Source organism: Hahella sp. HN01 (assembly GCF_018986435.1).
GTDB lineage: Bacteria > Pseudomonadota > Gammaproteobacteria > Pseudomonadales > Oleiphilaceae > Hahella.
In genome coordinates this window covers 1-57,671 of the sequence record NZ_JAHMIN010000035.1, presented here as the reverse complement: position 1 = coordinate 57,671, position 57,671 = coordinate 1, and the positions used below count along the sequence as shown (strand labels likewise).

Below are 57,671 nucleotides of genomic sequence, written 5' to 3'. Positions count from 1 at the left end.
GACAGCTGTAACAACCTCAAGAAAAAGGCAAGGTACGCAACATGACGCTCAGACTCCGATCACTCCTCTGCTCCACGCTTTTTTTGCTACTCAATTGCATCGCTTCACACTCCCTCGCCGCCACTGCAGTAAACGATTCCTACATCGTCGACCCAGGGGGCGGGCAGGAAAAGCTGGTCGTCACCTACAACGACACTATCGATATCAGCACTCAGGAGGCGATCAATGCAGCCAAGATTACCAGCGTATCTGCACTGAGCAACAGTTCAGCGGGTAGCGTGGCGATCGATACTGACGATAACCTCTCTGTTAACCTGGTGCCTAATCCTTCATTTTCAGGCACCGTCACGTTCACCTACACGCTGCAGGATATTCGGGGCACAAGCACCGCCACTGTGACGGTCGACCTGACAGTAGAGGCTGGCAGCTTACAAGCGGTGAACGATAAATATCTGGCGGGACGAGAAGCCATCACCATCTTCCCTCTGGAAAACGACGTCAAACCCAGCGGCAATCCATCGGAGTTCACCATTGATACGCCAGAGCAAGGCTCCATCACCCAACTGAGCGGCATCAGCGGACTTTACAAATACACGCCTCCCAGCGACTTAACTGAACCAACCGACGTCGTACTCAACTACACCGTCACCTACGAAGGCGTCGGCAGCAGCACCGCTACCGTGACCATCTCCGTCGATCCCGATTCAGAACCGCTATTGGCGGGCGCGAAAGATGAGGAGCAAGAGCAGCTTGCCGGGGTGCTGCAAGCCGCCTGCGACGCCAACTCCGCCGGCATTGTCAGAGAGACGGACGCCACCTTCCAGGCCACCTGTAATGCTCTCACCGCGTTGAGCGATTCGGAAAGAGCGGATGCGCTGGAACAAATTCTGCTGCGCCAGATTGGCGCACAGGCTGGCGCCATGAAAGAAGCCGCTGCGTCACAGGTAAAAAGCCTGGGCGACCGTCTCAGCAATCTACGCAACGGATCAACCGGTTTGAGCCTGGTAGGGCTACGCACGGAAGTACAAGGCCAGAATTTCAGCGTCGGCAAGTTATTGGGCGTCACAGGAACCGGCGGCGCCGCTGGGGATGACGAGTCTATGTTCGCTGACAATCGCCTGGGCGTATTCTTAAGCGGCTCTTTGATATTTGGCGACGCTGACGCACACGGCGATCAGCGCGCATACGATTATGACGCGCAACAACTGCTCGCCGGCGTTGACTATCGCTTCACCAACAAACTGATTCTCGGTATTTCCGCCGGGTACACCACGACAGACAGCGAAGAAAACAACTCCGTCACCAAGCTGGAAACCGATACCTGGAACCTTGCCTTCTACGGTAACTATTATCCACGGGACAATTGGTATTTTGACTGGATCGCCGGTTACGGCGGCGTCTCGATCGACTCAACCCGCGCCGTCAACTTTCCTGGCGTCACCTCGACCTCCAAAGGCGATACCGACGGCGACCAATGGAACGCCGCTATGGGGACCGGCATCAATTATCAGGTTCAGCAATGGCAGGTCGACGCCTTCCTCAATATTGAATACCGCACCGTTAATGTGGACGCTTACAGCGAAAGCAATGACGCAGGTTTGGGCCTGGACGTGATGGAATACTCTACAGACCTCATGACCGGCACCCTTGGCGCACGGGTCAGTCAAGCGTTGAGCTACAACTTCGGCGTGCTGATTCCACAACTGGAGTTGGCGTTCGTGAACGAGTTGAAAAACGATCCCACCGAAATCAAAGCGCAATTATCGATTTTCCCTGAAGCAGGTTCGTTCAAGCTGCAAACCGAGGAAGCGGATAAAACTTATATGAACGCAGGTCTATCGCTCACCGGCGTTTTCAAAAGCGGCACATCCGCCTACGTTCGCTACGGAACCGACTTCGCCCGCGACAACCTGTCCACCGATGTCTGGCAGGCGGGCGTGCGTATGGAGCTGGGCGGTCCGCAAGCAGAAAGCGGCGTATTCCATACTCTTGAAGGACAATCCATCGCCCCGGGCATTATGTTAGGCACCCTGGGCGCAGGCATCAGCGTCACTATTCCACTGCATGACTTGAGCTGGAATATGCGCGGCATGGTCAACGGCTTCTCACACTCCGTTGATCGCTCCCTGGACGATGTGGACTACGATATTGATATCGATCTGGAGTCATACGGCCTCATCATGGACTGGCACCCCTTCGAAGGCGGCTTCCGCGTCAGCGGCGGTTTGTTCTCCAACCGCAATGAATTCACTGGTACCGCGACCCCAACAGAAAATGTGGAAATCGGGGACTTTACCTTTACCCCCGAACAAGTCGGCACTCTGCACGCCAAGATCGATTATGATCGCGCCATTTCGCCTTATCTGGGCATTGGCTGGGGCAATGCCGTAGCGCCGACCAAAGGATGGGGATTTAACGCAGATCTGGGCATATTGTTCACCGACACCGCCCAGGCGCACCTGTCGGCGGATAGCCCCGCCGCAGAAGCCAACCCCGCGCTGAAAGCACAGTTGGAGAGTGAATTGGCGAAAGAAGAGGCCAATATCAATAACGATGACCTGGATAACGCCAAATACTGGCCCGTCATCGCTATTGGCGTCTCGTATCAATTCTAGTCCGCGTCCGATCTAACTCCGGCGACGCGCCCGCCAGCGCGTCGTCGCGTCAATGGACAGGAGGAGGAAGTCTCCTTGACAAGTTCAGCCCCGCCAACTGAACTTTCCATAAACGCCAATGATCAATCGGCCGTCTCGGCGGCGGCCAGCAACGCATTAAAAAAGGATGGCGAACATCAGACCTCAATCCGGCAACGCATTTTGGGCCTCCGTCGCCCCTCTGTTCAGACGCCGCCTACTTGCCGCCTGGGGTGTGTTGATCGCCAGTTTGGCCATGGTGGTTCTGGCCGCCGGCGTTATTCGCAACCAGGAGCAACTCAGCGCAGAGCGACAGTTTCAACTCTATGTCGATGAAGTCTCCTCTCTCATCACCCAGCGCATGCGCGATCATGAGCAGATCCTGCTCGGCGGCGGCGCGTTGTTCAAAGCCAGCAATGAAGTAAGACGCGACGAGTGGCGCACCTATATCGAAAGCCTCAACCTGAACAAGAACTATCCAGGCATTCTCGGCGTCGGCTACTCCGTCGTCATCCCCAGGCATCAACTCGCCCAACATATCGCAACCGTAAGAGCTGAAGGATTTCCCAACTATGTCGTCAAACCTCAGGGCGACCGGGAAATTTACTCAGCTATTATTTATCTGGAGCCTTTTCTGGGACGCAACCTGGCCGCATTCGGCTACGACATGATGTCCGAGGAAACTCGCGCCGCCGCTATGCGACAAGCGGCGTCATCAGCGGAAACCGCCTTGTCCGGGAAAGTTACGCTGGTGCAGGAGACCCATGGGAAGGTGCAGTCCGGATTTCTCATGTACGTGCCTATCTACGCCAAAGGCGTGATCCCGGAAACGGAACAGGCGCGCTGGCGCGCCTTGCAAGGCTTCGTATACAGCCCCTATCGCATTGACGACTTAATGGCCGGCATCCTTGGGCCGCGCCGCTTACAGATTTCATTTCGTATCTACGACAACAACACCATCAGTGACGAAACGCTGATGTTCGAAACGGAGGAAAACGATTTTCACACAGGGCTACAGGAGATTGAAGGGACGCCTCCTCCCCGCTATACCGCCTCGCGTACGCTGACTTTCTATCAACATGACTGGACGGTTGTGTTTGAGAACACGCCAGCGTTTGAGGCCAACGCGATCACGCATCTGGACAAATTGGTGGTGGGACTCGGCGGTGTGGTCAGTCTGTTGTTGACGCTATTAGTCTGGTTCCTGTCATTCCGGCGGGAGCAGGCGTTGGAACTGGCCAAGCGCATGACGCAAACCATCCGCGACAACGAGACCCGCCTGCGCCAGAGCGAAGAGCGCTACCAGTTGGCGGTGCGCGGGTCCAATGACGGGATCTGGGACTGGAACCTGGAAACCGGCCACATGTATTACGCTCCTCGCTTCCAGGCTCTGCTCGGCTATGAGGAAGGCAGCTTCAGCAACACCTTCACTGAGTTTGAGCAGAAAATTCATCCCCAGGACAAAAACCCGGTTCTGCAGGCCATCAAGGCGCATCTGGAGAGCGAGTCGCCTTATGACATCATGCATCGATTGCTGACCCGCTCCGGTGAATGGCGCTGGTTCCGCTCCCGGGGCGCCGCCATTCGCAACAAAGAGAATGTCGCCATCAGAATGGCCGGCTCGATCTCCGACATCCACCAGCAAAAAATGGCGGAAGCGGAGGCGGAAGAACATGCACAGCATACCCAGGCGATTCTGAATAATATCAACGACGGCATCATCACCGTGGATGAGATTGGCTTCATCGCTTCCTTCAATCGGGCGGCGGAGCGCATATTCCACTACAACGCGGATTCCGTCATCGGCTACAACCTTAAACGATTATTCGCCAACTATTCCGACGATGACGCCTCGGAAACCATGTCTGACTATCTATCCGCCTCCATACGCAGCGACGCCAGCGGCGAAGAACATGAAATAGAGGGCGTACGCCAGAACGGCGAGCGCTTTCCCGTGGGCATATCCGTGTCGGAAGTACACCGCAGATCGGAACGTTTGTTTATTGTGGTGGTGCGCGACATTACCGAGCGCAAACGCGTCGATCGCATGAAAAATGAGTTTATCTCCACTGTCAGCCATGAACTGCGCACCCCACTGACCTCCATCACCGGGGCGCTCAGCCTCCTGTTGAACGGCGCAGTGGGCCAGCCGACGGAAGAATTCGCCCGTTTTCTGCAAATCGCCTACAAAAACAGTCAGCGACTCGCCCTGTTGATCAATGACTTGTTAGATATGGAGAAAATCACTGCTGGCGGCGTGAAATATAGCTTTTCCGTCGAACCCGTGATGCCGTTGGTGGAACAATCCATTGACACCAATCTGGTTTATGGCCAGCAGCATGAGGTGGAGTATCAGATCACCCACCGTGAAGACGGAAGTCTCGTGAACGTTGATCCATTGAGGTTTCAGCAAATATTGGCCAACTTTCTCTCCAACGCCGCCAAATTCTCTCCGCAGGGTTCAACCGTGAACATCTCGGTGCAGCGTCGGGAGAACTACGTGCGCATCTCCGTCACAGACCGCGGTCCCGGCATTCCGCCAGAGTTTTATACCCGCATCTTCAAGAAATTTTCCCAGGCGGACTCCTCCGATCGCCGACAAAAAGGCGGCACCGGGCTGGGCCTGTTTATCTCCAGAGAATTGGCCAAGGGCATGCATGGACGGATTGATTTCGAATCTGAAGTCGGCAAAGGCGCGACTTTTTATGTGGAGCTGCCCCTGGCGTCCGGCTCGGTCCAGGGCGCTATCGCGCCCGAACCGGAGGAAGCCTGAGCTACTTTCTCAGCTGCGTCGCCAGCTTCGATAATTGCTCGGAGCTGGGAAACAATTGACTCCCGGTGGTAGCTTCAGCCAAAGCCATCTGCGATTCACCCTGATCCCGCAACTCATCAATGCGAGTCACCAAATCGTGCTCCAGAGTCTTCAGCCCCTCTTGCGCCACCTGGTTAGTGGGATCAATCTCAAGCACAATTTTATAGGCGTCGTAGGCGCTGGAGCCGGAAGGGGTCACCAACCGTCCCTGCAAGCGATGGACTTTGGCCACCTTGAGCAACCGTTCAATCTTGGCGGAAATTTCCGGATTCAGGCTTTGCACTTCAGTGCTGGCGGGACGTACAGGATTGTCAGTATTTGCAGTTGACGCATTTTGAGGCGTTGAGCCGTTTTGGGCGCTATCAGGGTTACTATTGCTATTGTTATCAGCATGCGCTTGAGCGCCGTTGTCGGATTGCCTGGAAATCGCTTCCGTTCCATTAACACTGCTCGGGACCAATTTAGTCGTCTCAGCGGGAGGCGTTACGCCATTCTGCCCCACCGAAGGCATCAAAACGTAAAGCAACCCTGCCGCCGCCACCGCCAGCAAACCACCGACGCCCGCGAACATAGGGCCCTTGATATTACCGCTTTTTTTACCTTCCGCCGCCTGCATCAATCCTTGAATAAAATCTTCCGCAGACTGGTAGCGTTTCTCTGGACTCTTCTCCAGGGCTTTTACGACAACCGCGTCATAATGCTTGGACAAAGTCGGTATCAACATTGAGGGCAGTTCGGGTTTCGCGTGCAGAATCTTCTGCATGATCGCTGTCGGCGAGTTGGCGTTAAAACAATGCTCATTGGTCAACAGCTGATAAAAAATAATACCAGCAGCGAACAAATCCGAGCGCGCGTCTACCGGCAGGCCCTGACACTGTTCAGGAGACATATACCTGGGAGAGCCGATAATGGTCCCCACCCGGGTCAGCTCGGAAGACTCCAGCTTGGCGACGCCAAAGTCGGCGATTTTCGCAACGCCATTCTTGGTAATAAAGATGTTGGCGGGCTTCAGGTCACGGTGAATGATGCCATGTTCATGGATATGACCGAGACCGGAAAGCACGTCCGTCATGATCTTCAGGGTCTTGTCGATGGGAAAGCGCTGTCCGTCGTCGAGCGCGCTTTTCAGCTCATACCCCTCTACATACTCCATGACGAAAAACGGCGCGCCATCCTGATCGCCAGCGTCGAATACATTAATCACATTAGGGTGGGATATCTTGCCCGCCGCCCGCATCTCGTTACGAAAACGTTCGCGGAATTCACCTGTCACGTCCGCGCCCAACAACTCCGGCAGCAATACCTTGACGGCGACGATGCGTTCAAAATCAGGGTCAAAACACTGATACACCACCCCCATGGCGCCGCGCCCCAGTTCGCGCTGCACCTTGTATTTGCCGAAATACTGAGAGTCCATTGAGGCGGGATCGAAAATTTGCGTATCAGACATCGTTCAATTACTGTCCAGCGCTATCAATTAATTCAAAGGGTTAGGTCCGCTTGTCCAAGCACTTCGCCTGCTCACGCAAACGCTATATGGGAAGCGCTATTAGTATAACTATAGCGTCAAAATCCGAAGTGCCTGGAGTAAGCCGGGAAATCGTCAATGGAAAAATAATAACGTCTTACTGTCAGTTTCATCCAGCAAATTAATGCTCTACGAAAAAAGCGACGTTTGCGGTGGGAGAATTAAAAAGGGGGCGGAAGAAGTCCGCCCCCTGGGGAGAGTATGTCGAATTAGATGGATTTCGCTTTTACGAAGAAGAACTCACCTGCTTCATGGCCCGCGTATTTGATCGCGCCATAATCAGGGATCTGATCAATACCGAATTGCTGTGAGCGCTTACGCACATCGCCGAGCACAGAGATAAACAGACGGTTACCGTCCATCAAACCATTGTTGGTGTTCAACGCTTCGATAAACGCCCGGGCAAACACGGAGTGATCGCCGCCGCCGCTATCCAATACCGGACGCACGCCTCCGGATGTCAGCACCGTGCGAGCTTTGACATCGACCATCAGCTCCAGCCACTCTTTCTGTAGTTCGTTTTCCGCCACTGCGCTCTGGCGCGCCACCGAGGCGGTAGACAGAGTGCCTGCGTAACAGGAGTCCGCCACCACCATCACATGCTTGGCTTTAAAGGTGTTCAACTGGTCGGAAATCGATACGTTGGACAACCAATTCGCCGTGTTGCCCGGCTCCGCGTCCACCGGCAGCCAGTAGCCGCGATCATTCTGCGAATCCAACTCGCCATGACCTGCATAGTAGATCAGCAGGTTGTCATGCTCCGTCAGTTTTTCACGCATTTCGTTTAGCGCGGACAACAGCTCATAGCGCGTCGCGTTAAGCAGCAGTTTAGTGTTGAAGCCGTATTGCTTGCTCAGCATTTCTGCAATGGTGCGGGCGTCTTTTTCTGGTGTTTCAAGATCCGTGTAATAGGCGTAATCACGGTTACCAATCACCAGCGCGTAATAGCGACCAAAGCTGACGCCATCGAATTTAGGCGACTGCGAGCTGGCGTCAAATTCGATTTTCTGAGTGCGGGACTGATTCGCCGCCTGATCAAGGAACATGGAAAAGCCGAAACCGACGCGTTGATCCACTTTATCCGTTGCGTTCATGGCGACGTCTGTTTTACGCCCCTGTACCGGCACCTTGATAAAGAATAAGTTGAATTCATCCACATCAACTCTCTTGCCGTTCACCGTGAACGACTTCAAGCCTGCGGGAGACTCAACTTTACCGATAATTTCCTTCTCACTCACCGCATTGCGCAGCAAGACCGTGGGGCCACTGCGAGTCAACGAAATGGGAGGGTCTAGGATCTGAATGGAGGGGGGAGCCAGAGTGGGGTCTAAGCTTGCTACTTCAAGCGTCGCAGTCTGAGTGGCCTGATTGGCTTTGTCACGCTCCTGCTTGGCCAGCTGTTCCGCCCTCGCCTTTTCGGCCGCGCGACGCTTCTCTTCCTCTGTTTGCGCCTTGTACTGCTCCAGCTTGCTTACTTCGCCTTGCAGATTGGACAGTTCTTTCTGCAGGGCATCATTCGCAATAATGGTGGACGCATATTGCAGATTGTCGCCATCCAGGCCTGAGGCGCGACGATACCAGTTCAACGCCATGATAGGGTCTTTATTAACCCCAAGTCCTTTTTCATAAAGATTGCCCAGGTTAATCTGAGCCCGTGTGAAATTCTGGTCCGCGGCGCGGCGATACCAAACCGCAGCCACTTCATAATCCGGCGCCAGTCCCAAACCTTTTTCATAAATCTCGCCGACGTATGTCTGCGCTTCAGCATCTCCGGATTTGGCCTGCTCCAGCCAGACTTTCAACGCAGTAGAGTAATCGGCTCTATCAAAGGCAGTGAATTCGCCTCCTCGGATAGCGCATTCAGAGGCAGTCGTCTTAATCGGGCGGCGGGCGGTCAAAAATCGGGCGTTGGCCCCTAACTGACGAATCTGCCCAGGCAACAGACAGTCCACCACCATTAATTTGTCCGCTTCCGTTCCCTTATCGCCAGCCTGATCCACCGGCTGACTGCTGCACGCAGCCAAGGCGCCCGCTGCGACCATGACAGGCAGCCCCCATGGGGTACGCTTTTTTAATGACCTGTGCTGTTTACTGCTCATACCTTGTCTGCGTGTCATAATTCATCTCACTTTTATCAACGCTGCTGTACTGCCCTGGCGTCACCGCAAACGATGGCGCCTCCTGCTTATCCGAACAGGCAACAGATAAAGCGACGTTCTCGCCCAAAACCCTGAACGCCGACGTCCGGCCTCCGCTCGATACAAAGAATAATTTTTTACAAATAAAGTATTGATCGCATCCAGCGCCTGTGCAACGCGATTATTGTTTATCTTTGTCGGCTTATAGTTGCTTTTAGCTGCGAAACAGCTTCATTTATCTCCGCCCAATAGAGTCGCCAGTCGCCATGCTTAGTGGCGGGGCCTAACTGAATAATCGCTTGCTGCCGCGCAGCTTCCTTTTCTATCCATTCCGGCTTCACGGTCTCATCTCCGCTGGCCGCCCAATGCCATTGCCTGACATCACGATCAAGAGGCGGCAAAACAGCTGGATCGAGAGATCCCGTCAACCTGGAGAAATTGTGTCCTGACGTCCATGCCGCCACATCCAAATTTCCAGACAGCGTCATCACCGCTTCAACATTATTCATCCGCGCCGCCAGCAGCATCGCCAGGGTCCCGCCGCCACTATGCCCCAGCAATAGCAATGGGCGATCGCCAGCTTTCATTCGCAGAGCCTGAGCCATCGCCGTCACAACTTCTTCACTGTAACGACCATGCGTATACCAATAGGCGAAACAAGGCTGCGTTTCCGGCGGTTTTTCCCTATCCCAGGGCGCTGGGGGAAAGCGACTGGATCTGGCTCCGAAATAGCAAGGCCTCCCTAGATACAATGCTTCACCCTGCCATTGTCGATACCAGTCAAACATAAGAGGATCTGGAGACGTTGGATCGGAGGAGATGCGCCAAGGGCGACTCCAAGGCAGGCCGTCTCCCTCTATTGCAACAATCAGGGGCGCTTGCAAGTCGGATTCACCGGGCACACCTTCTGTACTTATAGCTGCTCCATTCTTGTAAGCCAGCCACATATTAAAGTCGTCAGCGTTCACATAGCCCGCCACGCCATCTTCCACATCCGGCGGTGTAGCAAGGCCTGCGCATCCAGTAACAAAAGGACACAATAAAGCCATTAGTAAGACAATGAATTTACCGCGCTTTTTTCCCTTAACAAGGCAATGTGAAGCTCCCCACGCCAAACTATACAAACCTGCTTTTTGCAAATTATCCCAACCTTTAATAAGCCCATTTCCGTTCAGTAATTGGTCCTGATAATTGGGTCCGCCAAATGCACGACACCCAGCTAAACCATTCGCCCTAATCCCAAAAGGAAGCTTATAAAACAAAGGGCTAGCGCCAAAAAAGTAAGGGGCGAGCTAGCCTGAAAGCGAATACTTTAGTATATTAACCGGCCTTCCCGGAACCCTGGACAAGGGTTGTGAGAAGCCCCCTGCCAGCCGTGAAAAACAAGATTCACGACCGGCCGATGTCTTAAACAACATTGATTTCAGGGAAAAATCGGACATACTCCTCTATTTCCGAGCGCCGAACGATTTTATGGAGTAAATACATTATGGCGTCTGACAATATTATTGAGTTAGAGCCTTTCTTCTCGCCAATCAGTGACGAGAATCCATCCGGAACCGACCTAAGAGATGAAAACGACAGTGACTTCAGCGCCGCCAAGGCCGCGCGTCGCAAAGTCGTATCTCTGGCCAAGGCTGCGCGCTTTGACGCCAACGGCGAACTGGAGCTGGTTGAACAATGGCGGGAGATCCGTCGTCTCGCCCCAACAATTCTTAAACGCAAAAGCAAAGACCTTGAAGTCGCCGCGTGGTTTACCGAAGCGTTACTGAAACTGGAAGGTTTCACCGGACTTCGCGATGGTCTTCAGATCATTAAAGGCTTGGTCGAAAACTTTTGGGACACGGTCTACCCGCTTCCTGACGAAGATGGCGTAGAAACCCGCATCTATCCACTGATATCGCTCAACGGCGAGGACGGTACAGGCACACTGGTGCTACCGATCAAAAATACGCCATTGACTGACGATACGGAAAACGTGCTGACTCTGACTTCTTACGGTCGCCTTCAGGACGCTCTGGACATCGAAGACCCAGAGGAGCGTATTCGCCGCTTTGAAGAGTTGAGTCTTAGTGAGGATATCGTTAACCAGCAACTCCTCACCGTGAGCCCTGACAAAGCGCAGAATATTTATGAAGATATTCAGGAAGCGCTGGCGTTATGGCAGGAGATCGGCGAACTGGTCGACGCCAAATGCTCAGAAAGCGGCAGCAAAGCCAGCCTTCCCACCAGTGGCGTCAAGAATGCGCTGCAGGAAGTTGAAGAGCTGTATAAGCGCCTGATGAAAAACAAGCTGCTTTCCGATGATGAAGCGCCGATGCAGACCGATGACGGCCAATCAGGCGGAAACAATAGCGGAGGAGGCGGTCAGCAAATGAGAGGCGGCGTTGCGCACGGACCCTTCAGAAGTCGCGAAGACGCTATCAACCATCTATTGGTGATCGCCGAATATTTCCGCAAGACAGAACCGCATTCCCCCCTCTGCGGAGCCATTGAAAGAGCCGCCAGCTGGGGTAGAATGTCTATTCAAGAACTGCTCATGGAGCTGATACCTGACGAAGAAGCACGGGCGCGCTATGCTTTAATGACGGGTATTCAAATTGGCGAAGACGCAGCTCCAATCGGCCAGTTATCGCAAACGGCGAGAGCGGTCACCATTCCTGAGCCAAAAGCGAAAGCCGAGGATGCTTCCGAGCCCGAGCAAAGCTCGAGTGAAAACTGGGGTAGAGACGGAGGCAGTGGCGAGGGTTGGTGACAAATCAACAGATTAAAGGGTTAAAAATTTTTTTGACGCTTAACCGGATACCTACAGCTAAATCAAAGAGGACTTAATAATGTCAGATAGCCTACAGGATAAATTAAACAGAGTCCGCAAGCCGCGAGTGCACATTACTTATGATGTGGAAACTGGTGGTGCGGAAGTCAAAAAAGAGCTGCCATTTGTAGTTGGGGTCATGGGCGATTACTCAGGCGACAATACTGACGCCAAGAAATCCCTGAAAGAGCGCAAGTTCGTCAACATTGACCGTGACAACTTCAATGAAATCATGGAGAAAGTCGCTCCCACTTTGGACCTCAAAGTACAAGACGAAATTTCCGGCGACCCTGACAAGCAAGTAGGCATGAGTCTCGCTTTCAATTCTATTGAAGATTTCGAGCCACAGAACATCGTTAAACAAATTCCAGCGCTGAAAGAGTTGCTGGAAGCGCGTAACCGCCTGCGCGACCTGCTGAGTAAAGCTGACCGCTCTGAAGAGCTGGAAGGCTTGTTGGAACAGGTCCTATCTGACGCAGACAAGATGGCGGTATTGAGCAAAGAAGTGGAAGAGCGTAGCCCGGCCAAAGATGAAGACGGAGGAGATGCCTAATGAGCGACGCAGAATTACAAGGTCAGGAATCCGGAGCAGCGGAAGAATCCAGCTCCAGTCTGCTGGACATGGCGATTACCGCCACCAAACAAACCGAGCCTGAGCAAGCCCAGGACCTGATCGCAAACCTGGCGAAACAAGCGGGCGCAGGTATGGTCAAATGGGACCGCAACCTCACCGTCACCATAAATAAAGCGATTGATCAGATCGATGCGTTGATGTCCAAGCAATTGGCCGCCATCATGCACGACGACAAATTCCAGAAGCTGGAAGGCTCCTGGCGCGGTCTGCACCACCTGATCATGAATTCCGAGACCAGCTCCTCGCTGAAAATCCGCATGCTGAACATCGGCAAGCGTGAGCTGTACAAAGACCTGGACAAAGCGGTTGAGTTCGACCAAAGCCAGATCTTCAAGAAAATCTATGAGTCAGAATTCGGCACCGCAGGTGGCGAGCCTTACGGCGCGCTGATCGGCGACTTTGAATTCTCCAACCACCCGGAAGACGTAGAGTTGCTGCAAAACATGGCGGGCGTTTCAGCCGCTGGTTTCTGCCCCTTCATTTCCGCTGCTGGCCCACAGATGTTCGGCTTTGATGACTTCACCGAACTCTCCACCCCGCGCGATCTGGAGAAAATATTTGAGACTCAGGAATACATCCCCTGGCGCAGCTTCCGGGATTCCGACGACTCCCGTTTCGTCACCCTGGTTATGCCGCGCGTATTGTCTCGCATGCCCTACGGCAGAAACGGCAAGTCCATCGAAGACTTCAACTATGAAGAGCTGCCGATCGACTCCAAAACTGGCAAAGCCGCGAATGTCGAGCACGACAAGTTTGCGTGGATGAACGCCGCCTATGTTATGGGCACCACCCTGACTCAGGCTTTCGCTGAACACGGCTGGTGTGTAGCGATTCGTGGCGCAGAGAATGGCGGTAAAGTAACTGGCCTGCCTTCTCACTTGTTCGTCAGCGATGACGGCGACGTTGACCAGAAGTGCCCGACCGAAGTGGGCATCACTGAACGTCGTGAAGCTGAATTGTCCAAACAAGGCTTCCTGCCCCTGTTGCACTACAAGAATACTGACTATGCCGTATTCTTCGGTTCACAGACCTGCCAGAAGGCCAAGAAGTTCGACAAAGCCGACGCGACCGCAAACGCAGCGATCTCCGCAAGACTGCCTTACATCATGGCAACCTCGCGCGTCGCCCACTACCTGAAGGTTATGGCTCGCGACAAGATTGGCTCCTTCATGGACGCCAAAGGCGCAGAACGTTGGTTGAACAACTGGATCAACACTTACTGCAACAGCAACCCGGACGCATCGCCCGAATCCAAGGCGAAGTATCCATTGGCTGAAGCGCGCGTTGAGGTTAAAGAGAACCCAGAATCTCCTGGTTCTTTCAGCGCCGTTGCTCACTTGCGCCCATGGCTGCAAATGGAAGAGCTCACCACTTCTCTACGTCTGGTTGCGGAGATTCCTAAGTCCGGTTGATAAAACCGCTCAGGAACAGTAAGCGACATGCTTGGGCCGGGCCTGCTCTCTTAGAGTGCAAGCCCGGCTTAAATTTTAGAATTAAACCAATAAATAAACGTTCTCCGGGCAGACTTACGCAAATCCAAGATGCAGAATAAAGTATCTCCAAACGACAACCCCATGCCGTTTACCTACGGAGTTGTGCAGAAGCGCACGCAGGGGCCAAGCTCCGCTGAAGTGATCGCGCTAAAGAAGATACTTCAACTGATCAAACTTCCAGATTGGTGTTACGAGGACAAAGCCGCCGGTAAGCCGCTGGATTACGACTACCTGATTCTTTGGCTGCAAAGAGCCGTCGCCCAGATCGACAACAAGATCATCAACCAGGTTAACCAAATTCTTCACCACAGCAAGTTTCAGGATTTAGAGCGCGCCTGGCGCAGCCTGTACGACGTGGTGAGTTATTCATATGGTCGCAAGCTGGTGAAGATCCGTTTCCTGGATATCACTTGGTCTGAAATCACCAAGGACGTAAATCGCTCCGTGGAGTTCGACCAGAGTCAGTTATTCCACAAGATATACAGCGAAGAATACGACGTGCCTGGGGGCGAGCCCTACGGCATCATCTTGATGAATTTTGAGGTGGCCCATAAGCCCTTTGCGGGACACCGTTTTAACGACATTCCCACTCTGGAGCGTCTGGCGGAAATCGGCGCAGCGTCCTTTTCGCCGATACTGCTTAACGCCGCGCCCCAGTTGTTTGAAATGGCGAGCTTCCCGGAAATCACCAGCCCGATCAGCCTGAAGCAACTTTTCAGCGAACAGGACTACATTTCCTGGAACAGTTTGCGCGATCACCCTGACACGCGCTTTTTGGGACTGACGATGCCCCGCGTGCTGATCCGCAATCCCTACTCTATTCAGATCGCCCCACATGGCGGGCTGCTTTTCTCAGAAAAGCACGCTCAGGCTTCCAATGAAAACTACTTGTGGGGATACGCCAACTTTGCGTTGGCCAAAGTATTGATACGCGAATTCACTGAAGTAGGCTGGTTTTCGCATATTCGCGGTTTGCTTCGCGATCACATGGCGGGCGGCGCCGTCGACAATCTGGTCGTGGACGCTTTTGCTACGGACGCCAAGAAAATCGCGCATAAGCCGATTGTTGACGCCGTTTTTTCCGACGAACGCGAACGCGCGCTCAGTGAGCATGGACTCATTGCGCTCTGTCAGTGCTACGACGTTCCTATGGGCGTGTTTTACAGCACCCCCACCCTGCACCGTGCGAAAGTATTTCAGGACCGGATCGCCAGCGCCAACTCCAGGCTGTCCTCACTGCTACAGCATGTTTTGTGCGGCTCCCGCTTCGCCCACTATATCAAAGTGATTACCCGCGATATGATCGGCTCCGTCAGGCGGGCGGAAGACTGCGAGCGCGAGCTGCAGCGTTGGCTGACCCAGTATGTCACCTCGCAGGAAGATGCGGACTGGTTCATGCAGGCGCGTTATCCGCTGCGTGAAGGCTCGGTGCAAGTCAAAGAGATACCCGAGAAGCCCGGCTCCTTCGCCACCACTATTTACTTGCGCCCACATTATCAGGCCGATCGCCTGGTGTCGGAGCTGCATCTGACGACAGAGGTTAACACCGCTAGTTAAGGGATTCGGATGACGAAAATAAGTAAGAGCCAAAAACTGCGCCCTTCGGTGCTGGACCGGCTGATAGATGAGAGGCCGGACCTGAAAGTTGAACCGGAAAAAAATCGCCATCAGGTGCTCAACGAGCTCCGCGAATCCGTGCGCCGCGATCTTGAGGACCTCCTCAACACGCGCTATCGCCCTATCTCCGCATCCGACAATCTGCGTCAGCTGGACGAGTCGCTGATCAATTACGGTCTGCCCGACCTGCACACTATCAACTTCCTTAGTGCGGAAGGTAAAAGTCAGTTCTGCCGCACAGTGGAACAACATATCGCCATGTTTGAGCCCCGCTTTAAGTCTGTCAGGGTCATAACCCTGGATGAGGACTGGGCGGAAGGCGCCACCTTGCATTTCCGCATCGAGGCGGTGTTGTTCGCCGAACCTGCTCCCGAAGAAATCTCCTTTGATTCCTCCCTGGAGCCGATTTCGGCTATCGTCAACGTTCAGGAGGCGCGTTAATGAGCGACGAATTATTACCCTATTACGAGAAGGAACTGGCCTACCTGCGCCAGTCCGGCGCGGAGTTCGCCCGCGTACATCCCAAGATCGCCGGTCGGTTGCGCATTTCCGGCGACGTGGTGGAAGACCCACACGTTTCGCGCCTGCTGGAAGGCGTCGCGTATTTGAACGCCCGTATTCAGTATCGTTTGGAGGATGATTTCTCCGAACTTTCCGACGCCCTGCTTGACCAACTCTATCCACACTATTTGCGCCCGATACCCTCTATGGCGGTAGTGCAGTTCAGAGCGGCGAAAGATCTGGATGGCCCCTTACATGTCGCGCGCCATTCACGCCTGGAGAGCGACGTATTCCAGAATAAAGTGTGTCGATTCAGCACCGGTTACGACCTGGATCTGCTTCCGATCGAAGTCACTAAAGCGAGCCTCAAAGAGCGCCCTTTCATTGCTCCCGGGTCGCAAACCGTGCAAGGCGCTTCCGCGGTGATTCACGTTCGCCTGGAAGGTTTCGCGCCGGAAATCGATTTAGGGCAACTGCCGCTGGATAAACTCCGCTTTTTCCTGCGCGGCCAGTCGCAATACGCCTATTCACTCTATGAGCTGCTGATGAATCACTGCGTGCAGATCGTCGCGTCCAAAGGCGCTGACGACGTCAACCCGATGTTCCTGCACAGCAGTTGTCTGCAGCCGGTCGGATTTGCCGAGGAAGAGGCGCTGATTCCAACGCCGCCGCAATCCTTCCCGGGTTATCGCCTGCTTACCGAATACATGGTGTTCCCGGAAAAATTCCTGTTCGTCGACCTGACCGGCCTTGGCGAACGCTTGAATGAGAAATTCGGCCCCAACCTGGATTTGTATTTCTATCTGAACAAATCCCATGCGGAGCTGGAACGCAATCTGGAAGCCAGCAATTTCGCCCTGGGTTGCACGCCGATCATCAATCTTTTCAAACATCGCGCCGAGCCCATTGATATCGAGCATGATCAGTACAGCTATCCGATTATTCCCGACGCGCGTTTCCCGGATAACTATGAAGTATATTCCATTGATCGCGTCCAAGGTTTAACCGGCGATGGCAAGAAAAAGGAATACAAGCCCTTTTATGGCTTAAGTCACTTTGATATCGGTCGAGAAACCCAGCTTTTCTGGCACGCCCAGCGCTACCCTAAAATTGGCGGCGAGCTTGGCAACGAACCCGGCAGCGAGCTGGAAATATCTCTCGTGGACCTGAATTACGCGCCAGCGAATTTGTCCGACGAGACCCTGACCGTCGACGTAATGTGCTTCAATCGCAATACGCCTGAGAAACTGCCCTTCGGCGGCGGACAGCCTCGCTTCACCTGCCTGGACGTAGGCGTTTCCTTGCGCGGCATCGACTCTTTGACGCACCTGACGCCCACCGTACGGCCACCATTACGGGATGGCGCGCGCTGGCGTCTTGTGTCGCATCTGACATTAAACTATTTATCGCTCGATAGTCCGGAAGCCATTGACGTACTTAAAGAAATTTTGGCGCTATATGATTTTCAGGACAGCGCGGCCTCAAGGGCGATCATCGCCGCCGTGGTCAACGTACAGACCCGGCCGATGACGGCGCCGATCACAATCGGCGGCAAAACCACCGTGTGCCGTGGGGTGGAAATCGAAGTCACCTTTGACGACAACCTGATGTCAGGCAACAGCACCTTCCTGTTCGCCTCGATACTGGAAAGGTTCTTCGCCATGTATTGTTCGATTAACGCGTTCACCCGATTAATTGCCCGAATCAAAGGGCGACAGGATATTCTCAAGAAATGGCCACCGAGAATCGGCTCCCAGCCTCTCATCTAACCAAACGGCTGCAGCAGGACCCCTGGCGGTTCGATTTTTTCCAGCTGGTGCGTCTGCTGGAGCATTTCGATCCACAGGATGCGCGACCTCGCACTCCTCTGGGGGGATTTTACCCGCCCAGGAACGAGCCCGTGCGCTTCGTCGTGAATCCCAGCATGGGCTTCGAAGGAGGCGCTGTAGACAAGATCACCCGCGGCGGCGATAAGTCGCTGGCGTCTCGCGATCAGTGGGCGATGTCTGTGAATTTCTGGGGACTGGTCGGCTCGCGCGGCGTACTGCCGTTCCATTATCGCGACCTGATTCTGCAGCGTCTGCGGCAGAAAGATAAGTCGATGAAGCACTTCTTCGACTTATTGGACCACCGCACCCTGTCGCTGTTTTATCGCTCCTGGAAAAAGTACCGCATTCCGCTGACTTTTGAGGCCAACCACCAGCTTGACCCCAAATACAACCGCGACCGGCATGCGGAGATGATCAAAGGACTGATGGGCCTGGCCAGCATGCGCAGCGCCAAGTTCTATCAATCGTCCGGCGATATCTTCAACGTCGCCGGACTGATGAGCCGCGGCGTGTGTTCCGCTGAGGCCCTGTCGCAAGCCATCCGACAGCATTTTGGCCTCAAGGTGAGCATCCTGCACTTCCGCGGACAATGGCGGCGCATGCCGGACGACGTGCAAACCCGCCTGGGCGGCAGCCGCTTCCCCGGCGTGAATCACTGTCTGGGACAGCAGGCCATTCTGGGTGAGAAGACCTGGTCGGTGCAGAACCGTTTCACCGTACACTTCGACGACATCGACTACCCACGTTTCCTGTCCATCGTTTCCGGCACGGAAATCCTGGGAGCCATGTACAAGCTGATTCGAACTATGGCGGGGGTTGCTCTAGACTTTGACTTATCGCTTAAAGTCCGGCAGGACCGACTGCCAAACAGCCAGCTTGCGCACCCGACGGCGCCGCCGTTGCTGGGCTGGAACTCAAAACTGTTTTCAACACGACAACAAGATCGGTTCATTACCGTGTCTGTATCCCGGCACGCAATGCAGCGAACTATAGAAAGACTACAAAAGAAAAGGGAAACCTTATGATTGAGTTAAACTTACGCCAACTCATTGAACCCACCACTTCCGTCGTACGCAAATCGCTGGAAGATGGCCTGCGTCTGGCCCAACAGGAACGTCACAGCTCACTGGAAATCGAACATGTGCTGCTGAAGGTGCTGGAGCAAAGCGACAGCGACCTGGACCGAGTGCTTGAACAGCTGGGCGTCGACATCGGCAAAATCAGCAGAGAACTGAGCCAGACCGTAGGCAAATTCCACCGCGACAATCCCCGGGATATGGTGCCCTTTTCACCATTGGTGGTGGATGCGCTAAAAGCCGGCTGGCTGCTGGCGTCAGTGGAGATGGGCGTAAACTTCATCAGCTCCGCGCATCTGTTCGCGGCGATCATGTCGCACAACACTATGCGTAACCAGCTGCTGAGCTCAGTCAAAACCCTGCAGGAAATCTCCCTGGAGAAAGTATTGCCGGCGGTGAAAGCCGTCACCGGACAGTCTTCCGAGAGCCGCGCCTACCTGAAAGCCGCTGCGGGCGGCGCTCCAGCCGCGCCAACAGCGCAAGGCGGCGCGTTGCAGAAATATACTGTCAACCTGACCGAAAGAGCACTGAACAACGAAATCGATCCTGTATTGGGTCGCGATCCGGAAATTCGTCAGTGTATCGACATTCTGACCCGTCGCCGTCAGAACAACCCCATCCTGACCGGTGAAGCCGGCGTTGGTAAAACTGCCGTCGTTGAAGGTCTGGCGCTGCGCATCGCGCAAAAAGACGTACCGGAGCCTCTGCAGGGCGTACACATCCATGTTCTGGATCTTGGTTTGTTGCAAGCCGGCGCCAGCATGAAAGGCGAATTCGAGCAGCGTCTGAAATCCGTTATTGAGGAAGTCAAAGCGTCTCCTGTGCCCATCATCATGTTTATCGATGAGGCGCACACCATGATCGGCGCGGGCGGTAAAGAAGGCCAAGGCGACGCCGCCAACCTGCTCAAGCCTGCGCTGGCGCGCGGCGAACTGCGCACCATCGCCGCCACCACTTGGGCGGAATACAAGAAATATTTCGAACGCGACCCTGCGCTGACCCGCCGCTTCCAGGTGGTGAAAGTGGAAGAGCCGTCTGAAGCCGTCGCGATCGACATGCTGCGCGGCATCTCAAAAATCCTGGCGATACACCACAATGTGCGCATCTCTGATGACGCTATTGTCCAGGCGGTGAAACTGTCCGCACGTTACATTCCAGGCCGTCAGTTGCCGGACAAAGGCGTGAGTCTGCTCGACACCGCCTGCGCTCGCGTATCCCTGAGCCAAAGCGCTACGCCGTCTTTGATTGAGGACACCCGTCGTCGCATTCAACAGATCGACACCAACCTCGACCTGATTTCTCAGGAAAATATCTCTTCCGGCGAATATCACGAGACGCTGGACCTGCTTACCGAAGAAAAAGCCGCATTAGAAGCTTCTCTCGCCGCGCAAACCGAACAGTGGGAGAAAGAAAAAGACCTGATCGCCAAAATCCTGGATGTGCGCACCAAGCTGGAGCAAGACTTCCAGGCCAAGAAAGGCGCTGAAGACGCCGGCGACCGCCTGAGCGACGAAGAAGTCGCTGAACTGCAGGTGGAGTTCAAGAACCTGTTCTCCGCCCTGGCGTCCGCGCAGGGAGATCAGCCGTTAATGATGCCTCACGTAGATGGCCAGGCTGTGGCGGAAGTTGTCGCCAACTGGACCGGCATCCCAGTCGGCAAAATGGTGAGCGACGAGATCAACGGCATTCTGAATCTGCATGATCAGTTGGAAAAACGCGTTATTGGTCAATCCCACGCCCTGGAAGCCGTCGCCCAGGCGATCCGTACTTCCCGCGCAGGCCTGACGGACCCACGCAAGCCCATCGGCGTCTTCCTGATGGTCGGTCCCTCCGGCGTAGGTAAGACCGAAACCGCTCTGGCGCTGGCGGACACCCTGTTCGGCGGCGAGCAGAATCTGACCGTCATCAACATGTCCGAGTTTAAAGAAGAGCACAAAGTTTCCATGCTGCTGGGCTCTCCTCCCGGATATGTCGGTTATGGCGAAGGCGGCGTGTTGACGGAAGCCGCTCGCCGGAAGCCCTATTCGGTCATTCTGCTGGACGAAATGGAGAAAGCTCACCAGGGCGTGCAGGACGTGTTCTACAACCTGTTCGACAAGGGCACCATCAAAGATGGCGAAGGTCGCGACATCGACTTCAAGAACACCGTCATCATCATGACATCCAACGCTGGCGAAGAAGCAATTCGCGCTATCTGCTCGCAGTCTGAAGAGAAGCCCGAGCCGGATGTCATGCTCGACAGCATGCGTCATGAGCTGCTGAAGTACTTCAAACCCGCGTTTTTGGGCCGCGCCAACGTTATTACGTATTATCCGTTAGACGACGAGAATCTGTTCAAAATCTGTCGTATCAACATGGATCGTATTGCGCGGAGAGTACGCAATCACTACGGCGCCGCATTCACCTACGACGAAGACGTGTTGCTTAACATCGTCGCCCGTTCGCAGGAAGTGGATACCGGCGCGCGTAATATCGAACATATACTGAACCGCACCGTGCTGCCTGAACTGTCCACTGAATGTCTGAGCAGACTGGCGAACGGGGAGCATATCGAGCATATCCACATCAGCGCCACGGAAGAAGGTAACTTCGGTTATCTGTTCAATGCCGACGCCGCGGCTGCAGCGTCTGCGGAACCGCAAGCGGTGGTGGATACTGATGTCGACGCAGACGTGGATGCCGATGCGGACGCAGCCGAATAATTAACAGGAGTGCAACTGGACGCGCATGGCGAGAAAAACACGATTTAATCTTACCGGCCATCCACAACTTATCATGCAGCGGGGGCACAATCGCCTCCCCTGCTTCTTTGATAAAGAGGATTATCTGTACTTCCTTGAATGCGTGGGCAAGGCGTCTGAACAATATCAGTGCTACGTGCATGCGTACGTGTTGCTGAAAAATGAGTTCAACTTGCTGGTCACGCCGCACATTGAAAACGGCATCCCTCAGATGATGCAGTCTTTGGGACGCCGTTACGTGCAGTATGTGAATCACCGCTACCACCGTAGCGGCACGCTGTGGGAAGGCCGTTATAAATCCAGTCTGATTGATTCCTCCGGCTATATGCTGACGTGCTATCGCTATATCGACTCCCTGGCCGTGTTTCGCGGCCTGGCGCCGAATGAATCGGAATACCCCTGGTCAAGCTATCATGCGCACGCCAGGGGCGAAGACGAACTCGGCCTGATTCGTAACCATCCCATGTATACCGATCTCGGGGATGATGCGGAAGAACGTCAGCAATCATTTCTGGATCTCATGCAGTACGAAATGGAGCCCTGGATACGCCGGCATATCGAGCAGACATTACTCAATGAACTGGTATTAGGCGGAGACCGCTTCATCAATCAGATTGAAGATCTGGTGGACCGACCTGTCCGGCCGATGAAACGAGGCCGCCCCCCGAAAGACGCAGCGAAATCCTGATCGGATTCGCTCAGTCCCAATGTACATGGAGGCGCAATGAAACCAAGAATCAGCATGATCACACTGGGCGTTGAGGATTTACAGCGCTCCGTGGACTTCTACGAGAAAGGCCTGGGTCTGCCCAAGATGCCAACGGAAAGCGCCAATGTGGCGTTTTTCACCCTCAACGGGACCTGGCTGGGCCTTTACCCTCGTCACTTGCTGGCGGAAGATGCGACAGTGCCTGACAACGGTTCAGGCTTCAAAGGCGTCACCCTCGCCCATAACCTGGCGTCCAAGGAAGAAGTGGATACACAGATCCAACAGGCCGTCGAGGTCGGAGCCAAACTGGTCAAACCCGCCGAAGACACCTTCTGGGGCGGCTACTCCGGCTATTTCGCCGATCCTGACGGCCACCTGTGGGAAATCGCCTGGAATCCTCACGCCTGGGTTGGGCCTGAGGACAAGTAAAATTAATAGTTATATAGCCATGTCGTAACGCGACATGGCTTAAACATAAGAGGCAAGACACTGATCTGAAATAGCGGCAGAAACCCGAGCGCTCAATACCTCTCAGCTTTTCAAAGAAACAAAAAGAGCCTATCGGCCTAACTCAAATCATCAATAATTCTTTCAAGCGTCTCTTCGTTTATACGTTGCTTCTTGGTGCGCCAATGGTTTCTAAGTTCGTCAGCCGTAATCTCGTACTCATCGCCCAACACCACTCTCAAAGCCCAGGCCAACAGGTGGTTCGGCGTATCCCAACCGTCATACAATGTATAAACATGGTGATCGCATAAATGGACCCAAGATCCTGTGTCGATAGACATAACAAACCAATCTCCAATGGGGTCGCTACCTAGAGAGTAAAAACTTGCGCCGTCTTTGAAGTCATCCAATTGTCCAGCGAAATCAAAACCCAGACCGTACTGCCTCAAAGGCCAGAGATAGGGAAAACGTCCTTCGGCGACAAGCCTGATATAAGTTTCCAACCACCCATGCCAGTTTGCATCTACGCTTCCCCTGTAATGTTGTATTGCATTACTGCTTGCTTTGGGGGAGGAAGCATATTGAATCTGTCTTATGTATTGGCTTTCCCTTAAAAAATGCTCGGGGAAATAGTCCTCGCCTATCGGTGAAGTGATGACGTCAATAATTTCAAAGTTACTCATTTGCTCTCCAATCCCGATCTACGGGCTTTTGATACAGCAGGCAATTCACCAAGCAAGCTCGGTATGCGTCTGGTTTCTTCCGTCAGGAAATCCAGTAACAGCTGGGTGCGTCTAAGCAGGATATTGCGGTCGTTCCATACCACATGCACTTCCCTGTTGGCCCCTTCCCAATCGCTCAGTATCTGTCGCAGGTCGCCGCGTTGCAGGTCCTCCCAGACCAGGGAAACGGGACATAACATCCACCCACCGCAAGTCTTCAGGATATCGATCGCCAGGGACAGGTCGTTGATGTGAGCGCGAGGACGCCAGTCGATATTCACCATCTCGCCTGTATGGCGGTGACGCAGACGGCGAATGCTCTCGGATATTGAAGCCACCCAGGGCCAGCGCCCCAGTTCTGAAGGGGTTAACTCTGCGCCTTGCGCCTCGATTTCCGCAGCGGCGTCAGGCGTCGCCACCAGTACCGTGCGGATCGACCCAAGGAGTCTTTGCCGTAATGCGGAATTGGCGAGCGGTCCGACGCGCACCGCCAGCTCCGCTTGCGAACCAGTGAAATCTTCCACCCTGTTATTTAGCTGCAAAGTCAGCTGAATATTGGGATAACGGGACATAAAGTCCCCCCACAAAGGGCGTAGCGGCCCATTGGCCAAGTTCACCGGGGCCAACACACGGACCTCGCCCTCTTCCGCCGAAATATCCTTTTTTATCAACGCCATTTGTTTATCGAGGCTGGACAGATGCAGGTACGACTCATCAAATACCTTTCGCCCCGCAGCAGTCAGTTGCAATCGTCGTGCGGACCGATGCAATAACTGACATCCCAGTTCGGCCTCCAGCTTCTGCACCCGCCGCGTTAACGTCGGCGCGGGAACTCCGGCAGCCGCAGCCGCTTTAGAAAAACTACCAAGTTCCGCCACTTTTATGAATAACGCCAAGTCATCAAGCATGATTTCAAATTTGGAATTTAAGATTTAGTTTATACGCGTATATTCTATTTATGAATGTCACTAGCATGTCGGCCTTAGTTAATAACGTCAACCCTTCACAAGGATTAAGAGGTCAAACATGCCCCACCATCTAACCGCCCACATACGCGCCACAGAAGGAAGCGACCCGGATTTAATCCGTCGGGAACTGGCGCAACTGGAGGCGGACACGCAGAAAGAATTAGGTTGTCTGACCTTCCAGATTTTCCAGGACGCCGCCGCCCCCACTCACTTTATCCTTTGGGAGTCATGGATAAGCCCAAAGGCGCTGGACCAGCACTTCACCTATGAACACACCCGGCGCTATATGGCTCTCAATCTGACGCAAGTCGAGAAAATAGTCGTGCATTCGCCAGTCAATCAAAACGCAGGTTGACCCGCAAACCTTGAGTTCCGTTCGTAATCAGTAGGAGAAATTTATGTCAGTAAAATTTCGTTTTTTCTACAGCCTGACCATGTCTTTAGCTCTCAGTTTTCTGATGAGCGCATGGGTGACTTTTCTCAACCTGGGTTTACAGGGAGATTTCACCGCGCACTGGATGCGCGCCTTTCTGTTGGCGTGGCCGACCGCTTTCACCATCGCCTTCGCACTGGGGCCGACGGTCAATAAAGTCACCGAGAAGCTGATGGCGGCGAGCGCTACATTAAGCCGCAGATAGGACTCTTAACTACTAAAGAAAGCAAACAGTGGGAGTCGATACATGGAAAACAAACAACCAATCCGGCGTCAAAATTATTCAGCGCTGGGGCAGCCCGTTGGGCCTTACTGTCACGCTACCGCATTCAACGGCCTGCTGTTCATCAGTGGGCTGACAGCATATGACGACAGTGGCGTCAGCAAACCGATGGATCAGCAGATCGACGCTATTTTCGCTCAAATCAGGCGCATCACTGAGGCAGAGGGCGTTGGTTTGGACAGGATTCTAAAGGTCACGGTCTACATCAAGTCCACCGAACATCTGGCGCTGGTGAGGGAAGGCCTCAACAGGCATTATCAGGGCGCCTACCCCGCCAGTACGCTGGTGGAAGTCAGCGGCTTTTTCTCTCCCGAGGTGGATATTGAGATCGAAGCAGTGGCGGCGCTTTAACAACGCCGCCACCTTCAAGCCATCAGCGTCGCTCAGGGTTTATCCTATTGTGCGGCTTTCCTGTCGATTGCGTCGTAACTCTCCACCAGCTTCAATTCCTCTGAGGTAAACAGGCTGTTGCGCAACTGTGTAAGTCCGGCGACGGTTTCCGCATCGGTGCGCGCAGCCGCCTGGATATCCTGCTTGCGGCGTTGATAATCATCCAGGCGGGCGCGCCACTCATCTTGCCTCTGATAATAAGCAATGATCTTTTCCGCCTTTTCATCGCTAAACTGCCCTCGCAGAGCCTGTCGCACACTGTCGGCGTCATATCCTTCCCGGTACATGCGTCGCGCCTCCCGCGTCAGACTCTCCCGCTGCGTGGCCTGACGATGGGCGTCACGCATCTGCGCCGGCAGTTTTTGTTGCAAGACCTCCACTTGGCTGACCTTCTCTCTGTCGCTCAACTGCGCATCCGCCTTCACTTGCATAACCTCCAGCGCATAACCGGAATAGGCTTCATCCAGGCCAAAAAAGGCGTCGACCACATCGGGGGCGAATATTTGCCGACGCAGTGACTTCAGCTGCTCGAAGGTATTCGCCATTACCGATGCATAGTATTCATAGTTCTGACTCTCCGCAGGCGCCAACGGAGCCGCCATCAATTCGCCTATTCGCTCCTGATAGGAAATGTAGTCGTTCAGCAAGCCCATCGCCTGTTCTGCAGCCGGACCCGGCAACCGCTCATAAATACGTCGCCGAATCTCCGCGACCACTTCTTCCGGCGTACGTTCGCCGACGGCGAGGAAGAAGTAATCAAAAAAGTCTTTCACCTGAATGTCCATGATCAAAAGACCATTCTCATCCACTCGCAGATCACCGTCGATATCCGTCCCAGCCAAGGCGCGGGCGAAGTTGGCGCCATTCCATGCCGACGTCGTCATTGGCGCATCGGATTGAGAAAACCTGGGCGGCTGCGCCTCATTAACTGCATAAGCTCCCATTGGCTGAGAGCCCCCGGGATTGGCTTCCGCCGCGACGGGAGATTCGGTGACGTCAGGTTGCAAGAGCAACAATACCGCGGCAGCGAGGGCCGCAACGCACAAGGCGAGGGAGAGATTTTTCATGGCGAGGTTCCTTTTTATTTTTATAACGTCCTGATTTTTATAACGTACTGTTGCGATTAATTCGGGGGGACAAATCGCAGCGCGCACTCACCGCATGTCATAGTGAGGGCGCACTGCTCAAACTACTGGTTAGAGTCCGATATTTTTCAGGCGGTTGGCCTGTACGCGGTACAGGGACACCGGGTTATGCCAGATGGAACCTACGCCCATCACGTGATTAATCACGTCGATATGATTGGCGTCGTAGTCACCCAGGTATTCGCCCAATTTTTGCGAACAGACGGAGACCATACCGTCGTTAGGCTGCCCGCCGAACGCCAATGAGGTGGTGAAGAGAAACGGATCAAGCAGATCCAGAATGTTGGTCATCACGCTTCTTCCCGCCCAGGAATACAGACGGATCTCATTGCCGCGATAAGTCACAACGGTATCGCGATCCTCCACACACTCCCCAGACGCGGTCCCATAGGGGTGCCGACTGTTGAGATCCGCAGTGCCGACTGAGGTCAGTGAATCCAGCGCCGCAATGGAGTCTTGCTGATGCTCGTCCCCCGCAATCCAGGCGATCAGAGCGCCGAAGGCGTTCGCAACCGCCGCGACGCCGCCTTCAATGGAACTGTCCGCAGGAATAACGCCGCGAATCATATCCGCCACCCGGGAGCCATTGTTGACGCCATCCACGGAAGTCAGCGAGGCGATATGCCCTTGCCCTTCCCCATTGGCGTGCGCGTCAAACGTGATGGCGGCGCGTGTGGTGGGCGAACCCTGACTGTGGGCGAACACGTTGTACTTCACCGCATCACCATAGACGCCGCTATTGATATCGTCCGCCAATGACAGACCGCGCTGTTCGCTATCATTGAACGGCGATACGCTGGCGATCACCACATCGGCGCCGCTACGACACAGATTCATGGGCACGGTGTGAAAGTATCCCAACAATCCGCCGACGGTATCGAAACCGGTAATGCCATGCACCATCAGAAAGGGATGTTGAGTATCGGTATAACCATCTGAAGAACCCGCCCAGGCGCTGCATCCATCAGCGTGTGAGAGGGAGGAGAGTGAAGCTGCCACGACCAAACATACAGCGTGCGTTATTTTTTCCATTACGCTACCTTCTGCTTTCGTTAATGTTTATTTTTGTACTTCTCAACAGCGTTTTCAGGTTAATAAAGCGACAAACGAAAAAGAATCACCTGTATGGGTGACTCTTCCTGACAACACACGAAAAAGAAATTCTCCCGGTCTCGGGATCAGATAAAAGCATCCCTGCTGGATGCTTTGACAGGACGAGGAAGCCGGAAAGACTATTGCGCCGCCGGCTGCGGCGGATAGCGCTCGAAGATGGCGCGCACCTCTTCTTCCAGGTTTTTGATCTTTTCTTCAGGGGTCTGGTCGTAACTCATACGCCTGGATGAAGAACCCTGCCATACGACGCGATTCGTACTGGGCTCGATCATCTCCACTGTGAGCACGCCCATTTGGTAGTCATGCTCCACCACATCACGATCATGCGAAAAGAAAGGCCGCCAGAACCCAAACCCAGGCTCCTGACGGAATTCCCGCCGGTCATCAATGCGATACAGGACACGCACCAGCACGTCCGCCGACTCAGCAGGAGACAGACCTTCGCCTTGCAGCGCCCGCTCGACAGTCTGACGCATGCGCTGTTCGCGCAAGCCCACCACGCCCTGAGCGTCGCGATTCTGCGTCGCCCAGCGGTAGGTATGAATGCTGGAGAAGTCGAACTCCTCGGCATAATCGCCACGCACTTGATAACCGGCGCAGCCGCCCAACAGCAGTAGCGCGCACAGCGTCGCCACACGACTTAGCCAATTCAGTTGTCCGCACAGGTTCATTGAGGTCTCCTCACCTACATTCCACAACCAGCGTCAGCCTGACGCCTAATCTATCACTCATGCCATCAGGCGTCTTTCGGTGGAAAATTCTGTAGCATTTCTCCCACCAGCTTGCGGATTTCCGCTTCCTTCGCCGCCGGAGTATCGTTCTCGCTCAGAGGACGAGCGGCCTCCGCGCTCCAGATAACATTGGCGTTCTGCGGATCGATCATCTCCAGCACCAATTTGCCTCGCATCACCTCTTCCGCCGGCGGCCGGGTTCCCAGACTGATGCCGACGCCGGTGCGGCCGCTCGCGATGCCATAGCCAAAACCATAACTGATTCCATCGCGGCGGATTTCCTTTTCCTCTTTGATCCGCCAGGTGCTCCAGACATCCGCTTTGGCCTTGTCGACCATTTGAAAGCCTTTGTTCTGCATGAACAGGCGTATGGCGTTTTCAACCCGAGCGTCGCTCAGCGTGGTCGCGCCGCCGTTGACACTGGGCGGCGTCAGGGCATAGGTTTTTAGAGAGGAAAAGTCTCTGCCGGGCTGATAGTCATATCGCGCCGCTTTCGTGGCGCAGCCGGACAGGTTGGTGGTTAAGGTCAACGTAACCAGAATGGCGGATATACCGCCAAGCATTCGCTTGTGAAACATAAAGCGCTCCCCATGACGCGCCCGTTAGAGGAACGCAACCAGCGCTGCCTCCAGCGGAAGTTGCAACTTACTCCTACAATATTGCCCGGCCTGGGCATTTTCCATGAACAATTGGTAATACGCTCTCACGGAGCGCCTGTTCAGAGCAATGCGCGTTCAACGATCCGTTGGGTGGATGGCGAAGTTTTCCTGTAGGTACTGCAATAGCACGCGATAACTAAAGGGTTTGGTGATGAAGTAATCGAATCCCGCTTGTTCGATGGTTTCCAGATCGTTTTTCATGGCGTGAGCGGACATGCCGATGATCAACATGGCCCGTCTATCTGCTTGATTCCGTTGTTGCGATTCAGCTTCTCTGATACGGCCGGCGGCGACGATACCGCTGACGCCTGGGAGTTTGATGTCCATGAGGATCGCCCGAGGCGACAACTCGGACGCCAGCCGCACGCCCTCTTCGCCGTTATCTGTAGCCTGACAGCGGTAGCCTGCATTTTCGAGGACATCCAGCAGCAAACGTCTGGAGGCCGGGTCATCTTCAACTATCAGCACATCTGTCGTTTGCGGCATCGCCATCTCCACAACCGTTTCCGCCCACCCAGCGCGTCCTGTTTGTCTAACCTTCGCTGAAGCGTCTTTTAACCTGTCGCCAAAAAGCGCTCTATCTTTTCCAGCAGACGGGGGAAATTCACCGGCTTGGTTTCGTAATCATCGCATCCCGCCGCCAGTGCTTTATCGCGATCTTCCGCTAGGGCGTGGGCTGTCAGCGCGATGATCGGGGCATCGCACCCTCCGCCTTCCTTTATCCTTCGAGTCGCCTCATAGCCATCGATAACAGGCAAGCTCAGATCCATGAGGATTAACGCAGGGCGACATTCCTGCGCCATGGTCACTGCCTCGCCGCCGTCGCAGGCGAGCGCGATGTCGTACCCTTTCCGACGCAGTCGACGCGTGAGCATGTCCGCATTCATATCGTTATCTTCGACAATCAGCAGCAACGTCATGACTCTCTCCTAACTTACCGGCATCCTTTCCTCCAGCACTTCCTTGATGCGGCTCAGCAGCGCACTCTTGTCATACATGCCTTTGCGCAGCACCGCCTGAGCTTGCTGTCGCAACAGGCCGCGCTCCGCCTGGGTCAAATCCCTGGCGGAAATCACGATAACAGCTGTATCCGCGGTTTTTTCATTGCGGCGGATTTGCTCAAGAAATTCGAAGCCATTCATTTCCGGCATGATCAGATCCAGCAGAATCATAGAAACGTCCGGGTTCTGATCCAGTTTTTCCAAGCCTTCCCGGCCGTCCTCCGCCATAATCAGGTTCCATCCTGTTCCATGCATATACGCGCGCACTAACTCCAGACTGTGTACGTCATCGTCCACGTACAGCACTTTCATGCCAGCATCTTTTTTCTGATAGCGCTGCAGGATGGACAACAGGCGCGCGCCGTTGATCGGTTTCACCAGAAAATCGGACGCCCCCAGGGCATATCCCTTCTGCGCGTTGGACTCAATGGTATGCATGACCACAGGAATATGCGCTGTCGCCGCATCGGACTTCAGCATCTGCAGCACCTGCCAGCCGTCCTGTCCTGGCATGAATATGTCCAGCACAATGACGTCAAACTCTTCCTGTTTCGCCAATGTCAGCCCCTCGGCGCCAGAATGCGCCGAGCTGACCAAGAAGCCATGCTTGTTCAGTTGATGTTTCAGGATGTCATGCACTGTGGGATCATCGTCGATCAGCAACAGCCTGGCTCCAGTCATCGCATTAGACGCAGGCGTCGGCGTGTCTGACGCAGCCAACGGCGGCTTGGACGCGACTGTCTCCCCGCCCACGATGCGCTCTTCCGGACCGTGGATTTCAGCAGTGGTGGGCAGACGTATGCAGAACTCCGAGCCTTCGCCTTCTTTACTGGTAACGCTGATTTCCCCACCCAGCATCGTGGCGTAGGAGCGACTGATCGCCAGTCCCAGGCCAGTGCCGCCGTAGCGTCGCGTGGTGGAAGGGTCCGCCTGACTGAAAGGACGAAACAGTTCTTTGATCGCACTGGCGCTGATGCCGATTCCCGTATCGCGCACCCTGCATAGCATCCAGTCCTCACCGTCAGCGGACTCCCGCTCGCATATCAGCTCCACGACGCCGTCCTGGGTGAACTTGACCGCATTGCTCAACAGGTTGAACAGGATCTGCCGGACTTTGACCAGATCGCTATGCACCACGCCGACTTCGCCAGCGCCGCGCACAACCAGCTTATTGCGTCGTTCATCCGCCAATAGCCGCAATGCGCCGGCCACTTCATCCACCAAATCCTCCATGCTGAACGCCTCGATGCTAATCTGCATCTTGCCGGCTTCAATCTTGGAGATATCCAGGATGTCGTTGATCAGACTGAGCAGGTGTTTACCGGCTGAGCGCACCTTGCCGATATCATCGAGAATCTCCTCTCTCTCATAATCGTCCTCCGCCACGACTTCCTGCAGCATTTCGCTGTAACCGATGATGGCGTTGAGCGGCGTGCGCAGTTCATGGCTCATATTGGCGAGAAAGCGGCTTTTCGCCTTGTTGGCTTCCTCAGCCCGGTTGCGCGTGGCGATCAGGTCTTTCTCCACCACTTTGCGCTCCTGAATCTCCCACTCCAGCTCCCGGTTCAGCGAGACGATGGTTTCCTGCCGCGCTAACTCGGACAACATGACATTGAGACTGTCCACCAAATGCCCGATTTCGTCTTCATTGCGCTTGCTGGCGCGGGCGTTGAAGTCCTTGTGCTTGGAAACCTGCATCGCCCACTCCGATAGCGACGCCAACGGCTGCGTTATATGGGACTTTAGCCAATAGGACACCAGCAACGTCAGAGCCAGCATGCCGCCGATCAGCACCAGGAATAGACTCAACAGCTTCTGTTTGAATCTATCCCACTCCTGCAGATTCGATTTCAGCACCAGATATCCGACGGTTTCCTCATTCACCTTCACCGGCGTCGAGGTGACGTAAAACTCCTGTCGCAGCCAAACGCCATCCTTACCCGCCATCGCCGCCAGACCAACCGCAGCGCCATGTTGCGGATATTCTGCAAAGGCCTTGGCCTCCCCATTCTGATACAACGCAGCCGCCTCCACGGAGGCATTTTCTTTCAGCGCCGACAACACCTTGCCGGCGGAGGTCGCATCATTGAAGGTCAGCGCCGCGCCGCTGTTCTCCGCCAGCACCTTGCTGAGCATTTGCAGATCCTGGCGCATCTTCTGATGAAAATAGAGGTTCGCCATCACCGTCAGAGTGATAGCGCAGATCAATAACAGCAAAAGCGCGAAACCGAGAACGCCTATCTGCATCTTGGCGCGAATGCTAACCCGCCGCCACCAGCTCAACTCCATCGTTTGCGCATTTTGCATGTTATTCCACTCCCAATTGCACCAACTGCGCCGCCACCTTGAATTTGGTTTCAGTGACTAACGACGCGTTGACTCTGAAGCGAATGCTGTCATCTATCTGATACAGCTCAATCAATCCGCCATAGCCGATAAACGGGGAATATTCGCTAATGGTCAGTACTTCACGTACATCCACCAGCTTCAGGATTCGTTCCGTTTCCCTCTCTTCCGAGGAAGAGAGGAACAACACGTTACAGCCATATATCGGCAGGTCGGGTCGATATCGTCCCAGGCTACTGACAACGACTGTCCCTTGCGGTGCTTTGGCCCCGTTTATTTCATCCAGAGCGTCGCCAAAGCGGTTTACGCCAACGATGCAGACTTTGATCTGACCATCGTGAGCCAGGGATTCCTGGGGAAAGCTCACAAACTGCATAAAGTTATAGAGATAAGAGGCTTTGATCTGATACTCGACATCCACCGCCCAAACTATGGCGGAAAACGCCAAGGTTATCGCCGTCGCCAAGCCGCTCGCCCATTTCCAGCTCATCTGTCGAGACGGCATCCGCTAAAACTCCCAGCCCAGATAAAACGCGGCGTCGGACTCGACTTCGCCATTCAGACCCACTGACTCCGGATGCGGGTCTCCCAAATGGCGCAGAACCCATTGCGCGCGCAGATCTTCCGTCGGCCTCCACACCACACTGAAGTCAGCCACAAGAAAGCTGGGGATATTGGAATACTGAATGCGATCCACATAGCGCAGGTAGGCGTTCAAACTCCAAGAGGGTGAAATGTCCCAGTAAGAAATCAGTTGAGCCATGTCTCTGGGGGACGCATCTTCGAGACTCTCCGCACTGACCAGTGAAACGCTGGATGGATCTGGCTCCATATCCATTTCCATATGACTGGCGTTGAGACGCAACCGCCAGATGGGATTTGGCTTGTAATCCAATGAGACTTCAACGCCTCGGACATCGCCGGTCATTTCATTGTGGATGCCACTAGGCCCTACCGTTCTTAGATCATCGTACTCGCCGTGATAGGCGGACAGGTCCAACGTCCACTGCTTCCAGGATTTCCGGCCCCCGACCTCGTAAAATTTAGCGCGCTCCGGCAGCAGGCTCTGAGCCCCCACCAATCCCGGCGCATACAGGTCGTGCTCCAGTCTCGTCGGCACGCGCACCGCCCTGGACCAGGACGCCCAGACAATTGCGTCAGGGAAGTCATAAGCCAGTCGTACACTGGGCTGCCACTCCTCGCCGGAGTAGTCATTCACTTCATATTTGGTTCCAGCGATGACACGAAAATTCTCGCCAAAGGGTTTGATTTCATCCTGAATAAACAGATTCTTGACCTCATCACTCCGTCTCTCCGGTCTTAAGCCGGATGTCTCCGAAGGCGACAGAACTTCATCATGAACCACCCGATAACCCAGTCCCGCTACGACATCGTGAAGCCCAAACTGATTGCGCAGCTGGTATTCCAGATTCCAGATATCGCGCTTATCGTCGAGGCCAGTGGTTTCCAGCACGGTGTTATCGAAATAAAACAGCAGTTGTTGGCTGCGCTGCTCAGAAAAGGTATGACTCCAATTGAACATCAGGTTGCCGCCGTGGAAATCCTCCGTCGCGCCGGCTTCGCCCCGATAGTAGTCTCCCTGAATCGTGTATTCATCCTGACGGCCGCGCCCCAGATCCACCCTGAAACCTGTTTGCAGATGTTCACTGTCGTCTTCCGTCCCCAGGCCGCCGCTATTGTCGCGATACACCCCTTTGCCATAGATCCGTGCAAAACCTTCTTCACCGACCTTCCAGCCGTAACGCTGTTGATACAAGCCACGTTCCTCCAATCCCGCGCCGACCGTCACCGCCCCGCCCTGAGTCTCCGCGGCGTTACGCGTGATAATATTGATGACGCCGTTGACCGCATTGGCGCCCCATAAGGTGCCGCCGGGTCCGCGCACCACTTCAATGCGGTCCACGTCTTCCAGCATGACGTCCTTTTCCTCCCACAACACGCCGGAATACAGCATGCTATAAATGCTGCGCCCGTCGATCAGCACCAGCATCTTATTCGCGTTGGTGGTGGCGGAACTGAATCCGCGGGCGCTCACGCTCCACTTGCCTCCTTCAAAACGATTCACTTCAAGCCCGGGAACATAGCGCAACGCTTCCGCAATATGGGTGACGCCCATGCGTCGGATATCGTCCCGGGTAATGACGTAAACCGCCGCCGGGGCTCTGGCGAGTAATTCCTGCTTGCGAGACAACGTGGAGATTTTCAGCCCCATAAGCTGCTCCAGACTGGCGCCCTTTATGTCGAGCACCAGATCCTCTCTTGACGCAGATACGGTGGAGGAAAATAGCGCCATCAGCCAACATCCAGCTATTTTCGCGAGGTCGGACGGTCGTTGTTTCATATCCTCGAAACTCCCTTGAACCGTTAATCTCAGTATAGAAACAAGCTGGGATTTAACAAAAAAACACACAGCGGCCGTAATGGCTTGGCCAATCGAATCAGCCCCCTCTCCATCGCATTAGAAGCAACTCGCCTATTACAAAAAGTCCTGATTTGAGACGTTAAATTTGCAGCAATTCTTGACTAGACTTTAAAGATCAGGCGATGGAAAAGAACCTTATGCTCCAGCTCGAGGGAAGCAGGCTGTTAATAGTCGATGACGAACAGCGCAACACTAGACTGCTGGCGGATGTCTTTCGCGCTGAAGGTTGTGACGTCCATGAACTGAACAACAGTTGCGACGCCCTGAAAACCGTCGCCAGTTATGAGCCGGACCTGATCATTCTGGACGTAATGATGCCGGGTAAAAATGGGTTTGAGCTGACGCGGGAGATCAAATCTCATGAAGCCTGGAAACATATCCCTATTATTCTGCTGACCGCACTGGCGGACAGAGACTCCTGCGTATCGGGACTGGAGGCCGGCGCGGAAGATTATGTCAGCAAGCCGTTTAATCGCCGGGAACTCCGCGCCCGGGTCAACAACCTGCTGAAACTGAAAAAGCTGCATGACTTTCAGAATCAGAATATTCGTCTGCTTGAGCAATACGACCCGGTCACCGGCCTGCCGCGCAAAGAAATCCTGCTGGAAATCGCCAACACGCTGTTCAAGAAGAAAAAAGACAGCTCTTTTTGTGTTGCCGTATGTGAGATTGACTTAGACCAGACCCTGATCGGACTGCTCAGCAGTCTGGATCGTGATGTGTCCGAGAAGCAGATCAGCCGCACAGTCGTCGAACGCATGTCCGCCATTTTCCCGCCAGGCATACTGATGGGCTGTCTCGGACCAGGCAAGTTCGGCGTCGTGCTGGAAGCCTCTGAGAACGACGCCGCCTCCCAGCTGCGTTTGTTGCAGCACCGGTTGCAACAGCCGTTCATGATCCAGTCGCAAGAGTTTTTGCTGAAATTCTCTATCGGCTACATGCCGCCCAGCATGCATTCGCGAGAATGGCGCGTTCTTTTCAATAAAGCGGAAATGGCGTTACTGGAGGCCAAGAAAGAAGGCGGCAACCTGCTGAAGAAGTTCGTTCCAGAAATGGATGCGGAGAACTACGAGCGTTGGTGGCTGTCCCAGGCGCTGTTTCAGGCCATGCGCGAACAACAGTTTGAAGTATATTTCCAGCCTCTGGTGGACATACATAAAGAGACATTGGTTGGCTTTGAAGCTCTGCTACGCTGGCAACACCCGGACAAAGGCTTTATCAGCCCCGCACGTTTTATCCCTCTGGCGGAGGAGAATGGGCACATTTATGACCTGAGTCTGTGGATGATCGAGCAGGTCTGCCAGCAGATCGTCGCCTGGCGCAGTGTCGGACCGAGGGTGCGCATGGCGATAAATATTTCACCTGTACAACTGTATCGAGACGACTTCACCGAAGACTTTGTCGACGTTTTCAGCCGCTATCATCTGTCTCCGAACGACTTTGAACTGGAGCTGACCGAGAGCAGCCTGATGGACCCCAAAGGCGGCGGACAACTGCAAGCGCTGTGGCGACAGGGGTTCGATATCGCCATCGACGATTTCGGCACGGGATACAGCAATCTGGAATACCTGAAAAAGTACCCATTCAACCGTCTCAAAATCGACCGCTCCTTTATCAGCAATATCTGTGAATCCAGCGACGATATCGCCATCGTCAAAGCCATCCTGGCGATCGCCGAACACATGGGGTTCAAGGTCATCGCGGAAGGCATCGAAACCGTTCAGCAACTGGAAAAATTACGCGAACTGGGGTGCCACGAAGCCCAGGGTTTTTACTTCAGCAAACCGGTCCCCGCCACCATTGCGACGGACATGCTGCGCTATGGCTTGAAGCCCTCACAGCCCTGATTCGCCAACTCCTCCTTATTTATCTCCTTCCCGCTCCATAAGACAAGTCAACGCCCGCTTTAGATTTTCTCTGGCGTTGGACTCCCGCTCATTACGGAACCTATCCGTCTGATAAATAAAGCCGTCATTCAGAAAGCCTTGCAGCACTCGACAGCGCCCAGCGCAGTATTGCGGCCAGGGGATGTCTTGGTATTCCTGCCTGATCCAGCCTTCATATTGGTCATACAAAGCGGGAGCGGTGCCCAATATCGCCAGATCAATATCCACCAGCAACGCGGCGTCATGAGAGTCCGGTTGCGACGGATGGCGGGTGTGAAGAATCAAGTCCCGCACCTGCGCCGCCATCTCGGGCCTTTCACCCAGTTGACCCAGTTCAGCCACCGCGCGTCGCGCGCTGTCCGCTTCGTTATCCGCATGTCCTATCTGATAGACAATATCGTGATACCAAAGCGCCAACTCCACCCCACGCGGGTCCGCCAAATCGCCAACAACCTGATCGAGATGGTTCAGGCAAGCCTGAATATGCGCCAAGGTATGGTAATGACGATGGGGTTCCGAGTAGGCGTTGCGCAATCCGGCAAAGCAGCTGTTGACAGTTTCTGGGGCCGCATGGGGAAATAATTGTCGCCAACGGATAAACAAGTCGTTTTCCGGCATCAGTGCGTCCTTGTTAAAACAGAGGCTCGACATCAGGTGACGACGTCGTGTCATGGCATCATACCTTCAGACTCACACTAACTAAAAACCTGATCGCAGCGTCAATAACAGCAATCGCCGCCCGAATTGTTCAAACATTGAACTTTTTACCTAAACCATTGTTGTAACCCCACAGTTTCATTGCCTGACGACGGCTTTCGGAGTATGTTTCCCGGTTACACGTGGAGTACTTTTGTTGTCATTCGGTCCCTCTCAATGGACAGGGTCGGATTAAGAAACGGACGGCGTAGACATGGCAACCTCAATATCAGACAGTCGGCTTCCCATCGAAGCCCAATTAGCCTTTATTCAAGATAATCCTCTGATGGATCTGCTGGACAGTTTTTGCGAAGGCAGCATCATCGTCGATCAAAAAGCCCGAATTCGCTGGCTCAGCGACAAATATCGCCTACTGCTGGAACTGCCGGAAGACGCCGCGAAATACGTCGGCCGCCCGGTGGAAGAAGCCATTCCCAACAGCATGATGCGTCAGGTAGTGGAAAGCGGCCGCCCTATTCTTCTCGATCTCATGCGCATTCGCGGCACCTGGATGGTGGTGACCCGTATGCCGATCCGGGACGACCAGGATCAAGTCATTGGTGGCATTGGTTTCGTGTTTTACAAGCAGCTGGACTACATGAAACCCCTGGTGGAAAAGTTTGGTCGCCTGCGCGGCGTGCCCACCACGGCGGAAAAGCAGTTGGCGGACATGCGACAGGCGAAATACTCCTTCGCGGATTTTATCGGACAAAGCCCGGTCATTCGTGAACTCATCCGGCGCGCGCGACAAGCGGCGGAGTTGGACACTACCGTGTTGCTGCTGGGCGAAACCGGCACGGGCAAAGAAGTGCTGGCCCACGCCATCCATCACGCATCGGTGCGCGCGGAGCGACCGTTCGTCGGCGTCAACATGGCGGCGATACCGGAAAGCCTGCTGGAAGCGGAATTCTTTGGCGCAGCGCCTGGCGCTTATACCGGAGCGGACCGCAAAGGGCGCATCGGAAAAATCCAGCTTGCCGACGGCGGCACGCTGTTCTTGGACGAAGTGGGCGATTTGTCTTTGAGCCTGCAGACCAAGTTATTGCGGGTGCTGCAGGAACAGGAATTCGAAGCCCTGGGCTCCAATCGCATCATTCGCGTCAACGTACGCATCATCGCCGCCACCAGCCGCAATCTGAAGCAAATGGTGGAGACCGGTGAATTCCGTTCCGACTTGTACTATCGCTTAAACGTTTTGCCTATCGAGGTGCCGCCACTGAGGGATAGAGAAGGCGACATTGAGCTATTAGTTGGCAACATGCTGCGACAATTCTGCGACGCCTCCGCATTACCTTTGCGCAAACCCAACGCCGAGGCGATGCGGTTATTGCACACCTATCACTGGCCCGGCAACGTGCGGGAGCTTCACAACACATTGGAGCGCGCCTTTATTTTCGCAGAGGGAACTGAGTTGACCGTCGCGGACTTCGCCCACCTGCAGGGCGCCGGAGATAAGGAAAAACGCCGCGAAGCCGTCAAGCCACTATCAGAGGCCATGGCGGAGGCGGAGCGTAATTTTCTCAAGCAGGCGATGTCCGCCTGTAATGGTAACCGCTCCGCCAGTGCGAAGGCGTTGGGGATATCCCGCGCCACCTTCTACGAAAAACTGCAAAAGCATGAGTTGATATAAGGCGTCGCCAGACGCCTTTTCCGAGTTTTTTAGCCAGATATATGCAGAAAAACGGTACAAAAAACATATTTAATCTGCCTGCGCAGATAAACTTGTACTAATAATTTTATAACTAACCTCCCCACCATTTTTGTCCGACTCTTCATACATTGTCTGAAAATGCGGACAACTCCATAGCCTCACCAATGTCAGCGATTACAAGCTCCCAGGGGCGCCAGGCAGACCGTCTGTCCGGGCTTCCGTACACCTGCTGGACAACAGGTCATATTTGATACGTATCTATATGAAAATTAAGGAGTTTAAAAGCTGGCCTAATATATGTATTCTGCCTTCCGGTAGTAGTCGGCAATAAAAAGAAATTTAGGGAAATACTATGCATTTACATGGAACCTCATCCTTATCTTCGCGCGCGCTCGCCAAAGTCCTGATTGTCGCCACACTGACTTGCGCAAGCGTGGCGCAGGCGACCGACAAAGTACGCTGGAAAATGCAGGCGGCGTACGGCAGTAACCTTCCCGCTCTGGGCGACACGATTCCAGGCGTCATGGAGTCGCTTAATAAAGCCTCCGGCGGCCGCATCATGATCAAGCACTACGAGCCTAATAAACTGGCGCCCACGCTGGACATCACCGAAGCTGTCAAAAGCGGGAAAATCGAAGCCGGCTACACTTGGCTGGGTTACGACCAGGGCCGTATCGCCTCCTCCGTATTATTCTCTTCCGTACCCTTCGGCATGGAGCCTTGGGAATATATCGCCTGGTGGTATGAAGGCGAAGGCCGCCAGATGGCGGAAGACGTCTATCATCGCGACAACATTCATCCTGTTCTGTGCGGCCTGACCGGGCCGGAAACCGCAGGCTGGTTCAAAAAAGAAATCAATGGCCTTGAAGACCTCAAAGGTCTGAAAGTCCGCTTCGCCGGCATCGGCGGCCAAATCATGCAGGATCTCGGCGCGTCCGTGACAGTATTGCCCGGTGGCGAAATCTTCCAGGCGTTGGAAAAAGGCGCTATTGATGCGACGGAATTCTCCCTTCCCGCCGTCGACCAGAAACTCGGCTTCAACAAAGTCGCCAAATACAACTACTTCCCTGGCTGGCATCAGCCGCACTCCGCATTCCACTTGGTCGTCAACAAGCAGGAGTGGGAGGCTATCTCCGATAGCGATAAGGAAATGATCAATATGGCGTGTCAGGCTGGCGTCACGCGCGATCTGGCGCGTAGCGAAGCCATTCAGGGTCGCGCCATGGAGCAATTGGAGGCTGACGGCGCCGCCGCGCGCAGACTGCCGGAGAACATCCTGCGCAGTCTGCAGGAAGTGACCAAAAAAGTACTCGATGCGGAAGCCGCCAAAGATGCGGACTTCAAAAAGGTTTACGAAAATCAGCTGGCCTTCGAAGCGCAGTACAAGCGGTGGAAGCAGCTGGGATATTTACCGCGCGATTTCTAGGCGGTTAGCCGGAAAGTTGCGCAGCCTTGTCTGATTTCCTTGAGGTAAGCAGTACCCATAGCGTTCTAGGGTGTCGCTACGACACTTTGTGGGGGCCCGGCCCCCACCTTTTTCGGCTGGTGGCCATCCCGTTCCGCCAAAGGGACGCCCGTATTATAGCCCGCAGTAAGAATAATAAGCAGGAGTTTCCTTATGCAGGCGCATCCTATCAAGGCTGAAAGCGCCAACACCGACGCACTGAGCGGCGCATTACCGTCTCAGAGCGAACGATTGCGCCATGAGCGCGGCCTCGACGCATCCTCACAACACCTCTCGCCCTCTTCTTCTGAACCTAATGACGCTTTCTCTAACTTGAGCGCCGAAGCGAGCCCGCCTCCACCGCAGGAGCTGCCGCATACGCGACTGTCCAGATTACTGGACACATTCGTGCGCCGCATTGGCGAAGCCAGCGCCTGGATCTGGCCCGTCCTGATGCTGGTGATCATGACCAATGTGGTGATGCGCTACTTTTTCGGCGAAGGGCGCATTGAGTTTGAAGAGTTGCAGTGGCATCTGTACGCCATTGGATTCCTCACCGCCCTGTCTTATTGCTATCAGTCCGACGATCACGTGAGAGTGGATGTCATCCACGAACGCCTTTCACTGAGATCCCGTAGCTGGATTGAGTTTCTCGGCATTCTGTTGTTGCTGATCCCGTTCCTTACGCTGCTGACTTATTACGCATTTCCATACGTTTATGGCGCCTGGCTCAGCGGCGAACGCTCTTTGTCTCCCGGCGGACTGCCCTATCGATGGGCGATCAAGGCGGCGCTGCCCATTGGCTTACTGCTTCTTTCCATCGCGACGGCGTCCCGATTCAGCCGCGTGTTCGTCTATCTTTTTCTGAAACCGAGGTAATGCGATGGAGCTGAATGAAGTCCTGGCCATCGCAATGTTCGCCACATTCATTATTCTTATTTTTTCCGGTTTTCCCGTCGCGTGGTTACTGGGGGGCGTAGCAGTGGTATTCACTGGCGTCGCCCTGTTCGCGGACACCTATCTGGACGCATTCGTCGGCGTCGATTGGGACTACACCGCGCTATCGGTGGATCGCATCTGGGGCATCATGAACAACTGGGTGCTGGTGGCGCTGCCCATGTTCGTCTTCATGGGACAAATGCTGGATCGCTCCGGCGTCGCCGAAAACCTGATGAACGACATCTCCAAGTTATTTGGTCGCATGAACGGGGGCACCGCCGTCGCCGTCGTGATCATCGGACTGCTGCTGGCCGCATCCACCGGCATCATTGGCGCATCGGTCGCCCTGCTGACCCTGCTGGCGCTGCCAGTGATGCTGAAAAACCACTATCAGTCGGAACTGGCGGTCGGCTCGGTGTGCGCCGTCGGCACCCTGGGAATCCTGATTCCTCCCAGCATCATGCTGGTGATGATGGCTGACCAACTGGCCATGTCTGTCGGCGACTTGTTTCTCGGCGCCGTCATGCCTGGCGTTCTTCTGGGTTCCGCTTACATTATTTATATCGTCGCCCGCGCCAGCTTCGATCCCAGCATCGCGCCCGCCGCCGCGGACGCAGAACCTCTCAGCGGCAAGGTCGCATTAGCGGCATTACGTTCAATCATGGCGCCGGCGTTACTGATTCTTGCAGTGCTGGGCTCTATATTCTTCGGTCTGGCGACGCCCACAGAAGCCTCCGGCGTCGGCGCTTTCGGCGCCACCTTCCTGGCCTGGCGCAATAAAAAGCTTAATGTGAACATGCTGCGCGATGTCTGCCGCCAAACCAGCAAAACCACCGCGTTTATCTTCGCCATACTGATCGGAGCCACCGCGTTTTCATTGGTTTTGCGGGGACTGGGAGGCGATGAGTTAATTGAGAACGCCCTGACCGGCCTGCCATTTGGCCCTAACGGCGTCATCATATGCATTCTCGCCTGCGCGTTTCTGCTCGGCTTTTTCCTAGACTGGATCGAAATCACCTTGATCATCCTGCCGCTGGTGGCGCCGGTCGTGCAGCAACTCGGCTTCGATCTGGTGTGGTTCACCGTCATGTTCGCCGTCTGCCTGCAAACGTCTTTTTTGACACCGCCGGTAGGATTCGCCCTGTTTTATTGCAAAGGCGTCGCGCCGCCGGAAATCAAAGTCGGAACTCTCTACCGCGGCGTTACCCCCTTTATTTTCCTCCAGCTGGCCGCCCTGGTGCTGGTATTCATGTGGCCGCAACTGGTCACCTGGCTACCCCAGCAAGCTTACGCCAATCCATGACTCCGAGGTTGTTATGCACCCGAAAGTAATTAGTGCCGAACAAGCTGCTTCCCTGATTGAAAACGGACGCACCGTCGCCACCGCAGGCTTCGTCGGCATCGGTTTTCCGGAAACTCTCGCCGTAGCGTTGGAAAAGCGATTTAAGGAAACCCAGTCGCCTCGCGACCTGACCCTCGTCTATGCGGCGGGCCAGGGGGACGGCAAAGAGCGCGGGCTGAATCACCTTGGCCATGAAGGATTAGTAAAACGGGTGGTCGGCGGGCACTGGGGTTTGGTGCCGAAACTCGGCAAACTGGCCTGCGAAGGCAAAATCGAAGCCTACAACCTGCCTCAAGGGGTCATCACGCACTTATACCGCGATATCGCCGCAGGCAAACCCGGCGTCGTCACCCATGTCGGGCTGCATACATTCGTCGATCCCCGCTACGATGGCGGGCGCATCAATGACAATACGCCTCCGGGACTGGTAGAGCTGCTCAATGTGGCGGGCCAGGAATATTTGCTATACAAAGCCTTCCCCATTCATGTGGCCCTGCTGCGCGGCACCACCGCCGACCCCAAAGGCAACATCACGATGGAAAAAGAGGCGATGCCTCTGGAGAGTCTGGCCATCGCCCAGGCCACTCATAACAGCGGCGGTCTGGTCATTGTTCAGGTAGAAAGACTGACCGCCCGTCACAGTCTGCATCCCTCCCGTGTCCGCATCCCCGGCATATTGGTGGACAAGGTTGTGGTGGCGCCGCCCGAACACCATCAACAGACGTTTGCGGAAAGCTATAACCCGGCCTATAGCGGCGAAATCAATCTGCACTTATGCGATCACAAAGCGGCGTTGGATATTCGCAAACTGATTTGCCGCCGCGCGGTGATGGAGCTGCGTCCCGGCGCTATCGTCAATCTCGGTATCGGAATGCCCGAAACCATGGCGACGGTTGCAACGGAGGAAGGCTTAATGGATGAAGTCACGCTGACAATCGAGCCAGGCGGCATCGGTGGATTTCCCGCCGGCGGCCTTAGTTTTGGCGCGGTTATGAACGCCGAGGCGATCATTGATCACCCCTCCCAGTTCGACTTCTACGATGGCGGCGGCCTGGATCAGGCGTTCCTGGGCATGGCGCAGATGGACAGTGAGGGCAACGTCAATGTCAGCCGCTTCAGTCAGCGCATGTCCGGCGCCGGCGGTTTTATCAATATCAGCCAGAACGCCAAGGAAGTGTACTTTCTCGGCACCTTCCTGGCGGGCGACTACGACATCCGCATCACCGGCAATGGCCTGGAGTTCGGCGTGGCGGACGCCACCATGAAGCTGGTGAACAACGTCGAGCACCTCACCTTCAGCGGTCGTTACGCCCTGGAGCGCGGTCAAAAGGTCACCTACATCACAGAGCGTTGCGTGTTTCGTCTGCGACCGGACGGCCTGGAGCTGACGGAAATTGCACCCGGAGTGCAGATTGATCGGGATATTCTCGCCCATATGGGGTTCCGCCCACGTATTTCCCCCAAACTGAAGATCATGCCAATCGAACTGTTTCGCAGCGGTCTCATGCATCTAAAACTGCCTTTCACCGGCAGCGCCTCGCCACCGGAGGTATCTCCCCTCCCCTTGTGCGACGCTGGCGACGAGTCAGCCGACGAAGCCATAGAACATCGTTATCACAGCGCTCTTAACACAGAGGCTTCGCGGGACTGATCAGACGGATATTGAGCCTTTGCGAAAGTCCGAGTGGTCCAGAATCGCATTGATCAATACTGGCCTGCCCTGACGCGCCAGCGCTTTCGCCTCTTGTAACACGGGAGCAATATCAGCCGGCTTATCCAGCAGAAAGCCAACCCCGCCATACCCCTCGGCGACTTTATGATAGTCCGTGCGACGTAACATAACGCCCACGTCGTCCTGCAAAATTTCCACCTGATCACGGGCGATCTGGCTCCAGCAGGCGTCATTGCCGACCACGGCTATCACACCGATGTTATGACGAACAAAGGTATCAAACTCCGCGAGGGAATAGGCGCAAGAGCCATCTCCATACAGCAGCCACAGCTCAGCCCCTTGCGTCGCCGCCGCGGCCCCCAATACAAAACCGCCGCCAACGCCAAGCGTCCCGAACACGCCTGGGTCAAGCCAGCTCAACGGCGAGCGAGGACGCAGCGTGTAGGCGGCGGAGGCCACAAAATCGCCACCGTCGGCAATGATCGCGCTTCTCTCGTCCATCGCCGCGTCGATTTGCAATAGCAGATCCAGAGGGTTAATGCGCCCGTGCGCTGTCGACGCCAGCGCACGGATGTCTTTTTCTCTTTGCCGGTCCCTTTCACGCAATGATTCCAGCCAATCAGCGTCCCATTGCATAGTCTCTCCACATGACTCCGCCAATTGCACAAGGAAAGCGGCGGGATCTCCCAAAACCGGAATGGTTGGCAAGCGATTTTTAAACAGGTCCTCGCGCTGTGCATTCACAGACACCAACGTCGCTTTGCGGGAGATATGAGAGCCATAGTCGAGACGAAAATCACAAGGCGCGCCAGCCAATAAAACCCAATCCGCCTCCCGCAATGCCTGCTTGCGATGATGCTTTAGCTGCAGTGGGTGATCCGGACCCAGCAGGCCCCGCGCCATGCCAGAGAGATAAACCGGCGCGCCCAATGCCTCAATCGCGGAGATGAGCTTGTCCGCCTGCTCAGGATGACGCAACGCCTGACCGCCGATCACCACGGCGGGACGCTTCGCCTTACGCAGGGACGGCGCCGCCACCGCCGCCAACGATTTATTCTTGACCGCATCAATCACATCCAGAGACACGTCCGTCGCAGTGTGGCGTAGGGCTCGTAACGTGCTGCGCTGCGGCGAATCCTGAGCCCCTTTGAACATCTGTTCCGCATGAAAGTCCAGATACCATTGCACAGCCTTCCCACCAAGACTGCCTTTCCCCTGCTCTCCTCCTTTTACGCCATACCATTCTCTTACCACTTGCTCTGGATAAAGCAGATCGATGGGGAGTTCAACGAATATGGGCCCGGCCACGCCAGCGCAGGCGACTCTGAACGCCTCCTGTAAAGTCGAAGCAATGTCGCGAACTTTCTCCACCGCAAAACATTGTTTGACCGTGGTTTCCAATAGCCCGGTCTGATCGATATCCTGCAAGGAGCCGCGTCCGCGCAGTACCGTAGCGCTGGCCCCGCCAAGCATGATCAATGGAGACTGCGCCATCTGCGCATTTTTCAACGCCGTGACTGCGTTGGTCACCCCTGGACCCGCCGTCACCGCCGCCACACCAGGTATTCCCGTCAAGCGCGCGTATGCGTCAGCGGCGAATACCGCACTCGCCTCATGCCTCGCGTCAATCACCTGCATTCCCGCTTTGCGGCAACCAGAAAGAATAGGCGAAATATGCCCGCCGCACAGAGTGAATAACGCCCCAACGCCTTGCTCCAACAAGACCTCAGCCACCAGATCGCCACCGTGTTTCATATGCAAGTCCATTCCCTGTTCCATATTTGCTTATTGTTTCAGGAACCTTAAACCAAGCCGTGTCAACTGGCCAACTCAAACTCACTGAGCCCCTCTCGGCCTTATGGCGGTAGTAAGGCGTGGTAGGCTGATGTATCCTTTAGTCACACTTGTATTTGTGAATGATCCGCCAAATCACATCGGCCAACAGCCTTTTTATTACAAGGGGTTTGGGCTAGTTGGTGGAATCAATTTTTTGACCGTCGCCCCACTTTGCATGACGGTTTTCGACGTCAAACGTCGCTTGATTATTAAGTTTATTTTCAACACCAAAGGAAAGAGGCGCGACCATGGGTGCAGTCAACGAGTTATTTGAATCCGTAGCGGAAACCGCCGCCACGCCAATTATTGGAAAACTGGTGGAAGTGGACGCTAAAGGTCGCGCATGGATTGACTTTCCCGGCAACAGCGAAGGCGCGCTTCTCGCCAAAACCACCATCACAATCCCCCCCAGCCAGGCCGTTCCAGGTCAACAACTGCTGATGTTATTCGAAGGCGGACGCAAAAAATCTCCGATCATTATCGGCGTCATTGGCGAAGCGCTGGTTCCCAATGAAAGTCAGACGGTCGTGCTGCCTGTTGGAAAGACAGATGGCGCCGTTATAGATGGTAAAAAGGTACGTTTCGACGCGCGTGATGAAATTCAATTAGTGTGCGGCAAAAGCAGCATCCTGTTGCGAGCTGACGGCAAGGTCGTCATCAAAGGCAAAGATATTCTGAACCGCGCCATGTCATCCAACAAAATCAAAGGCGCCAACGTCGCGATCAACTAAGAACGGTTGCGTCGAAGACGACGCTGGGCGAATATACACGAGATTTCAAGAGATTAAGGAATATAGCAATGGGCGTTACAGTCGGCGTAAATCATATGTCCGTAGTACACAAGGACAGCGGTGGAGTGACCATCTGTTTCCCGGACGTCTGTAAAACACCCACGCCGGGCGGCCCTGTTCCGATCCCCTATCCCAACATCGCCATGTCCAGCAACTCGGCCAAGGGCGCTAAAAAAGTTAAATGCGACGGTAATCCCGTCTGTCTGAAAGACTCGAATTTCTCAACCAGTACAGGTGACGAAGGCGGTACGGCGGGAGGCGGCGTCGCTTCAGGCACCATCAAGAATAAGGCGGAGTTTTCCATGTACTCCTTCGACACCAAATTCGAAGGGAAAAACGTGCCGCGCGCCTTTGACATCATGCTGCACAACAAGATGAATACGCCGCCTTTCCCTGTGCTGCAAAAACCCATCATAGCGATGCCGATCACCGAAAAACCAAAGTGCATCATTTGCAAAAAAGAACTTTAATCTTCGGTCAGTGAATAACGATCAACAATGCCGCACCCGGAAATAACCAATAAAACCCCTTTTGTTGTTGAGCCCCTTTACCTGAATGATGAAGAGTTCGTCCCCGTCCTGACGCTGGTTGTGAAGGCGACTTATGACATCGTCGGCAACCAGCAGCTACGACTGGCGGACGAACAGGCGCCGCTATGTTTAGCTGGCGAATACTGGGGCGAACCTGGCGAGTCCAGCCTGAAATACGAGCCTGAATGCGTCTACTTTAAACCTGCCGCCGATATTGTTCTGATCGGCCACGCCTACCCTGAGCGGAAAAACGACGCCAGCGTCAAAGTTGGCATCCGCGTAGGCCCGGCAAGAAAAATTGTGCAAGTGTTCGGAGACCGGCAATGGACAATGGGACCTTCCCACCCCATCGCCACCGCTCCTGCGCCCTTCGAGAAAATACCGCTGATCTACGAGCGCGCATTTGGCGGCAAAGATCCCCGTGGCGACGATGGCGAAAAAATCAGCCAGGAGTCCCGCAATCCCATGGGAGTGGGGTATCGCGACCCGCTGGAAGATTTCGAAGAAGGCGTTCCTCTGCCGAACCTGGAGAATCCGGACGATTTGATCCGCGCTTACAATGATGCGCCAGCGCCCGTTGGTTTCGGCTTTATCGAAGGCCATTGGGAACCGCGCATTAAGTACGCGGGCACCTACGATGAAACCTGGGAGAAGACGCGCAGGCCCTTACTCCCTTTTGACTTCAGCAAGAAGTTTTACAACGCCGCATCGCCCGGACTGGTGTTGGACGGCTATCTGGCAGGCAACGAAGAAGTCACCATAGTCAACGCTTCCCCTCGTGGCCGCCTGCAGTTTTTCCTGCCCAACCTGCCTGCACCGGAATGTCACGTACAGCTTCAAGGCGGAGCTGGCGTTCTTAGGGACAAAGGCGAACTGGATACGCTCATCGTCAACACCGACGAACATAAGGTGTTCCTGATTTGGCGCTGCGTCATACCGCTTAACGGCGGCTTTAACAGCGTAGCGGAAATAAACGCCCAGATCCCCGGCGTCGAAGTCATGAAACATGTGAAACTGGAGTCTTAGATACATGGGAGCAGGACCTCTTAACTTCGCTCCTGTAGACGAGTTTTGTCGTCAGCTATATTTGGAGCACCTGGAAGAAGCGTCTTTTCTATACAACAGCTATCTCGCATGGAGAAATGACCCGGAAATAACCTGGAGAGATCTTCAAGATCTGGAAGACCGGTTGGATGCGCATATTTTCGCGCTCACATCAGGCGGCGATGCGGCCAAGCAAACCTGTCTGAAGCATTTGTCAAAAGCCGACTCAGGCGAGATCTACGCCATCGCCAGATTTTTCTGTCAGGCTCATGACGGGCAATGCATTTCTCTGTTGTGGGAAACATTGCTGAAAGGCATCGACGATGAGCTTGAGGAAGAGTCTGAAGAATATGACAAGATAACCGCCGCCGCACGCGCATTACGCCAGGATTATCCTCAAGAGTGGCGCATCAAGCTGGCGGCGATTTTGGAAACCACTCACCATAAGTTGTTTCCGATTATCGCGTCCGCTGTAGCGATCACCCGCAAAATGTCGGACAAAGGCGCTAAAAACCTTCTTGAGAACATGCCTTCTCCCTTTCTTTCAAGCGCGCTTGAAAATGTAGCGGAGAACCATACGACAAGCCACGCCAAGCTGCTTTATCCGCTGTTAGAACATGATTCCACCGCAGTGCGGCAGTTGGCGGCGGTGGGAATGTTGCGGCTTGGAGAGACCCATGTCCTCCCTCAATTGCTCAATCAGCCTCTGACATTCGCTATCCCTATTGCTCTGGCCGGCATTAGACAACAAATGCAGATCGTTCTGCAGGCTATCAATAAGGAAAAAATGAATATCGACCTGATTGCCGCGCTGGGCATCAGCGGCGATCTCAGAGCCGTGAACTTTTTATTGCCCGCTCTGACTGACGATGAGCTGGCCTATCACGCCGCACACGCATTGAATCTACTGGTCGGCGCTAATCTTTATGAAGAAGCCTTCCATGAAGAACGTTTTTTTGAAGAAGATCTGTTTGATCATGAGATTGCGGACTTTAAGAACGGCAAATCTCCCCAGCATCCAGGCGGACGCCCCTATGGCGAGAACATAGAGCAGCTCTCCCGGGACCCGGCGAAATGGCGCCAATGGATGCTGGATAATGAGAGCCGATTTGATCCGGCTTTACGCTACCGTTATGGGGAACCCGCCTGCCCACAAACTATCGGCAGAAGTTTGGCCAGCCCTCGTACGCCCGACTTCCTGCGCCGCTGGATTCAGTATGAACTGTGCATCCGGTTCGGACTCGGCGCGCCGTTCTCGGTAGAGAACCCCGTCAAACAACAATATAGACAGTTATCCGGCATCGCCCAGTGGGTGCAAGAGCACGGATCAGCCCATACTCCAGGACAGTGGTAAGAGAGCCTTCCTATGAGCACCCCACAGGACTTTAATACTGAGCTTCCTATCGCCGTCAGCGAAGTCGGCGCGATCACTTCCGTAGGAAGAGGCATGCAAGACAGCTTCGCCTCGATCCTCGCCGGCATGTCCAGAAGCACTGAAGTGAGCGGGTTTAAAGTGTTCGATGGCGATGAGCACGACATGGTTCCGTTAATCGGACATCCGGTCGCCGCAGTCACCGAGGGCTTTTCCGCCCTTGCCCGCTGGCGCCTGTTGGCGGACCACGCTCTGGGCAATCTTATCCAGCGAGGTAAAACTCCCGGAGCCAAACTGACTCAGACGCCCACCGGCTGCGCAATCGTCTTGCCGACCCTGGAAGGCGACCGCTTCTACTATGACCGCAGAATACGCCCTCCTTACAGCTCTGAAAGCCTGCTCAGCGGCTTGCTGATCAAGCACGGACTCAACATCCCGCTGGAGCAGCGGGGATATTTTTGCAGTGGCCATGCCGGGATCGGTGAGGCAATTCTCGCTTTAAAAAGTAAAATGGAAGCTGGCGCGATTCACCGGGGCATTATCATAGCCGTCGACTCGATGCTGGATGGTTTTTCCCTGTTGTGGCTGAACGAAGCCGGGCGTCTGAAAACGCCTGACTCCGCCCACGGCCTGGCGCCGGGAGAGGCGGCAGTAGCTCTGATTCTGGAGCGGGCCGACGCCCTGCAGCAACGCGGGGGCAAGCCAATGGCCTGGTTGAAAGCCACTGCCTGCAGCGAAGACGATTATGGATTCTGGCAAATTGGCCGCACCCAGGGGCGCGGATTGATCAATGCGTTGAATCAAGCCATGCAGAACTTCGGGCCGGACTTCCAGACAGAACTCTATACCGATATTAATGGAGAGCACTGGCGCAGTACTGAGTTAGGCATGGCGATTCCCGGTTCATCAATTGGACCAAGCCTGGCGGGCGGATTCAAAGCAGTAGCGGAGTCAGTGGGCGAAACAGGCGCCGCCAGCGGCGCGCTGAATATCGCCATCGCCGCCCAGGCATTAGCCTTGGGACAATCCCAGGCGCCTTATGCGACGATCCTGTCCAGCTCGGATTACGGCGACACCTGTGCGTGCATATTACAAAAGGCGATGTTATGAGCAAAAAGCAAAAGTCAGAAGGACCTCATGAGTGTTACACCGACGGCTATGGCCCGCACAAAACGGTGCAAGGCATGGAGGGTGGTTCTTGCCTGGCTCGCCATGAACAGTCTTACAAGAAAAACAACAGCTGCTCTTATCGCTGGCAGGGCGTAGAAAAAGCCAAAACGAAACCCGGCTGCGACGCCTACAATGCACACCCAAACGAAAAGTATCACATTACAGGCAGAGGTACCGGCCCCGTCGCCACCTCCAACCTGTCGAACTACACCAAAGACGGCAGCGGCCACGACGGCGCAGCGGGCAAAAGCTTCACCAGCAAAAAAGGTGATGCACTGACTTTAGTGGAAGTGAATAACTTCACCACCGGCTTCGCCCCTTACGGCAATCAGGTGCATCATATAGTTAATATAAGTTCGGTAAGAAATGGTATAGAAAAAATATCAAAAGACCTGCCTGACTTGCGGATTTTGATAGTTAATGGACTGTTAGATGAGAAGTACAATATTAACCATAAAGATAACAGCCTGATATTACCGACACAAAGAAGCGCTTCAGCCAAAACCGGGCTTCCTTCGCATTATGGTAGTCACCCAAAATATAGCAAAGAAATTTTAGACTATGTAAGAAAAGCACTAGAGCCTTACAAGAAAATAGCTAGTGAAATGAAAAAAGGAAAACCACACAGCAAACCTGATCCTGTAGCTTTAAAAAGAAAATTAGAGGATGCCTCCAATAAAATATATAAAGAAATAATATTGGAATCAGCGAAAAATAGGGCCAGCAAAAAATCGACGAAGATAAACGAAGTTTCTCCCGCCAAAGCATTAAAATGATTAAAGGCCATAGGACATAAAAATGAAATATTTTTTATTTCACACATTAGGTGACACTAGCAATGAAGATTATTGCTTTACCTCTGACACGCCCGAAGGCGGCGTTGATTCCTGGGACTTAATCGCGGGATATCGCATAGCTGACGAGTACCCAGACGGAATTGAAAAAACCGTACTAAGGCTAGAAGAAGAGTATCCAGGCCTAGTCTTGGCTTCATATATAGGAAACCCTGATCGTATGCTTGTTTTTCGCAAAGATGCTGCGAAGATCATCATAGACACCAATCAAAGTGAAACAGAAGTAATACCCTTTACTCTACTTGACCACAAAGGAAAAACTAGAAGTGAGGACTATGTCTTCATCAATCCTGTTGGCACTGTAGACTGCGTTAACTGGAAAGAATCTATTTGTACTAGAGATAGTGAAGGCAATATTGAAACTTACGAGAAACTTGTTTTTTCAAAAGAGAAATTAGATCAGCGTCCCAACCTATTTCGCATCAGGTTCGATACCAGCCTCTATCTATTCAGTGAAACTTTAGTAAATGCTCTATTAGAGAAAAACCATACAAATCTAGTATTCAAGGACATTGAAGTCGCCTGACTTAAAATGAAATATTTTCTCTTTAATTGTTTAGGAAATAGAGATAAAGAAGAGTACTGCTTTACAGTAACAACACCTGATGGTGGCGTAAGCACGTATGATTTAACTTCTGGTCTGCGTCTGTCAGATGAGTATCCAGATGGTATAGAACCGGTATTCTTGAAGCTTGATGATAGATTCCCAGGATTGGAGTTAGCTTCCTATATTGGTAATGCCAGTAACTTATTATCTTTCCACATTTCGGCTGCAAATCTAATACACCAGTTAAGCGAATGTGAGATAGAACTAGTACCATTCACCCTTTTAAATCCAAAAGGAAATGTGCATAGCGAGGAGTATGTTTTTGTCAACCCGGTAGGCGCCATTGATTGCGTAAATTGGAATGAAACGGTTTGCACCCGAAGAAAAAATGGGGATATAGCGAACTATAAAAAAATTGTCATGGATAAGAGTAAAGCAAAAGACTTTCCAAATTTATTCCGCATACAAAATAAAAGCAGCTTATGCGTATTTAGTGAAACCATAGTAGATGCCCTAATGAAAGCTCACCACAACAACTTAGTTTTTATTGAGCTCGAAGTGGCTTGAAAATCATGAAGTACTATTCGTTCAGTTGCCTGGGAGATAAAAGCAATAATGACTATTGTTTCACTATCGACACCCCAGAAGGAGGAATCGACTCCTATGACCTTATAGCTGGGTTTCGTTTATCTGATGAATACCCAGATGGCATAGAAGATGTAATTCTAAGACTGGAAGATAAGTTTCCTGGCTTAGAGCTTGCCTCTTTCATCGGTAACGCCAATGACATGTTAGCTTTTAACAAGGAAGCCGCCAACATAATCATCTCCATAAATCAAGCAGAGACAGAGATTATTCCCTTTACTTTATTTAACCCCAAAGGGAGGGTCCACAGTACCGATTATGTTTTCGTTAATCCCGTAGGAGACTGGGACTGCGTAAACTGGAAGGAGTCCAGTTGTGAGCGTGAAGATAATGGCGACATATACTCCTACGATAAGTTGGTTTTTTCCAAGGAAAAATTACAAGGAGCCCCTCACCTTTTCCGTGTAAGATTTGAGACAAATTTATATTTATTTAGTGAATTCCTAGCTAATGCACTTATTGAAAAGGGGCATACTAACTTGATTTTTGAAGATATCGAGGTGATCTGACAGGTTTAGTATGAAATATTTTCTCTTCAACACCCTTGGCGACACCAGTAACAATAACTACTATTTTACCTCTGATACGCCGGAAGGAGGGATTGACTCATGGGACTTAATCGCAGGTTATCGAATAGCTAACGAATACCCTGGCGGCATTGAAGAGGTTACCCTTAAGCTTGAAGATCAGTTTCCTGGGCTTGTCTTGGCCTCTTATATAGGAAACCCAAATCAAATGCTAGCCTTCAGCAAAAAGGCGGCAGACCTAATTATATCAATAGCACAGTCTGAAATAGAGGTTATTCCGTTCATACTCTTAACGCCCAAAGGAAAGGTTTATAGTAACGACTACGTTTTTATTAACCCTGTGGGCGCGATTGACTGCATAAACTGGAAAGAAACTGATTGCTCCCGAAGAAAGAACGGCGATGTTTCCAGCTTTGATAAATTAGTTCTAGATAAGAAAAGAATAGATAATCCTCCTCACCTTTTTCGGCTCAAGTATTTAACTAACGCATATATATTTAGCGAAGTTTTGACCAAGTCACTACTGGATGAAAATCATACAAATTTAATTTCCAGTGAGATTGAGATAGCCTAGTTAAAAGTGAAATATTTTCTTTTCAAATGCTTAGGGGACAAGAGCAATGATGACTATTGCTTCACTACGGATACCCCTGAAGGTGGAGTCGACTCTTACGACCTTATAGCAGGATTTCGTTTATCTGACGAGTACCCGGATGGTATAGAAGATGTTGTTCTAAGACTGGAAGATAAGTTTCCTGGCTTAGAGCTTGCTTCTTTCATTGGCAACGCCAACAGACTGCTTGCGTTTAGCGTATCAGCCGCTCAAATAATTACTTCCATCAACCAAGCAGAAACTGAAACCATCCCCTTCACGCTACTCAATAGCAAAGGCAAAGTACACAGTAAAGATTATGTATTTATTAATCCTGTAGGAAGCTGGGATTGTATAAATTGGAAGGAGTCAGTCTGTGAGCGAAATGCAAAGGGAGATATAAAGTCTTATGAGAAGCTCGTATTTTCCAGGGAAAAACTAGTGGGGGCGCCACATCTCTTTCGCGCAAAACATAAAACCAGTTTATATTTGTTTAGCGAAGCCCTAATTAAAGCATTACTAGACGCCGGCCATACAAACTTAGTTTTTAGCGAAATTGAAATCTCTTAGTCAGACAATGAAATACTTTTTATTTAACACCCTAGGTGATACCGACAACGATGATTATTGCTTCACTTCAAAGTTTCCTAGAGGTGGCGTTGATGCCTATGACTTAGTTGCCGGGTTTAGGCTTTCCGATGAATATCCAGACGGTATAGAAGATGTTTACTGGAGTCTCGGAGACAACTTCATAGGGCTAGAGCTTGCTTCCTATATTGGAAACCCAAACAGCATTCTCGCATTTAATAAAAGTTCAGCAAAACTAATAACATCGACGGTTCAATCAGAGATAGAAATAATTCCATTCACCCTATTGAATTCCAAAGGAAAAGTATATAGCAATGACTATGTTTTAATTAACCCAGTAGGTTCTATTGACTGCATCAATTGGAAGGAAACAGTTTGTGATCGCAGCACGAATGGTGATGTTTCCAGCTATGAAAGACTGGTCCTCGACAAGAAAAAGATAGGCACCCTTCCAGACCTATTTCGCCTCCAGTTTTTAACTGACGAATATATATTAAGTGAAACTCTGGTTGATACACTACTAAAAGCGGAACATACAAACTTAATTTTTAGCGAAATTGAGTTCGCCTAATTCAAAATGAAATATTTTTTATTTGATTTCTTAGGCGATAAAAAGGAAGAAAACTACTGCTTTACTTCCAAAACGCCTGATGGCGGCATTGACTCGTACGACCTAATCGCAGGGTTCCGCTTGTCGGATGAATACCCTGATGGCATAGAGGAAGTAACTCTGAGCCTGGAAGACCAATTTCCAGGCGTTGTGCTGGCTTCCTTCATCGGCAATACTGATAAAATGCTCGCTTTCAACAAAAATGCCGCCACGCTCATCACCTCGATGAGCGAGTCTGAAATAGAGGCAGTTCCCTTTATCCTCTATAACCAGAAAGGCAAAGTACATAGCACGGATTATGTCTTCCTTAATCCAGTTGGAGATAGAGACTGCATCAATTGGAAAGTATCTATCTGCACTCGTGACTCCGAGGGGGATATCTCCACCTACGACAAAGTTGTCTTTTCAAAAGCAAAACTAAATGAAGCGCCTCACATATTCAGAGTAAAAAATCATACTGGCTACTTTTTGTTCAGCGAGGAGCTGGTCAAAGCCTTGCTGGACGCTGGCCATACAAACTTGTTTTTTAGCGAAATTGAAATCTCTTAGCCATGCAATGAAATACTTTATATTCAATCCATTAGGCGATAAAAGTAACGAAAGCTATTGCTTTACTTCCAAAACACCGGACGGTGGAGTTGATTCCTACGATTTAATCGCCGGCTTCAGACTGTCTGATGAGTATCCGGACGGTATCGAAGATGTTTATTGGCGTCTTGGAGATAACTTTGTAGGACTAGAGCTTGCATCTTATATCGGAAACACGCACAGAATTCTCGCGTTCAATAAAAGCGCAGCAAACCTGATAACCTCAAGCACTCAATCTGAGATCGAAATCATCCCATTTACCTTATTGGACTATAAAGGAAAGGTACATAGCAAAGACTATGTCTTCATCAACCCAGTAGGCTCCATTGATTGTATTAACTGGAAAGAAACAGTTTGTAACCGTAGAAATAATGGTGACGTAGCCAACTATGAAAAACTAGTCCTTAACAAAGAAAAATTCGATGATCTCCCCCATATATTCCGCATTAAACATTTGACCGCAGAGTATATATTCAGCGAAACTCTAGTTAATACACTACTAAATGCTGAACATACAAACTTGGTTTTCAGCGAAATTGAGTTCGTCTAGTTACAAATGAAATATTTTCTCTTCAACACTCTCGGAGACACTAGCAATGGTGACTACTGTTTCACCATCAAAGGGCCTCATGGCGGCATTGACTCCTATGACCTAATTGCAGGATTCCGCTTGTCGGATGAATATCCAGATGGAATAGAAGAAGTTACCTTAAGCCTAGATGATAAGTTTCACGGTTTAGAGCTAGCATCCTTTATTGGTAACGCCTGCAGAATGCTTGCGTTTAGAGCAACAGCCGCTCAAATAATTACTTCCATCAACCAAGCCGAGACTGAAACCGTTCCCTTTACGCTACTCAATAGCAAAGGAAAGATACACAGCAAAGATTATGTATGATCCTACCCACCAATGATAGACACCCTGTTAAGCGAGTACACTACGCTACAGAGGTGAACTATGACCAAACAGAAAACATCAAACTCCAAATCTCGCCAACGTTATTCCGACGAGTACAAGGCGGAAGCCCTGGCGTTAGCTCAACGCATCGGTGTGAGCGCCGCCGCAAAGCAATTGGGTCTGCACGAGTCACAACTTTACAATTGGCGCAGTAAAGCGCGGCTGGCGCAGGATCGTGGCGAAAC

Annotated in this window: 53 protein-coding genes; 37 read left to right on the top strand and 16 right to left on the bottom strand. The window is 53.2% G+C overall.

What is annotated here, in order from left to right; all coding sequences use genetic code 11:
• Positions 1-41 precede the first annotated feature (41 nt).
• Both KP814_RS25935 and KP814_RS25930 read left to right on the top strand, forming a co-directional pair.
• Positions 42-2,615: an autotransporter domain-containing protein gene (locus KP814_RS25935; RefSeq protein WP_216739510.1), complete on the top strand. Its 2,574-nt coding sequence runs from the start codon at positions 42-44 to the stop codon at positions 2,613-2,615.
• Between the two features lie 166 nt (positions 2,616-2,781).
• Positions 2,782-5,406: a CHASE domain-containing protein gene (locus KP814_RS25930; protein WP_216739509.1), complete on the top strand. Its 2,625-nt coding sequence runs from the start codon at positions 2,782-2,784 to the stop codon at positions 5,404-5,406.
• 1 nt (position 5,407) lies between these two features.
• Here KP814_RS25930 and KP814_RS25925 read toward each other — a convergent pair whose 3' ends face one another.
• The 3 genes from KP814_RS25925 to KP814_RS25915 all read right to left on the bottom strand — a co-directional run bounded on the left by KP814_RS25925 (position 5,408) and on the right by KP814_RS25915 (position 10,373).
• Positions 5,408-6,895, bottom strand: coding sequence for a serine/threonine-protein kinase (locus KP814_RS25925; protein ID WP_216739508.1), 1,488 nt, complete (start codon positions 6,893-6,895; stop codon positions 5,408-5,410).
• A gap of 287 nt (positions 6,896-7,182) precedes the next feature.
• Positions 7,183-9,072 (bottom strand): caspase family protein, encoded by a 1,890-nt coding sequence (locus KP814_RS25920; RefSeq protein WP_253938642.1) that lies wholly within the window; start codon positions 9,070-9,072, stop codon positions 7,183-7,185.
• A 227-nt stretch (positions 9,073-9,299) separates the two neighbouring features.
• Complete coding sequence (locus KP814_RS25915) at positions 9,300-10,373, bottom strand: hypothetical protein (protein WP_216739506.1); 1,074 nt, start codon at positions 10,371-10,373, stop codon at positions 9,300-9,302.
• Between the two features lie 227 nt (positions 10,374-10,600).
• On the opposite strand from KP814_RS25915, the gene tssA reads away from it, so the two are divergent.
• The 10 genes from tssA (at position 10,601) to KP814_RS25865 (ending at position 22,955) form a co-directional block, all read left to right on the top strand.
• A complete protein-coding gene (gene tssA / locus KP814_RS25910) occupies positions 10,601-11,866 on the top strand; it encodes a type VI secretion system protein TssA (RefSeq protein WP_216739505.1) in 1,266 nt (421 codons plus the stop codon).
• Between the two features lie 79 nt (positions 11,867-11,945).
• Complete coding sequence (tssB, locus tag KP814_RS25905; RefSeq protein WP_216739504.1) at positions 11,946-12,479, top strand: type VI secretion system contractile sheath small subunit; 534 nt, start codon at positions 11,946-11,948, stop codon at positions 12,477-12,479.
• Positions 12,479-13,972, top strand: coding sequence for a type VI secretion system contractile sheath large subunit (gene tssC / locus KP814_RS25900; RefSeq protein WP_216739503.1), 1,494 nt, complete (start codon positions 12,479-12,481; stop codon positions 13,970-13,972). The genes tssB and tssC (KP814_RS25900) overlap by 1 nt, the downstream gene beginning before the upstream one ends.
• Positions 13,973-14,101: 129 nt before the next feature.
• Entirely contained in the window at positions 14,102-15,610 is a 1,509-nt protein-coding gene (gene tssC, locus KP814_RS25895) for a type VI secretion system contractile sheath large subunit (protein WP_216739502.1), read from the top strand.
• Positions 15,611-15,619: 9 nt separating this feature from the next.
• Positions 15,620-16,111 carry a type VI secretion system baseplate subunit TssE gene (gene tssE / locus KP814_RS25890; protein ID WP_011398024.1) on the top strand — a complete coding sequence of 164 codons (492 nt, stop codon included), beginning with the start codon at positions 15,620-15,622 and terminating at the stop codon, positions 16,109-16,111.
• Positions 16,111-17,940, top strand: coding sequence for a type VI secretion system baseplate subunit TssF (gene tssF / locus KP814_RS25885; protein WP_216739501.1), 1,830 nt, complete (start codon positions 16,111-16,113; stop codon positions 17,938-17,940). The genes tssE and tssF overlap by 1 nt, the downstream gene beginning before the upstream one ends.
• Complete coding sequence (gene tssG / locus KP814_RS25880) at positions 17,904-19,025, top strand: type VI secretion system baseplate subunit TssG (RefSeq protein ID WP_127971766.1); 1,122 nt, start codon at positions 17,904-17,906, stop codon at positions 19,023-19,025. The genes tssF and tssG overlap by 37 nt, the downstream gene beginning before the upstream one ends.
• Complete coding sequence (tssH, locus tag KP814_RS25875; protein ID WP_216739500.1) at positions 19,022-21,778, top strand: type VI secretion system ATPase TssH; 2,757 nt, start codon at positions 19,022-19,024, stop codon at positions 21,776-21,778. Before tssG ends, tssH begins: the two co-directional genes overlap by 4 nt.
• A gap of 25 nt (positions 21,779-21,803) precedes the next feature.
• The gene (locus KP814_RS25870) at positions 21,804-22,505 is read left to right on the top strand and encodes a transposase (RefSeq protein ID WP_011398028.1); all 702 of its coding nucleotides are present in this window, start codon (positions 21,804-21,806) and stop codon (positions 22,503-22,505) included.
• A 36-nt stretch (positions 22,506-22,541) separates the two neighbouring features.
• Positions 22,542-22,955, top strand: a complete 414-nt coding sequence (locus KP814_RS25865; protein ID WP_216739499.1) for a VOC family protein — start codon at positions 22,542-22,544, stop codon at positions 22,953-22,955.
• A 137-nt stretch (positions 22,956-23,092) separates the two neighbouring features.
• Here the strand turns inward: KP814_RS25865 and KP814_RS25860 are convergent, their stop codons facing one another.
• Positions 23,093-23,656 carry a hypothetical protein gene (locus tag KP814_RS25860; protein WP_216739498.1) on the bottom strand — a complete coding sequence of 188 codons (564 nt, stop codon included), beginning with the start codon at positions 23,654-23,656 and terminating at the stop codon, positions 23,093-23,095.
• Positions 23,653-24,603, bottom strand: a complete 951-nt coding sequence (locus KP814_RS25855; RefSeq protein WP_216739497.1) for a LysR family transcriptional regulator — start codon at positions 24,601-24,603, stop codon at positions 23,653-23,655. The genes KP814_RS25860 and KP814_RS25855 overlap by 4 nt, the downstream gene beginning before the upstream one ends.
• 118 nt (positions 24,604-24,721) lie before the next feature.
• Between KP814_RS25855 and KP814_RS25850 the strand changes: the two genes are divergently transcribed.
• From KP814_RS25850 to KP814_RS25840, 3 genes are read left to right on the top strand one after another with little or no spacing between them, the layout of a single operon-like run.
• Positions 24,722-25,018 carry a putative quinol monooxygenase gene (locus KP814_RS25850; RefSeq protein WP_216739496.1) on the top strand — a complete coding sequence of 99 codons (297 nt, stop codon included), beginning with the start codon at positions 24,722-24,724 and terminating at the stop codon, positions 25,016-25,018.
• 43 nt (positions 25,019-25,061) lie between these two features.
• Positions 25,062-25,301, top strand: coding sequence for a DUF2798 domain-containing protein (locus KP814_RS25845; protein ID WP_216739495.1), 240 nt, complete (start codon positions 25,062-25,064; stop codon positions 25,299-25,301).
• A gap of 42 nt (positions 25,302-25,343) precedes the next feature.
• On the top strand, positions 25,344-25,730 hold the full coding sequence (locus tag KP814_RS25840) for a RidA family protein (RefSeq protein ID WP_216739494.1): 387 nt from the start codon (positions 25,344-25,346) through the stop codon (positions 25,728-25,730).
• Between the two features lie 44 nt (positions 25,731-25,774).
• Here KP814_RS25840 and KP814_RS25835 read toward each other — a convergent pair whose 3' ends face one another.
• The 9 genes from KP814_RS25835 to KP814_RS25795 form a co-directional block, all read right to left on the bottom strand.
• Complete coding sequence (locus KP814_RS25835) at positions 25,775-26,836, bottom strand: lipase secretion chaperone (protein ID WP_216739493.1); 1,062 nt, start codon at positions 26,834-26,836, stop codon at positions 25,775-25,777.
• A 129-nt stretch (positions 26,837-26,965) separates the two neighbouring features.
• Complete coding sequence (locus tag KP814_RS25830) at positions 26,966-27,946, bottom strand: triacylglycerol lipase (RefSeq protein ID WP_216739492.1); 981 nt, start codon at positions 27,944-27,946, stop codon at positions 26,966-26,968.
• 200 nt (positions 27,947-28,146) lie between these two features.
• Complete coding sequence (locus KP814_RS25825; protein WP_216739491.1) at positions 28,147-28,698, bottom strand: DUF4136 domain-containing protein; 552 nt, start codon at positions 28,696-28,698, stop codon at positions 28,147-28,149.
• A gap of 65 nt (positions 28,699-28,763) precedes the next feature.
• On the bottom strand, positions 28,764-29,336 hold the full coding sequence (locus KP814_RS25820; protein WP_216739490.1) for a DUF4136 domain-containing protein: 573 nt from the start codon (positions 29,334-29,336) through the stop codon (positions 28,764-28,766).
• 156 nt (positions 29,337-29,492) lie between these two features.
• The gene (locus KP814_RS25815; protein ID WP_216739489.1) at positions 29,493-29,903 is read right to left on the bottom strand and encodes a response regulator; all 411 of its coding nucleotides are present in this window, start codon (positions 29,901-29,903) and stop codon (positions 29,493-29,495) included.
• Positions 29,904-29,971: 68 nt separating this feature from the next.
• Positions 29,972-30,337, bottom strand: a complete 366-nt coding sequence (locus KP814_RS25810) for a response regulator (RefSeq protein ID WP_216739488.1) — start codon at positions 30,335-30,337, stop codon at positions 29,972-29,974.
• A gap of 9 nt (positions 30,338-30,346) precedes the next feature.
• Entirely contained in the window at positions 30,347-32,725 is a 2,379-nt protein-coding gene (locus KP814_RS25805; protein ID WP_216739487.1) for a response regulator, read from the bottom strand.
• Between the two features lies 1 nt (position 32,726).
• On the bottom strand, positions 32,727-33,269 hold the full coding sequence (locus KP814_RS25800) for a YfiR family protein (protein ID WP_216739486.1): 543 nt from the start codon (positions 33,267-33,269) through the stop codon (positions 32,727-32,729).
• A gap of 3 nt (positions 33,270-33,272) precedes the next feature.
• Positions 33,273-35,126 (bottom strand): TonB-dependent siderophore receptor, encoded by a 1,854-nt coding sequence (locus KP814_RS25795; protein WP_216739485.1) that lies wholly within the window; start codon positions 35,124-35,126, stop codon positions 33,273-33,275.
• A gap of 218 nt (positions 35,127-35,344) precedes the next feature.
• Here KP814_RS25795 and KP814_RS25790 point away from each other — a divergent pair, with 218 nt between their 5' ends.
• Positions 35,345-37,054 carry a bifunctional diguanylate cyclase/phosphodiesterase gene (locus KP814_RS25790; protein ID WP_216739484.1) on the top strand — a complete coding sequence of 570 codons (1,710 nt, stop codon included), beginning with the start codon at positions 35,345-35,347 and terminating at the stop codon, positions 37,052-37,054.
• 15 nt (positions 37,055-37,069) lie between these two features.
• On the opposite strand, the gene KP814_RS25785 is transcribed toward KP814_RS25790, so the two are convergent.
• Positions 37,070-37,765 (bottom strand): N-methyl-D-aspartate receptor NMDAR2C subunit, encoded by a 696-nt coding sequence (locus tag KP814_RS25785; RefSeq protein ID WP_216739483.1) that lies wholly within the window; start codon positions 37,763-37,765, stop codon positions 37,070-37,072.
• Positions 37,766-38,003: 238 nt separating this feature from the next.
• Between KP814_RS25785 and KP814_RS25780 the strand changes: the two genes are divergently transcribed.
• The 5 genes from KP814_RS25780 (at position 38,004) to KP814_RS25760 (ending at position 44,816) form a co-directional block, all read left to right on the top strand.
• Positions 38,004-39,419 carry a sigma-54-dependent Fis family transcriptional regulator gene (locus KP814_RS25780; RefSeq protein WP_127971808.1) on the top strand — a complete coding sequence of 472 codons (1,416 nt, stop codon included), beginning with the start codon at positions 38,004-38,006 and terminating at the stop codon, positions 39,417-39,419.
• Positions 39,420-39,792: 373 nt separating this feature from the next.
• On the top strand, positions 39,793-40,866 hold the full coding sequence (locus KP814_RS25775) for a TRAP transporter substrate-binding protein (protein WP_216739482.1): 1,074 nt from the start codon (positions 39,793-39,795) through the stop codon (positions 40,864-40,866).
• Between the two features lie 192 nt (positions 40,867-41,058).
• Entirely contained in the window at positions 41,059-41,763 is a 705-nt protein-coding gene (locus tag KP814_RS25770; RefSeq protein ID WP_216739481.1) for a TRAP transporter small permease subunit, read from the top strand.
• A 4-nt stretch (positions 41,764-41,767) separates the two neighbouring features.
• Complete coding sequence (locus KP814_RS25765) at positions 41,768-43,126, top strand: TRAP transporter large permease subunit (RefSeq protein WP_216739480.1); 1,359 nt, start codon at positions 41,768-41,770, stop codon at positions 43,124-43,126.
• A gap of 13 nt (positions 43,127-43,139) precedes the next feature.
• A complete protein-coding gene (locus KP814_RS25760; protein WP_216739479.1) occupies positions 43,140-44,816 on the top strand; it encodes an acyl CoA:acetate/3-ketoacid CoA transferase in 1,677 nt (558 codons plus the stop codon).
• Here the strand turns inward: KP814_RS25760 and KP814_RS25755 are convergent, their stop codons facing one another.
• Complete coding sequence (locus tag KP814_RS25755; protein WP_216739478.1) at positions 44,817-46,592, bottom strand: thiamine pyrophosphate-binding protein; 1,776 nt, start codon at positions 46,590-46,592, stop codon at positions 44,817-44,819.
• A 329-nt stretch (positions 46,593-46,921) separates the two neighbouring features.
• Between KP814_RS25755 and KP814_RS25750 the strand changes: the two genes are divergently transcribed.
• The 16 genes from KP814_RS25750 to KP814_RS25675 all read left to right on the top strand — a co-directional run.
• Entirely contained in the window at positions 46,922-47,404 is a 483-nt protein-coding gene (locus KP814_RS25750) for a DUF6484 domain-containing protein (RefSeq protein WP_216739477.1), read from the top strand.
• A 95-nt stretch (positions 47,405-47,499) separates the two neighbouring features.
• Positions 47,500-47,934, top strand: a complete 435-nt coding sequence (locus KP814_RS25745) for a DUF4150 domain-containing protein (protein WP_253938641.1) — start codon at positions 47,500-47,502, stop codon at positions 47,932-47,934.
• A gap of 27 nt (positions 47,935-47,961) precedes the next feature.
• Entirely contained in the window at positions 47,962-49,020 is a 1,059-nt protein-coding gene (locus tag KP814_RS25740) for a DUF2169 domain-containing protein (RefSeq protein ID WP_216739475.1), read from the top strand.
• A 4-nt stretch (positions 49,021-49,024) separates the two neighbouring features.
• Positions 49,025-50,392, top strand: a complete 1,368-nt coding sequence (locus KP814_RS25735) for a hypothetical protein (RefSeq protein ID WP_216739474.1) — start codon at positions 49,025-49,027, stop codon at positions 50,390-50,392.
• Positions 50,393-50,404: 12 nt separating this feature from the next.
• Entirely contained in the window at positions 50,405-51,520 is a 1,116-nt protein-coding gene (locus KP814_RS25730; RefSeq protein ID WP_216739473.1) for a hypothetical protein, read from the top strand.
• Complete coding sequence (locus KP814_RS25725) at positions 51,517-52,356, top strand: AHH domain-containing protein (RefSeq protein ID WP_216739472.1); 840 nt, start codon at positions 51,517-51,519, stop codon at positions 52,354-52,356. Before KP814_RS25730 ends, KP814_RS25725 begins: the two co-directional genes overlap by 4 nt.
• Positions 52,357-52,378: 22 nt before the next feature.
• Positions 52,379-52,960, top strand: coding sequence for an imm11 family protein (locus tag KP814_RS25720; RefSeq protein ID WP_216739471.1), 582 nt, complete (start codon positions 52,379-52,381; stop codon positions 52,958-52,960).
• A gap of 6 nt (positions 52,961-52,966) precedes the next feature.
• Positions 52,967-53,548: a hypothetical protein gene (locus tag KP814_RS25715; RefSeq protein WP_216739470.1), complete on the top strand. Its 582-nt coding sequence runs from the start codon at positions 52,967-52,969 to the stop codon at positions 53,546-53,548.
• 5 nt (positions 53,549-53,553) lie between these two features.
• Entirely contained in the window at positions 53,554-54,135 is a 582-nt protein-coding gene (locus tag KP814_RS25710) for an imm11 family protein (protein ID WP_216739469.1), read from the top strand.
• 10 nt (positions 54,136-54,145) lie between these two features.
• Positions 54,146-54,727 carry a hypothetical protein gene (locus KP814_RS25705; RefSeq protein ID WP_216739468.1) on the top strand — a complete coding sequence of 194 codons (582 nt, stop codon included), beginning with the start codon at positions 54,146-54,148 and terminating at the stop codon, positions 54,725-54,727.
• Positions 54,728-54,733: 6 nt separating this feature from the next.
• Entirely contained in the window at positions 54,734-55,315 is a 582-nt protein-coding gene (locus KP814_RS25700) for an imm11 family protein (protein WP_216739467.1), read from the top strand.
• Positions 55,316-55,322: 7 nt separating this feature from the next.
• Positions 55,323-55,904: an imm11 family protein gene (locus KP814_RS25695; protein ID WP_216739466.1), complete on the top strand. Its 582-nt coding sequence runs from the start codon at positions 55,323-55,325 to the stop codon at positions 55,902-55,904.
• 6 nt (positions 55,905-55,910) lie between these two features.
• Positions 55,911-56,492, top strand: coding sequence for an imm11 family protein (locus tag KP814_RS25690; protein ID WP_216739465.1), 582 nt, complete (start codon positions 55,911-55,913; stop codon positions 56,490-56,492).
• A gap of 7 nt (positions 56,493-56,499) precedes the next feature.
• A complete protein-coding gene (locus KP814_RS25685; protein WP_216739464.1) occupies positions 56,500-57,081 on the top strand; it encodes an imm11 family protein in 582 nt (193 codons plus the stop codon).
• Positions 57,082-57,087: 6 nt separating this feature from the next.
• Positions 57,088-57,426 (top strand): hypothetical protein, encoded by a 339-nt coding sequence (locus KP814_RS25680; protein ID WP_371824094.1) that lies wholly within the window; start codon positions 57,088-57,090, stop codon positions 57,424-57,426.
• Positions 57,427-57,486: 60 nt separating this feature from the next.
• A partial coding sequence (locus KP814_RS25675; RefSeq protein WP_216739463.1) for a transposase occupies positions 57,487-57,671 on the top strand: 185 nt, incomplete at its 3' end.

Bases quoted from the DNA above. Each gene is read 5' to 3' on its own strand.
- KP814_RS25935 (WP_216739510.1), top strand. From the start codon at position 42: ATGACGCTCAGACTCCGATCACTCCTCTGCTCCACGCTTTTTTTGCTA.
- KP814_RS25930 (WP_216739509.1), top strand. From the start codon at position 2,782: ATGGCGAACATCAGACCTCAATCCGGCAACGCATTTTGGGCCTCCGTC.
- KP814_RS25925 (WP_216739508.1), bottom strand. From the start codon at position 6,895: ATGTCTGATACGCAAATTTTCGATCCCGCCTCAATGGACTCTCAGTAT.
- KP814_RS25920 (WP_253938642.1), bottom strand. From the start codon at position 9,072: ATGAGCAGTAAACAGCACAGGTCATTAAAAAAGCGTACCCCATGGGGG.
- tssA (WP_216739505.1), top strand. From the start codon at position 10,601: ATGGCGTCTGACAATATTATTGAGTTAGAGCCTTTCTTCTCGCCAATC.
- tssB (WP_216739504.1), top strand. From the start codon at position 11,946: ATGTCAGATAGCCTACAGGATAAATTAAACAGAGTCCGCAAGCCGCGA.
- tssC (WP_216739503.1), top strand. From the start codon at position 12,479: ATGAGCGACGCAGAATTACAAGGTCAGGAATCCGGAGCAGCGGAAGAA.
- tssC (WP_216739502.1), top strand. From the start codon at position 14,102: ATGCAGAATAAAGTATCTCCAAACGACAACCCCATGCCGTTTACCTAC.
- tssE (WP_011398024.1), top strand. From the start codon at position 15,620: ATGACGAAAATAAGTAAGAGCCAAAAACTGCGCCCTTCGGTGCTGGAC.
- tssF (WP_216739501.1), top strand. From the start codon at position 16,111: ATGAGCGACGAATTATTACCCTATTACGAGAAGGAACTGGCCTACCTG.
- tssG (WP_127971766.1), top strand. From the start codon at position 17,904: ATGGCCACCGAGAATCGGCTCCCAGCCTCTCATCTAACCAAACGGCTG.
- tssH (WP_216739500.1), top strand. From the start codon at position 19,022: ATGATTGAGTTAAACTTACGCCAACTCATTGAACCCACCACTTCCGTC.
- KP814_RS25870 (WP_011398028.1), top strand. From the start codon at position 21,804: ATGGCGAGAAAAACACGATTTAATCTTACCGGCCATCCACAACTTATC.
- KP814_RS25865 (WP_216739499.1), top strand. From the start codon at position 22,542: ATGAAACCAAGAATCAGCATGATCACACTGGGCGTTGAGGATTTACAG.
- KP814_RS25860 (WP_216739498.1), bottom strand. From the start codon at position 23,656: ATGAGTAACTTTGAAATTATTGACGTCATCACTTCACCGATAGGCGAG.
- KP814_RS25855 (WP_216739497.1), bottom strand. From the start codon at position 24,603: ATGCTTGATGACTTGGCGTTATTCATAAAAGTGGCGGAACTTGGTAGT.
- KP814_RS25850 (WP_216739496.1), top strand. From the start codon at position 24,722: ATGCCCCACCATCTAACCGCCCACATACGCGCCACAGAAGGAAGCGAC.
- KP814_RS25845 (WP_216739495.1), top strand. From the start codon at position 25,062: ATGTCAGTAAAATTTCGTTTTTTCTACAGCCTGACCATGTCTTTAGCT.
- KP814_RS25840 (WP_216739494.1), top strand. From the start codon at position 25,344: ATGGAAAACAAACAACCAATCCGGCGTCAAAATTATTCAGCGCTGGGG.
- KP814_RS25835 (WP_216739493.1), bottom strand. From the start codon at position 26,836: ATGAAAAATCTCTCCCTCGCCTTGTGCGTTGCGGCCCTCGCTGCCGCG.
- KP814_RS25830 (WP_216739492.1), bottom strand. From the start codon at position 27,946: ATGGAAAAAATAACGCACGCTGTATGTTTGGTCGTGGCAGCTTCACTC.
- KP814_RS25825 (WP_216739491.1), bottom strand. From the start codon at position 28,698: ATGAACCTGTGCGGACAACTGAATTGGCTAAGTCGTGTGGCGACGCTG.
- KP814_RS25820 (WP_216739490.1), bottom strand. From the start codon at position 29,336: ATGTTTCACAAGCGAATGCTTGGCGGTATATCCGCCATTCTGGTTACG.
- KP814_RS25815 (WP_216739489.1), bottom strand. From the start codon at position 29,903: ATGCCGCAAACGACAGATGTGCTGATAGTTGAAGATGACCCGGCCTCC.
- KP814_RS25810 (WP_216739488.1), bottom strand. From the start codon at position 30,337: ATGACGTTGCTGCTGATTGTCGAAGATAACGATATGAATGCGGACATG.
- KP814_RS25805 (WP_216739487.1), bottom strand. From the start codon at position 32,725: ATGCAAAATGCGCAAACGATGGAGTTGAGCTGGTGGCGGCGGGTTAGC.
- KP814_RS25800 (WP_216739486.1), bottom strand. From the start codon at position 33,269: ATGCCGTCTCGACAGATGAGCTGGAAATGGGCGAGCGGCTTGGCGACG.
- KP814_RS25795 (WP_216739485.1), bottom strand. From the start codon at position 35,126: ATGAAACAACGACCGTCCGACCTCGCGAAAATAGCTGGATGTTGGCTG.
- KP814_RS25790 (WP_216739484.1), top strand. From the start codon at position 35,345: ATGCTCCAGCTCGAGGGAAGCAGGCTGTTAATAGTCGATGACGAACAG.
- KP814_RS25785 (WP_216739483.1), bottom strand. From the start codon at position 37,765: ATGACACGACGTCGTCACCTGATGTCGAGCCTCTGTTTTAACAAGGAC.
- KP814_RS25780 (WP_127971808.1), top strand. From the start codon at position 38,004: ATGGCAACCTCAATATCAGACAGTCGGCTTCCCATCGAAGCCCAATTA.
- KP814_RS25775 (WP_216739482.1), top strand. From the start codon at position 39,793: ATGCATTTACATGGAACCTCATCCTTATCTTCGCGCGCGCTCGCCAAA.
- KP814_RS25770 (WP_216739481.1), top strand. From the start codon at position 41,059: ATGCAGGCGCATCCTATCAAGGCTGAAAGCGCCAACACCGACGCACTG.
- KP814_RS25765 (WP_216739480.1), top strand. From the start codon at position 41,768: ATGGAGCTGAATGAAGTCCTGGCCATCGCAATGTTCGCCACATTCATT.
- KP814_RS25760 (WP_216739479.1), top strand. From the start codon at position 43,140: ATGCACCCGAAAGTAATTAGTGCCGAACAAGCTGCTTCCCTGATTGAA.
- KP814_RS25755 (WP_216739478.1), bottom strand. From the start codon at position 46,592: ATGAAACACGGTGGCGATCTGGTGGCTGAGGTCTTGTTGGAGCAAGGC.
- KP814_RS25750 (WP_216739477.1), top strand. From the start codon at position 46,922: ATGGGTGCAGTCAACGAGTTATTTGAATCCGTAGCGGAAACCGCCGCC.
- KP814_RS25745 (WP_253938641.1), top strand. From the start codon at position 47,500: ATGTCCGTAGTACACAAGGACAGCGGTGGAGTGACCATCTGTTTCCCG.
- KP814_RS25740 (WP_216739475.1), top strand. From the start codon at position 47,962: ATGCCGCACCCGGAAATAACCAATAAAACCCCTTTTGTTGTTGAGCCC.
- KP814_RS25735 (WP_216739474.1), top strand. From the start codon at position 49,025: ATGGGAGCAGGACCTCTTAACTTCGCTCCTGTAGACGAGTTTTGTCGT.
- KP814_RS25730 (WP_216739473.1), top strand. From the start codon at position 50,405: ATGAGCACCCCACAGGACTTTAATACTGAGCTTCCTATCGCCGTCAGC.
- KP814_RS25725 (WP_216739472.1), top strand. From the start codon at position 51,517: ATGAGCAAAAAGCAAAAGTCAGAAGGACCTCATGAGTGTTACACCGAC.
- KP814_RS25720 (WP_216739471.1), top strand. From the start codon at position 52,379: ATGAAATATTTTTTATTTCACACATTAGGTGACACTAGCAATGAAGAT.
- KP814_RS25715 (WP_216739470.1), top strand. From the start codon at position 52,967: ATGAAATATTTTCTCTTTAATTGTTTAGGAAATAGAGATAAAGAAGAG.
- KP814_RS25710 (WP_216739469.1), top strand. From the start codon at position 53,554: ATGAAGTACTATTCGTTCAGTTGCCTGGGAGATAAAAGCAATAATGAC.
- KP814_RS25705 (WP_216739468.1), top strand. From the start codon at position 54,146: ATGAAATATTTTCTCTTCAACACCCTTGGCGACACCAGTAACAATAAC.
- KP814_RS25695 (WP_216739466.1), top strand. From the start codon at position 55,323: ATGAAATACTTTTTATTTAACACCCTAGGTGATACCGACAACGATGAT.
- KP814_RS25690 (WP_216739465.1), top strand. From the start codon at position 55,911: ATGAAATATTTTTTATTTGATTTCTTAGGCGATAAAAAGGAAGAAAAC.
- KP814_RS25685 (WP_216739464.1), top strand. From the start codon at position 56,500: ATGAAATACTTTATATTCAATCCATTAGGCGATAAAAGTAACGAAAGC.
- KP814_RS25680 (WP_371824094.1), top strand. From the start codon at position 57,088: ATGAAATATTTTCTCTTCAACACTCTCGGAGACACTAGCAATGGTGAC.